Below are 56,683 nucleotides of genomic sequence, written 5' to 3'. Positions count from 1 at the left end.
AATGACCCACTGGCCTCGAAGGTGCGCTCCACGTTGCGCCGCGATTACGGTTTCTCCCGCACCGTGACCCGCCATTACAGCGTGCCGTGCGTGTTTTCTACCGAGCAGCTGCGCTATCCCAAGCCGGACGGCAGCATTTGTCTGCAAAAAAGTTTTGTTGGGGATGGGGTGAAGCTGGACTGCGCCGGCGGGTTTGGCGCGGTGATGATGGTGACGGCGACCTTTGGCATGGTCGCGGCCACCAAGGCGGTGGACAAAATTGTGGCGGGGGTGCGCAGGCCTTCGGAGCGGGTTAAAGCCAGCTAAATCCTACAGCCGAACATAGACCGAAATATGGGAGCGGGCTTGCTCGCGAAGGCAGAGTGTCAGTCAATCCATCAATGACTGAACCACCGCCTTCGCGAGCAAGCCCGCTCCCACATTCAGTTTTGTGTAAGGCTCAGGTCTCGCATGCGTAGCAGAACTGCGTTGAGGCCGTTACTGCGCGACGGCGACAACTGCCGTGACAGGCCAAGCTGGGCAAACCAGTCGGCCAGGTCAACGGCCTGCAACTGCGCCGCAGATAAGCCATTGACCCGCGCCAGCAGCAACGCCACCAACCCACGAATCATGCGCGCATCGCTGCTGGCGGCGAACTGCCAATGGCCATTCTCAATGCGCCCCACCAACCACACTAGGCTTTCGCAGCCCTGCACCAGGTTGGCGTCGACTTTGTCCTCATCCGCCAAGGCTGGCAGGCGCTCGCCCCATTGCATCAGCATCCGCGCGCGCTGCTCCCAACTGCCGACCGCCTGAAAGGCGTGCAGGGCTGCGGCGGCTTCGGCCGGCAAGCTCATCGCAACATATCCAGCGCCTGGTCGAGCGCTTCAAAGAAGCGCTCCAGGTCATCGGAGTCGTTGTACAGCGCCAGGGACACGCGGATCGCCCCCGACAAGTGCATTGCCTTGAGCAACGGCATCGCGCAATGGTGGCCGGCGCGCACGGCAATGCCCTGTTCGGTCAGCAGGTGGGCGAGGTCGGCGTTGTGTATGCCTTCCACCACAAAGCTGGCCAAAGCTACGTGAGGCGATCCCAACACGCGGATGCCATTGCGTGCCTGGAGGCCGCGCAGCAGGTAGTCGTGCAGCGCCGCTTCATGGGCGACCACGGCGTGCGGGTCCAGCGAGCTCAGGTAATCCAGGCTGGCACCCAGGCCGATCACGCTGGCGATCGGTGGCGTACCGGCTTCAAAACCCAGCGGGGCAGGGCGGAAACTGGCGCTGTGGTAGTCCGCCTGTTGCACCATCTCGCCGCCGAACTGCCAGTGGCGCAAGTGATGCAGGGCTTCGTGGCGGCCAAACAGCACGCCGACGCCGTCCGGGCCATACAGTTTGTGGCTGGAAAACACGTAGAAGTCGCACCCCAGCGCCTGCACGTCATGGCGGCCATGCACGATGCCCTGGGCACCATCGACCACGGTCAGCGCGCCGTGTGCCCGCCCCATCGCCAGCAAGGCGTCCAAGGGCTGCCAGGTGCCAAGCACATTGGAAAGCTGGCTCACCGCCAGCACGCGCGTGCGCGGGCCGATCAATTCGGCGGCAGCGTGCAGGTCAATCACGCCGTCGTCACCCAGTGGCAACACCACCAGCGTGAGCGCGCGACGTTTGGCCAGTTGCTGCCAGGGCAGCAGGTTGGCGTGGTGTTCGAGGGCGCTGATAACAATTTCATCGCCCGCATTGAATAAGTGCTCAAGGCCATAGGCCAGGAGGTTCAGCGCAGAGGTTGCGCCGTGGGTAAAGATGATTTGCCCGCTGTCACCTGCGTTAAGCCACTGCGCGACCTTGCTGCGACTGTCTTCAAACGCCTGGGTCGCATGGGCGCCCGGCAAATGTTGGGCTCGGTGCACATTGGCTGCGCCATTGGCGTAGTAATGGCTGATGGCATCCAACAGGGCCTGGGGTTTTTGCGTGGTGGCGGCGTTGTCCAGGTAGGTCTGGTCTTGCCGTTGCAGGGTGGCGATGGCCGGAAAGTCGGCGCGCCAGGGAGAGGGCACAAGCATGGTGTTCAAGACTCGTATAAGCGGGCCGACCCGGAGGCGCGACCCGCTAGTGGCATCGAGTGGCTGCTTAGTTGTGAGCGTGCAGCGCTTCGTTCAGTTCGATGGCCGATTTGTGGGTTTTGCACTCCACGGCACCGGTCTCGGAGTTACGGCGGAACAGCAGGTCCGGTTGGCCGGCCAGCTCGCGCGCCTTGACCACTTTGACCAGCTGGTTCTGCTCGTCCAGCAGCGCGACTTTGGTGCCGGCGGTGACGTACAGGCCCGACTCCACGGTATTGCGGTCGCCCAACGGGATACCGATACCGGCGTTGGCGCCGATCAGGCAGCCTTCGCCAACCTTGATCACGATGTTGCCGCCGCCCGACAGGGTGCCCATTGTGGAGCAACCGCCGCCCAGGTCCGAGCCCTTGCCGACGAACACGCCAGCGGAGACGCGGCCTTCGATCATGCCCGGGCCTTCGGTGCCGGCGTTGAAGTTGACGAAACCTTCGTGCATCACGGTAGTGCCTTCGCCCACATAGGCGCCCAGGCGGATACGCGCGGCGTCAGCGATACGCACGCCGGCCGGGACCACGTAGTCGGTCATTTTCGGGAACTTGTCCACCGAGAACACTTCCAGCAGGTCGCCACGCAGGCGTGCTTCCAGTTGGCGTTCGGCCAGTTCGCTGATGTCGATGGCGCCCTGGCTGGTCCATGCCACGTTCGGCAGTTGCGGGAACACGCCGGCCAGGCTCAGGCCGTGCGGCTTGACCAGGCGGTGCGACAGCAGGTGCAGCTTGAGGTAAGCCTCAGGCGTGGAGGTCAGTGCAGCGTCTTCGGCCAGCAGGGTCGCGACCAGCGGAGTGTGGCTTTCAGCCAGACGGCTCAGCAGGGCGGCTTGAGCAGCGTCGACGCCTTTGAGCGCGTCAGCCAGTTGCAACGCCTGGGAGACGGTGAAGGTGATGGCCTGGTTGCCTTCGGTGTAGCCCAGGATCGGCGCAATGGCTGCGACGATCTCGGCCGATGGATTGAGCAACGGTTGTGCGTAAAACACTTCCAGCCAAGCACCTTGGCGGTTCTGAGTGCCGACGCCGAAGCCCAGGCTGAACAGGGAATTGGACATGCTGTTACCTCTACAAAAATGGAAGGCTGGCCTACTTGAGGGCCGCCGAATAACTATCTGGCTTGAAGCCAATCAGGGTTCTGTCACCGAGATCGAGCACCGGGCGCTTGATCATCGAGGGTTGTGCGAGCATCAATTCAATGGCTTTCGACTGATCGAGATCGGCTTTGCGTTCGTCTTCGAGTTTGCGAAAGGTGGTGCCCGCACGGTTCAAAACCACCTGCCAACCGTGCTCGTTGCACCATTGGGTCAAGTGTTCGCGGTCGATACCGGCCGTTTTGTAGTCGTGAAACTCATAGCTCACAGCGTGCTCATCGAGCCAGGTGCGCGCTTTTTTCATGGTGTCGCAGGCTTTGATGCCGAAAAGGTGCAACGTTTTGCTTGAAGCGGTCAAGGAATTGCCCCCCTTTGGACCAAGTAGAAACGAAAGGTCACGGATTATGCCATGACCAGCAGGTTTGGGTGCCGCTCGTCATGCTTGCTGATGGCGCCGTGCGACTTTTGTGCAGAAGCCACGGCGCGCCATGGCCGCGTAACATGGCTGGTTAACATAGCCGAGTAATATGGCACTTCAACGGCCAGTTGTTGCCTGATGGGTGTCGTTGCAAGTCGATTGTCCGGGAAACCCGCTTTATGCAAACCGCCTACACCGTTCTTATCCTGCTGATGCTGGTCAGCGTTTCGCGCCTGGTCGGGCGCATCATTCCTCTGCCGTTGCCCCTGGTGCAGATCGCCGCCGGCGCCTTGCTGGCCTGGCCCACCCTCGGGCTGCATGTGGCGCTGGACCCTGAGTTGTTTCTGTTTCTGTTCCTGCCACCGCTGTTGTTCTCCGATGGATGGCGCATGCCCAAGCGCGAGTTCTGGCGATTGCGTGGCCCGATTCTGACGTTGGCGGTGGGGCTGGTGCTGTTCACCGTGGTGGGCGCCGGGTATTTCATTCATTGGATATTGCCTACGATCCCATTGCCGGTGGCCTTCGCCCTGGCGGCGGTTTTATCGCCGACGGATGCCGTGGCGGTGTCGGCCATTGCCCAGAATCGTCTGCCCAAGCCGTTGATGCACATGCTTCAGGGCGAAGCGTTGATGAATGATGCCTCGGGTCTGGTGACCTTCAAGTTCGCCCTGGCGGCGGCGCTGACCGGCGTGTTTTCCCTGGCGGATGCCAGCCTGACTTTTGTGCTGGTCGCCGTGGGAGGCTTGGCGGTTGGCGTGGCGCTGAGCTGGCTGGTGGGCCGTTTGCGCGCCTGGATGATCGCGCGCGGTTGGGATGACCCGGCTACGCATGTGGTGTTCATGTTGCTGTTGCCGTTTGCGGCCTATGTATTGGCGGAGCGCCTGGGCGCATCGGGCATTCTCTCGGCGGTGGCGGCGGGCATGATGCAAAGCTGGCTCGACCTGTTGCCGCGCCAGACCAGCACGCGCTTGCTTAACCGCAGTGTCTGGTCGCTGCTGGAGTTTGCCTTCAATGGCCTGATCTTCCTGCTGTTGGGCCTGCAACTGCCGGACATCATCAAGGCGGTGGTCAGCCATGAGACAACGTTGTGGCCCACCCTGCTGTATCGCTGCCTGGACGTGATTGCGATCTTTGTGGTGCTGGTGGTGTTGCGCTTTATCTGGGTGCAGAGCATCTGGCGCCTGTCGGGTTTACTGCGACGCCTGCGGGGCAAAAGCGAACTGACCATGGTGCCGACCGCGCGCTCCTGCTGGCTATTGACGGTCGGCGGCGTACGCGGTGCGGTGACCCTGGCCGGTGTGATGTCGGTGCCCCTGCTACTGGCGCCGGGCGCGGCCTTCCCCGAGCGCGACTTGCTGATTTTCATCGCTGCCGGGGTGATTCTGCTATCGCTGATCGCCGCTTGCATCGCGCTGCCGTTGCTGTTGCGCGGCATCGAGCAAAGTCCCGATGAAAAGCGTCATAACGAAGTGCGCGAGGCGTGGAAAAAGACCGCCGTGGCGGCGATCCATGCCCTTGAAGCGGAAGAACCCGCCGAAACCGAAACCTCGGACGCCGCTCAGGCCGCGCTGGCGGCTGAGCTCAAGGCGCGGCTGATGTCGGAATATCGCCATCAGTTGGAAGTGTTCAATGACTCCGCCGACGCGCAGGCGCTGGCGCTGCAGATGGACCAGCTGGAGCGTAAATTACGCCTCAAGGCCCTGCGAGCGCAGCGGTTGGAGTTGTACAGCTTGAGCCGTCATCACCAGATTGGTGATGACGTTTTGCGCGAAGTGCTGGCGGATCTGGACATGAGCGAGGCGAACCTGGGTCATGTGAAATGACCCAGGAGCGTCAGCGGCGGCGCTGAATGAAGTCGCGAATGCGCTCCGCCGCTTCAACACACTCCGCCAACGGTGCAACCAGCGCCATGCGCACGCGCCCGGCGCCTGGGTTGACGCCGTCCACGTCCCGGGACAGGTACGAACCTGGCACCACGGTCACGTGTTCTTCCACGAACAAGTCACGGCAGAACGCAGCGTCGTCGCCATTCACGTTCGGCCACAGGTAAAACCCGCCGTCCGGGCTTTGTACGTCCAGCACCGGCTTGAGAATGGCCAGCACGGCGTCAAACTTCTCGCGGTACAGGTCACGGTTGGCCAGCACGTGGGCTTCATCCTGCCAGGCCGCGATGCTCGCCCGTTGGGTTTGCACCGGCATCGCGCAGCCATGGTAGGTGCGGTACAGCAGGAAGGCCTTGAGGATGTCGGCATCGCCGGCCACAAAGCCCGAGCGCAGGCCCGGCAGGTTGGAGCGCTTGGACAGGCTGTGAAAGACCACGCAGCGTTTGAAGTCCTGACGGCCGAGCTCGACGCAGGCGCTGAGCAGGCCGGGCGGCGGGGTTTGTTCGTCGAAGTACAACTCGCTGTAGCACTCGTCGGCGGCGATGACGAAGTCGTACTCGTCGGCCAGGGCGATAAGCTTTTTCAGGGTGTCGACCGGAATCAGCGCTCCGGTGGGGTTGCCCGGCGAGCACAGGAACAGGATCTGGCAGCGTTTCCAGATGTCCGGCGACACGGCGTCAAAGTCCGGGTTGAAACCGTTGGCGTCCAGGCACGGCAAGTAATGCGGCTTAGCGCCGGCCAGGAACGCGGCGCCTTCGTAGATCTGGTAGAACGGGTTCGGGCTTACTACCAATGCGTCGTCAGCGCGGTTGACCACGGTCTGGGTGAAGGCAAACAGCGCTTCACGGGTGCCGTTGACCGGCAGGATATTGCGCGCCGGGTCCAGCCAACCCTTGGGCACGTTGAAACGGCGTTCGCACCAGGCGCCGATGGCCTCGCGCAATGCCGGGATGCCCAGCGTCGTGGGGTACACGGCCATTTGGTCGAGGTTGTCAGCCAGCGCCTTGGCAACGAATTCCGGCGATGTGTGCTTGGGCTCACCGATGGACAGCGCAATCGGGCGTTTGTCCGGGTTCGGCGTGACGCTGCCGAGCAGGGCGCGCAGTTTCTCGAACGGGTAGGGCTGCAGCTGGTTCAGGGCGTTGTTCATCGCAAGTCTCATTCAATTCGGTTGTAAGCGTGCGTTCTGCCGGGCAAAGCCATTCAAATGTGGGAGCGGGCTTGCTCGCGAATGCGGTGCATCAGTCAATCCATGTGTACCTGACCCACTGAATTCGCGAGCAAGCCCGTTCCCACACCAGTGCGCCCACACAGTGATAACAGGTGTTCAAATAGTCAGGCGCGTCAGCTCGACACCGGGCTCCTGGGTCACGCTCAGTTGCTGCACGATCGCAGCCTGCAAGCGTCGGCACAGTTCAGGGTCGGACAGCGGCTGGTTGTCGGCGTCGGTAATGAAGAACACGTCCTCCACGCGCTCGCCGAGGGTCGCAATCTTGGCGTTCTGCAACGACAGGTCGAACTCCAGGAAAATCCCGCCGATGCGCGCCAGCAAGCCGGGGCGATCCGGCGCGCTGAGTTCCAGCACGGTCACCGGGCGCTGGGCGTCGTTGGAAATGGTCACCTGAGGCGCAAAGGCAAAGTGCTTGAGCTGACGCGGTACCCGACGCTGGATGATCGTCGGGTAATCGTCCGGGTTACGCAGTGCTTCGGTCAGGCCTTCGCGGATCTTTTTCACGCGCACCGGGTTATCGCCGATGGAGTCGCCGTCGGTGTCGAGCACGATGTAGGTGTCGAGGGTGAACTGGCTGCTCGAGGTGATGACCCGCGCGTCATGGATGTTCAGGTTCAACTGGTCCATGGCCGCCACGGTCACGGCGAAGAAGTCGTGCTGGTCGGGCGCATAGATGAAGATCTGCGTGCCGCCTTCGAATTCGCGCTGGGTGGTTTCTTTGATCAGTACCAGCGGGCCACCATCGGCGGGCTGCTGCAGGATCGCGTCACTGTGCCAGGCCACGTCGCCGGCGGTGTGGCGCAAGAAGTAATCGTCACCCAGTTGCGACCACAGCTGTTCGACGTCGTCCGGGTCATTGCCGCCGCGCACCAGGATATCCAGGGCCGCGCTTTGGGTGCGGCGGATCTGCTCTTCGCGGTCTACCGGGTTTTCCAGGCCGCGGCGCAGCGCGCGTTTGGTCTCGGTGTAGAGCTGGCGCAGCAGGCTGGCACGCCAGGAGTTCCACAATGTCGGGTTGGTGGCATTGATGTCGGAGACGGTCAGCACGTAGAGATAGTCGAGACGGGTTTCATCACCGACGATGCCGGCGAAGTCGTGGATTACCTGCGGGTCGGACAAATCCTTGCGCTGGGCGGTGGTCGACATCACCAGGTGGTTCTGTACCAGCCAGACGATCAGGCGGCTGTCCCACAGCGGCAGTTGATGGCGCTGGCAGAACGCCTCGGCATCGACTGCGCCGATCTCCGAGTGGTCGCCATGCCGGCCCTTGCCGATGTCGTGGTACAGGCCGGCCAGGTAGATCAGTTCCGGCTTGGGCAGCTTAGCCATGAGCTTGCTGGCCAGCGGGAATTTCTCTGACACCTGGGTGTACTGCAACTTACGCAGGTGTTTGATCAGGTTCAGGGTATGGGCGTCTACGGTGTAGATGTGGAACAGGTCGTGCTGCATCTGCCCGACGATAAAGCCGAACTCCGGCAGGTAACGCCCGAGGATGCCGTACCGGTTCATGCGCCGCAGGTTGCGGTGGATGCCGATTTTGCACTTGAACAGCTCGATAAACAGGCTGGTGTTGCGGATGTCATTGCGAAAGTCATCATCGATCAGATGACGGTTTTCCCGCAGTAAGCGGATGGTGTCGGCGCGCACGCCTTTGATTTCCGGCTGCTGGGCCATCAGCACGAAGATTTCCAGCATGGCGAACGGGGTGCGGCGGAACACGTTGTCGTTGCGCGCCTCGATGTAGCCGTCGTGCAGTTGGAAGCGCGAGTTGATCGGCTGCGGCGGTGCTTCGTCTTCGGGCGCCAGGATCACTTCTTCGAAGTGCTGGATGATCAGGTCGCTGAGCTGGGCGATGCTCATGACCACCCGGTAGTACTGCTGCATGAAGCTTTCGATGCTGGTCTTCGCGTCCTCGCCCTCGAACCCCAGGAGGGTGGCGATGGAGCGCTGGTGGTCGAACAGCAGGCGGTCTTCGGAGCGGCCGGCGAGCATGTGCAGGGCGTAGCGCACTTTCCACAGGAACTCCTGGGACGAGGCCAGCAGGGCGTTTTCGCTCTCGACCAGAAAGCCTTCGCCGGCCAGGGCGCGCAGGTTCAGGGTGCCGTATTGGCGACGCGCGACCCACAAAATGGTCTGGATATCGCGCAGTCCGCCCGGTGAGCCTTTGACGTTGGGTTCCAGGTTGTATTCGGTGTCGTTGTACTTGTGGTGCCGGGCCTTCTGCTCGGCGCGCTTGGCCAGGAAGAATTCCTTGCTCGGCCACATATGCGCGGTGCTGGTGACTTCCAGCATGCGCTTGCGCAGGCGCTCGGGGCCGGCAATGGTGCGGCTTTCCATCAAGTTGGTAATGACGGTGAGGTCGGCGCGCGCCTCTTCGGCGCATTCGTCTACAGAACGAACGCTCTGGCCGACTTCCAGGCCGATGTCCCACAACAGTGTCAGAAAGCGCTCGATGGAATCGCGAAAGATCTCATGATCGGCGCTGTCCAGCAGGATCAGCAGGTCGATGTCGGAGTAGGGATGCAGCTCACCGCGACCGTAGCCGCCGACGGCCACCAGGGCGATATCGGCGTCTTCACTCCAGTTGAACTGTTCCCAGGCCTTTTGCAGGATGTTGTCGACGAACCAGGCGCGGTCCTCGATCAGTCGACGAATGTCCCGGCCACTGCGAAAGCGCGCATCCAGCACTTCGCGGGCCTGGCGAATAGCCTTCTTGAAGGCGAAGATGGGGCTTGCCTTCAAGGCCAGTTCAGCCTGGAACTGGCCACGGTCGAAGAGTTCGGGATCCACCTGGGGCATCGATCGGCTTTCCTTTCTATCTATCAGTCAGTCACAACACCGTTGGGGGAAAACCAAAGCAACCTTTACGCCGAAACGCGTGGAATCGTGTCGTCTGCGCGCAAGGTGAAGATCTCGTAGCCGGTTTCGGTGACCAGCAGGGTATGTTCCCACTGTGCCGAGAGCTTGCGGTCCTTGGTGATGGCGGTCCAGCCGTCGCCCAGCACCTTGGTGTCGGCCTTGCCCTGGTTGATCATCGGCTCGATGGTGAAGGTCATGCCCGCCTTGAGTTCCATGCCGGTGCCGGCGCGACCGTAATGCAGGATCTGCGGTTCTTCGTGGAATACTTTGCCGATGCCATGGCCACAGAATTCGCGGACCACCGAGAAGCCGTTCTTTTCAGCGTGCTTCTGGATCACTTCACCGATATCGCCCAGGCGGCAGCCGGGTTTAACGATTTCGATGGCCTTGTACATGCATTCCTGGGTGACCTGCGACAGGCGCTCGGCCCAGACCGGCACGGTGCCGACGTGGAACATGCGGCTGGTGTCGCCGTGGTAGCCGTCTTTGATCACGGTCACGTCGATGTTCAGGGTGTCGCCGTCTTTCAACGGCTTGTCGCCTGGAATGCCATGGCAGACCACGTGGTTGATCGAGGTGCAGATGGACTTGGGGAAGCCCTTGTAGTTCAGCGGCGCAGGGATGGCTTTTTGCACGTTGACAATATAGTCGTGGCAGATACGGTCCAGGGCTTCGGTGGTTACGCCTGGCTTGACGTGCTCGGCAATCATTTCCAGCACGTCGGCAGCCAGTTTGCCGGCAACGCGCATGCCTGCGATGTCTTCGGCGGTTTTCAAGGTAACGGTCATACAGGCTCTCTCTAGCGCGACGCGCTGAAATCAATACGGTTTACGGGCGTGCGACAAAAGGTTGCAGAATTCGCACAAGCCCCAAAAAACGCGATTCTACCAGACGCGGGCGGCAAACCATGAGCGTCTGACGATCGCTTCTCTCTATAAGGTAGGGGCATGTTGGCTCTATTCAAAGGCTTACGCAAAAGCCGATCACGGCAAATGTGATTGCGGGTTTCGTTTTTGTCCTTCGTGTGGTATAAAATGCGCCGCTTTCCGGGGATACCCCGCAAAGCTTAAATCCACACACGTGTCGACACGATGACCTGGGTGCCGGAGGCGAATGCCGCTGGTTGGTCATTGGGATACGTGGAGGCCAAACCCGACTTATTAAGGAACTATCATGTCCCAAGTCAACATGCGCGATATGCTGAAGGCCGGTGTGCACTTCGGTCACCAGACCCGTTACTGGAACCCGAAAATGGGTAAATACATTTTCGGCGCGCGTAACAAGATCCACATTATCAACCTTGAAAAAACCCTGCCAATGTTCAACGAAGCGCTGACTTTCGTAGAGCGTCTGGCCCAGGGCAAAAACAAGATTCTGTTCGTCGGCACCAAGCGTTCCGCTGGCAAGATCGTTGCTGAAGAAGCAGCACGTTGCGGTTCGCCGTACGTCGATCACCGCTGGTTGGGCGGCATGCTGACCAACTTCAAAACCATCCGTGCTTCCATCAAGCGTCTGCGTGACCTTGAAGTGCAAGCCGAAGACGGTACTTTCGCCAAGCTGACCAAGAAAGAGGCGCTGATGCGCACTCGCGACCTGGAAAAGCTCGATCGTTCCCTGGGTGGTATCAAGGACATGGGCGGTCTGCCTGACGCACTGTTCGTTATCGACGTTGATCACGAGCGCATTGCGATCACCGAAGCCAACAAGCTGGGCATCCCTGTTATCGGCGTAGTCGATACCAACAGCAGCCCGGAAGGCGTTGACTACATCATCCCAGGCAACGATGACGCAATCCGCGCTATCCAGCTGTACATGGGTTCGATGGCTGACGCTGTAATCCGTGGTCGCAACCACGTTGCTGGTGGTACCGAGCAGTTCGTTGAAGAAGCTCCGGTAGCTGCCGCTGAGTAACTGACGCCCTGGCGTTGACTCAGTAAGCAAAAAGGGGGCTTGGCCCCCTTTTTGCCACCTCGAAAACCATTTGTCGGCAGCGCAGCTACATCTTCTGTAACGTGCAGCGGCCTACAAGGGTGATTCGGGAAGAATTGATCGCCCGTTTGATCGGGTGGAATGGTTGAAAACCTATCCAAGAGGATTTTGAAATGGCAGAGATTACTGCAGCGTTGGTTAAAGAACTGCGTGAGCGCACCGGCGAAGGCATGATGGATTGCAAAAAGGCCTTGACCAAGGCCGGCGGCGACATCGAAAAAGCCATTGATGACATGCGTGCTTCCGGCGCCATCAAGGCTGCCAAGAAAGCAGGCAACGTAGCTGCTGAAGGCGCTATCGCTCTGAAAGAAGACGGTAAGTCCGCTGTTCTGCTGGAAGTGAACTCGCAGACCGACTTCCTGGCTCTGCAAGACGACTTCAAGGCATTTGTTGCTGCTAGCGTTGAAAAAGCGTTCGCCGACAAACTGACCACTGTTGAGCCGTTGATCGAAGCTCAAGAAGCTGCTCGTCTGGTACTGGTCGGCAAGGTTGGCGAAAACGTCAACATCCGTCGTCTGGCGCGCATCGAAGGTGATGTGGTTGGCGGTTACCTGCACGGTAACAAAATCGGCGTTGTGGTTGCCCTTAAAGGCGGCGACGTTGAGCTGGCCAAAGACATCGCTATGCACGTAGCGGCCAGCAACCCAGAGTTCCTGCTGCCATCGGAAGTGTCTGCTGACGCAATCGAGCGCGAAAAAGCTGTGTTCCTGAGCCTGAACGCTGACAAGATCGCCGGCAAGCCAGAAAACATCGTTGAAAACATGATCAAAGGCCGTATCAGCAAGTTCCTGGCTGAAGCGAGCCTGGTTGAGCAGGCGTTCGTCAAGAACCCTGAAATCAAGGTTGGCGAACTGGCCAAGAAAGCCGGTGCTGAAATCGTTTCCTTCACTTACTACAAAGTAGGCGAAGGCATCGAGAAGCCGGTCGACAACTTCGCTGAAGAAGTTGCTGCCCAGCTGGCTGCCGCCAAGCAATAAGACGGTTTTCAACTGTCGCCCGAAAGAGGCTGCCCGCTCACGCGCGCAGCCTCTTTTCAAATGGGAAGGCCAATTTTTATTTGGTTTCCTCTCGGAACTGGCTTACAAAGCCGTGTTCCGATGGCGCTGAGACAGCGCCCAGCTAGAGTGAACGCAAGCCGTAAACGGCTCGCCAAGAATTTTTAAAAAATACGCCGCAGGAGAGATTCGCAATGGCTCAGCAGGGCAGTGGTTATCAGGCTCGCTATAAACGCATTCTACTCAAGCTTAGCGGCGAGGCCCTGATGGGCTCGGAAGAGTTCGGGATCGATCCCAAGGTGCTCGACCGCATGGCGCTGGAAGTCGGCCAATTGGTCGGTATCGGTGTTCAGGTCGGCCTGGTGATTGGCGGTGGTAACCTGTTCCGTGGTGCGGCGCTGAGTGCGGCCGGCATGGACCGGGTAACTGGCGACCACATGGGCATGCTGGCCACTGTGATGAACGCCCTGGCAATGCGTGACGCCCTGGAGCGTGCCAATATCTCGGCGATCGTGATGTCGGCTATTTCCATGGTTGGCGTGACCGATCACTATGATCGTCGCAAAGCCATGCGTCACCTGAACGCCAAAGAAGTAGTGATCTTTGCTGCCGGTACCGGCAACCCGTTCTTCACCACGGATTCGGCTGCCTGCCTGCGCGCCATCGAAATCGATGCCGACGTCGTGCTCAAGGCCACCAAGGTGGACGGTGTCTACACCGCAGACCCATTCAAGGACCCGCATGCCGAGAAGTTCGATCATCTGACCTACGATGAAGTACTGGATCGCAAGCTGGGCGTGATGGACCTGACGGCTATTTGCCTGTGCCGTGACCACAAGATGCCACTGCGCGTATTTAACATGAACAAGCCCGGCGCCCTGCTGAACATCGTACACGGCGGCGCGGAAGGGACTCTGATCGAGGAAGGCCAACAATGATCAACGAAATTAAGAAAGACGCTCAAGAGCGTATGCACAAATCCCTGGAGTCTCTGGCCCATGCTTTTGGCCAGATTCGTACCGGTAAGGCACACCCAAGCATCCTGGGCAGCGTGATGGTGCCGTACTACGGCACTGACACCTCCATTACCCAGGTCGCCAACATCACTGTAAAAGACTCGCGCACCCTGCAAGTCGTGGCCTTCGAGCGCAACATGCTCGCAGCCGTCGACAAAGCCATCCAGAGCGCCGGCCTGAACCTCAACCCGACCAACCTGGGCGAGTTGTTGCTGATCTCCATGCCTGCCCTGAATGAAGAGACCCGCAAGGGCTTCACCAAGCAGGCGCGCAGCGCTGCTGAAGATGCACGTGTTGCCGTGCGCAACATTCGTCGTGATGCGTTGGGCGACCTCAAGAAACTGGTCAAGGACAAAGAAATCAGCGAGGACGAAGAGCGTCGCGCCGTTGCTGAAATCGACAAACTGACCAAAGACGCCGAGGCCCAGATCACCAAGGCCACGGAAGAGAAAGAAAAGGACCTGATGGCCGTATAAGGGGTCAGGACGCCTTCATGGAAAAGACCAAGCAGACTGTGCCCTCCGTGGTGCCGCGCCATGTCGCGATCATCATGGATGGGAATAATCGCTGGGCGAAAAAACGCTTTATGCCGGGTGTCGCCGGGCATAAGGCGGGTGTCGATGCGGTGCGCGCTGTTATTGAAGTGTGTGCCGAGGCCAAGGTCGAGGTGTTGACTCTGTTTGCCTTCTCCAGCGAGAACTGGCAACGGCCCGCCGAAGAAGTCAGCGCCTTGATGGACCTGTTCTTCAAGGCGTTGCGTCGTGAGGCCAAGCGCCTCAACGACAACAACATCAGCCTGCGCATCATTGGTGATCGCTCGCGGTTCCATCCGGAACTGCAAGCGGCCATGCGCGAAGCCGAGGCTATCACCGCCGGCTCCAACCGTTTTGTGCTGCAGATTGCAGCCAACTACGGTGGCCAGTGGGATATCGCCCAGGCTGCACAGCGGCTTGCCCGCGAAGTGCAGGCCGGGCATCTGCGGCCCGACGACATTACGCCCGAATTGTTGCAAACCTGCCTGGTAACCGGTGATCTGCCGTTGCCGGACTTGTGCATCCGTACCGGTGGTGAGCACCGCATCAGCAATTTCCTGCTGTGGCAGCTGGCCTACACCGAGCTGTACTTCTCCGACCTGTTCTGGCCGGACTTCAAACACGATGCCATGCGCAATGCGCTGGCCGATTTCGCTTCCCGTCAGCGTCGCTTCGGTAAAACGAGCGAGCAGATCGAAGCTGGAGCCCGGGTTTAAATGCTTAAACAACGAATCATCACAGCACTGATCCTGCTGCCGATTGCCTTGTGTGGTTTTTTTCTGCTCGACGGTTCCGGCTTTGCGCTGTTTATCGGCCTGGTCGTTACCCTGGGTGCTTGGGAGTGGGCACGCCTGGCCGGTTTCAACGAGCAGTTGCCTCGCGTGGTTTACGCCGCTGTGGTGGCGCTGTTGCTGTTTCTCATGCATACGCTTTCGAGCATTGTCGTGCCTTGGGTGTTGGGGGCAGCGGTGCTGTGGTGGGCGCTCGCGACCTTCCTGGTGCTGACCTACCCGCGCACCAGCGGCCAATGGTCCAGCGTGGCCAGCAAGTTGGTGATTGGTCTTCTGATTTTGCTGCCGGCCTGGCAAGGGCTGGTTGAAATCAAGAATTCGCCGATGGGCAACTGGCTGATCATGGCGGTGATGGTCCTGGTGTGGGGTGCTGACATTGGTGCCTACTTCTCCGGCCGGGCGTTCGGCAAGCGCAAGTTGGCGCCCGCCGTCAGCCCGGGCAAGAGCTGGGAAGGTGTTTACGGTGGCTTGGCATTGACGTTGGTGATCACGCTGGTTGTCGGCGTGGTGCGCGACTGGTCGGTCAAGGAAATTCTTCTGGCTTTGCTGGGCACTGCCGTTGTGGTGTTCATCTCCGTGGTGGGTGACCTCACCGAAAGCATGTTCAAGCGCCAGGCCGGAATCAAGGACAGCAGCAACCTGCTGCCGGGTCATGGCGGCGTGCTGGATCGAATCGACAGCCTTACCGCTGCCATTCCCATCTTCGCCGTGCTGTTGTGGATGGCGGCTTCGTGAGCCGCCTGCAACAGGTGACCGTGCTGGGCGCGACCGGCTCGGTCGGGCTCAGTACGCTGGATGTGATCGCTCGCCATCCAGATCGTTATCAGGTATTTGCGCTAACCGGCTTCTCTCGCTTGAATGAGTTGCTGGCCTTGTGCGTGCGTCATACGCCTAGATTCGCCGTTGTGCCAGAGGTGTCGGTAGCGCGCGGCTTGCAGGACCAATTGAGGTCTGCAGGCCTTGCGACCCACGTATTGGTGGGCGAGGAGGGCTTGTGCCAGGTCTCGGCTGATGCCGAAGTCGACACTGTGGTGGCCGCCATTGTTGGCGCGGCAGGGTTGCGCCCGACACTGGCCGCGGTCGATGCCGGCAAAAAGATCCTGCTGGCCAATAAAGAGGCGCTGGTGATGTCCGGCACGCTCTTTATGCAGGCTGTGCGCAAGAGTGGCGCCGTGCTGCTGCCTCTGGACAGCGAACACAATGCGATCTTCCAGTGCATGCCCGGTGATTTTGCCCGAGGCCTGAGCCAGGTTGGCGTGCGGCGGATTCTCCTGACGGCTTCCGGTGGCCCTTTCCGACAAACTCCGCTGGCTGATCTTGAGCATGTCTCGCCTGATCAGGCGTGTGCACACCCAAACTGGTCGATGGGGCGAAAAATCTCCGTGGATTCGGCGAGCATGATGAACAAAGGCCTTGAGTTGATCGAGGCGTGCTGGTTGTTCGATGCGCGGCCTGATCAGGTCGAGGTGGTGATTCACCCGCAGAGTGTGATTCATTCTTTGGTCGACTATGTCGATGGTTCGGTTCTGGCCCAGTTGGGCAACCCCGATATGCGTACGCCAATTGCCAATGCACTGGCCTGGCCGGAGCGGATTGATTCCGGCGTTGCGCCGTTGGACCTGTTTGCCATTGCCCGCCTGGACTTCGAAGCGCCCGACGAGCAGCGCTTCCCGTGCCTGCGTCTGGCCCGGCAAGCGGCAGAGGCGGGCAACAGTGCGCCGGCCGTGCTCAATGCGGCCAACGAGGTGGCGGTGGCGGCGTTTCTTGAGGGGCGTATTCGCTTTCCGCAGATCGCGAGTATCATCGAGGACGTTTTGAGTCTTGAGCCCGTTGTGGCAGTGGATGATTTGGGTGCAGTGTTCGAGGCCGATACAAAGGCCCGGGCCCTGGCCCAGCAGTGGTTGAACCGCAACGCGCGTTAGTCTGTGGGCAGGTTTGAGTCTTCAGGCACTGGATTGGAATGCGGAGAAATTAGATGAGTGCGCTCTACATGATTGTCGGCACCCTGGTTGCTCTGGGTGTGCTGGTAACCTTTCACGAATTCGGCCACTTTTGGGTCGCGCGTCGTTGCGGCGTCAAGGTGCTGCGCTTTTCCGTCGGTTTCGGCATGCCGCTGTTGCGTTGGCACGACCGTCGGGGCACTGAATTCGTGATTGCGGCCATTCCGCTGGGCGGCTACGTCAAGATGCTCGACGAGCGTGAAGGCGAGGTACCTGTCGATCAGTTGGACCAATCCTTCAACCGTAAGACCGTTCGTCAGCGTATCGCCATTGTCGCAGCCGGCCCGATCGCCAATTTCCTCTTGGCAATCGTGTTCTTCTGGGTCCTGGCCATGATGGGCAGCCAGCAGGTGCGCCCGGTCATCGGCGCAGTTGAAGCAGACAGCATGGCGGCCAAGGCCGGGCTGATCGCTGGGCAGGAAATTGTTTCCATTGATGGCGAGCCCACCACCGGCTGGGGCGCTGTCAATTTGCAGTTGGTTCGCCGCATGGGCGAGAGCGGCACTATTAATGTGGTGGTGCGCGAGCAGGATTCCACCGCCGAGACGCCGCGTGAATTGTCCCTGGACCATTGGCTCAAAGGCGCAGAAGAGCCTGATCCGATCAAGTCTCTGGGCATTCGTCCGTGGCGTCCGGCCCTGCCGCCGGTGCTCGCCGAGCTGGACCCGAAAGGCCCGGCGCAGGCCGCAGGTCTGAAAACCGGCGATCGCCTGTTGGCGCTGGATGGTCAGGCGCTGGGCGACTGGCAGCAAGTGGTGGATCTGGTGCGTGTACGGCCTGATACCAAAATTGTGCTGAAAGTTGAGCGCGATGGTGCTCAAATCGACGTCCCTGTGACCCTGGCTGTTCGCGGGGAAGCCAAGGCGGCCGGGGGTTACCTCGGTGCGGGGGTAAAAGGTGTCGAGTGGCCGCCATCGATGGTGCGCGAGGTGAGCTTCGGGCCTTTGGCGGCAATTGGCGAGGGTGCAAAACGCACTTGGACCATGAGTGTGCTGACGCTCGAATCGCTCAAGAAAATGTTGTTCGGCGAGCTCTCGGTAAAAAACTTGAGTGGACCGATAACCATTGCTAAAGTGGCGGGCGCTTCTGCCCAGTCGGGTGTCGCGGATTTCCTGAATTTCCTGGCTTATCTGAGTATTAGCCTTGGAGTTCTGAATTTGCTGCCCATTCCAGTATTGGATGGGGGGCATCTGTTGTTTTATCTGGTCGAGTGGGTGCGTGGTCGCCCCTTGTCGGATCGGGTGCAGGGTTGGGGGATACAGATCGGTATCAGTTTGGTGGTCGGAGTGATGTTGTTAGCTCTGGTCAACGATCTGGGACGACTGTAACGCTTCGCTGAATTGCGAATCTGCCGCATTTTGCGGCAGTTTGTTTATTGCCAGTTGGAATAAGAAAGGACTTCATGAAACGTCTGCTGCTAACTGCGGTTCTCACCGTATTGATGATCGCCGAAGTTCACGCCGAGTCCTTCACTATCTCCGATATTCGCGTCAACGGCCTCCAGCGGGTTTCCGCGGGAAGCGTCTTTGGTGCCTTGCCGTTGAACGTCGGGGAACAGGCGGATGATCGTCGCCTGGTGGAGTCCACTCGTGCGCTGTTCAAAACCGGGTTCTTTCAAGATATCCAACTGGGTCGCGAAGGCAACGTCCTGGTCATCACTGTCGTCGAGCGACCTTCTGTCGCCAGTATCGAGATCGAAGGTAACAAAGCGATCTCCACTGAAGACTTGATGAAGGGTCTCAAGCAATCCGGCCTTGCCGAGGGCGAGATCTTCCAGCGCGCCACCCTTGAAGGTGTGCGTAACGAATTGCAACGTCAGTACGTTGCCCAGGGCCGCTATTCCGCGACCGTGGAAACAGAAGTGATCCCGCAGCCTCGTAACCGTGTTGGCCTCAAGGTCAAGATCAACGAAGGCACGGTGGCGGCAATTCAGCACATCAACGTGGTGGGTAACACCAAGTTTGCTGATGACGACCTGATCGACCTGTTCGAACTCAAGACCACCAACTGGTTGTCGTTCTTCAAGAACGATGACAAGTACGCCCGTGAAAAACTGTCGGGTGACCTGGAACGTCTGCGCTCCTACTACCTGGACCGTGGCTATATCAACATGGATATCGCTTCGACCCAGGTGTCCATCACCCCGGACAAGAAGCACGTCTACATTACTGTCAACGTCAACGAAGGCGAGAAGTACACCGTTCGTGACGTGAAACTCAGCGGCGACCTGAAAGTACCTGAAGACCAGGTCAAGGCGCTGTTGCTGGTACAGAAAAACCAAGTGTTCTCGCGCAAGCTGATGACCACCACGTCCGAGCTGATTACCCGTCGTCTGGGTAACGAAGGCTATACCTTCGCCAACGTCAACGGCGTACCGACTCCGCACGATGATGACCACACTGTGGACATCACCTTCGTCGTTGACCCGGGCAAGCGCGCCTACGTGAACCGCATCAACTTCCGTGGCAACACCAAGTCTGCGGACGAAGTGCTGCGTCGTGAGATGCGTCAAATGGAAGGTGGCTGGGCGTCGACTTACCTGATCGACCAGTCCAAGACTCGTCTTGAGCGCCTGGGCTTCTTCAAAGAAGTCAACGTCGAAACCCCGGCCGTACCGGGCGTTGATGACCAGGTTGATGTGAACTACGCCGTTGAAGAACAAGCGTCGGGTTCGATCACCGCCAGCGTTGGTTTCGCACAGAGCGCCGGTCTGATCCTCGGCGGCTCGATCACTCAGAACAACTTCCTCGGTACCGGTAACAAGGTTTCCATCGGCCTGACCCGAAGCGAATACCAGAGCCGCTATAACTTCGGTTATGTCGACCCCTACTGGACTGCTGACGGTGTGAGCCTGGGCTACAACGCCTTCTACCGCACCACCGACTACAAAGACCTCGACGTTGACGTTGCAAGCTATGCGATCGACAGCCTCGGCGCCGGTGTCAACATCGGTTACCCGATCAGCGAGACGTCGCGTCTGACCTTCGGCCTGACCGCGCAACAAGACAAGATCAAGACCGGTGTGTACACCGTGGACGAAATCTTCGACTTCGTGCGTAAAGAGGGTGACCAGTTCCTGAACTTCAAGGCTTCGGCCGGTTGGTCGGAATCGACCCTGAACAAAGGCGTGCTGGCGACCCGTGGTCACTCCCAGAGCCTCACAGCAGAAGTGACTACGCCGGGCAGCGACCTGTCGTTCTTCAAGCTCGACTACCGTGGTCAGTTGTTCCAGCCGTTGAGCGATAACTACACCATGCGTCTGCACACTGAGCTGGGTTATGGCGACGGTTATGGTTCGACCAATGGCTTGCCGTTCTACGAGAACTACTATGCTGGTGGTTTCAACTCGGTGCGTGGCTTCAAGGACAGCACCCTGGGCCCTCGCGGTACGCCGAGCCGTGGCTTCGACAAAACCGGTAACCAGGGTACCCTGCTTGACTCGGACAACGATCCCCTGCCATTCGGTGGTAACGTTCTGATTCAAGGTGGTGCGGAGATTCTGTTCCCGCTGCCATTCGTCAAGGACCAGCGATCCCTGCGTACTTCGGTCTTCTGGGATGTGGGTAACGTGTTCGACTCCAAGTGCGAACAAGTTCAAAACCCTAAACCTGGTTCTGTGTCGAACACCCAGTGCAACGACGTGAGCCTCAGCAACCTGGCGAGCTCCGTGGGTGTGGGTGTGACATGGGTGACCGCGCTTGGCCCATTGAGCTTTGCTCTGGCCATGCCGATCAAGAAACCGGATAACGCTGAAACCCAGATTTTCCAATTCTCCCTCGGCCAGACGTTCTAAGCGTCTGACCCAAGATAACGACAACGGATTCTGTAGGAGTACATCGTGCGCAAGTTGACTCAATTGGTTCTGCTGGCCACCGTGCTGGTGACCACCCCGGCCTTCGCCGAAATGAAAATCGCCGTCCTGAACTATCAGATGGCTCTGCTGGAATCCGACGCGGCCAAGCGTTACGCAGTGGATGCCGAGAAAAAATTCGGTCCGCAACTGACCAAGCTGAAAACTCTGGAAAGCAGTGCCAAAGGCATCCAGGATCGTCTGGTAGCCGGTGGCGACAAGATGCAGCAAGGCGAGCGCGAGCGTCTGGAGCTTGAATTCAAGCAAAAGGCCCGTGACTACCAGTTCCAGTCCAAGGAGCTGAACGAAGCCAAAGCCGTTGCCGACCGTGAAATGCTCAAGCAGCTCAAGCCGAAACTCGACAGCGCTGTGGAAGAAGTCATCAAGAAAGGTGCCTTTGACCTGGTGTTCGAACGCGGCGCCGTGATCGACGTCAAGCCTCAATACGACATCACCCGCCAGGTGATCGAGCGCATGAACCAGCTGAAGTAAGCCATGACCGCGACTATCAAACTCGGCGAGTTGGCCGAGTTCCTGGGGGCCACCTTGCGCGGCTCCCCGGAGAAAGAAATCACTGGGCTAGCCACCTTGCAGGGGGCTGGCCCAGCTCAGTTGAGCTTCCTCGCAAGTCCCCAATACCGTAAATACCTGGTCGATAGTCAAGCCGCAGCCGTGTTGCTGAAGGCCGCTGATGCCGAAGGGTTTGCCGGGGATGCGCTGGTGGTGGCCGATCCTTACCTGGCTTATGCCCGGGCCTCGCACCTGTTCGATCCAAAGCCAAAGGCTGCTGGCGGTATTCATCCGTCTGCGGTCATTGCTGATGATGCCTGGGTTGACCCTGCGGCAAGCATTGGCGCGTTTGCCGTGATCGAGAGCGGCGCGCGCATTGCCGCCGGCGTCACAGTGGGTGCGCATTGCTTTATCGGCGCGCGCTGCGAGATCGGTGCCGATGGCTGGCTGGCTCCGCGTGTCACCCTGTACCACGACGTGCGTATCGGTGAACGTGTGGTCATTCAGTCGGGCGCCGTGATCGGGGGTGAAGGCTTCGGCTTTGCCCAATCCAAAGGCATCTGGCACAAGATTGCCCAGGTGGGCGGTGTGCTGATCGGCGACGACGTGGAAATCGGCGTCAATACCGCAGTGGACCGTGGCGCCTTGGCGGATACCGTCATCGGTAACGGTGTGAAGCTCGACAACCAGATCCAGATTGCCCACAACGTACAGATTGGCGATCACACCGCCATGGCCGCGTGCGTGGGGATTTCCGGCAGCACCAAGATCGGCAAGCATTGCATGCTCGCTGGTGGCGTCGGGTTGGTGGGGCACATCGAGATTTGCGACAACGTCTTCATTACCGGCATGACCATGGTAACGCACTCGATTACCGAGCCCGGTGCCTATTCTTCCGGTACCGCTATGCAGCCCGCGGCTGAATGGCGCAAGAGTGCAGCACGTTTGCGGCAGCTCGACGACATGGCTCGACGCCTCAAACAGCTGGAAAAGCGTGTTGGGGACGTGACCCCTGGCGGTAATGCTTCATCAGAAGGCTGATACCATTTCCATATCAAGTGTGCACAGCCGCTAGACTGCCTCCTTGATTTGCTAGCGGGGCGTGCGTTTTGTCCGCCCGCCCCCAATCTTTATTACAGGCTTCCCCCCGAAATGATGGACATCAACGAGATTCGCGAATACCTGCCTCACCGTTACCCGTTCCTGCTGGTGGACCGTGTAGTGGACCTCAACATCGAGGAAAAGCGCATTCGTGCCTACAAGAATGTCAGCATCAACGAACCGTTCTTCAATGGCCACTTCCCCGCGCATCCAATCATGCCGGGCGTATTGATCATCGAAGCGATGGCCCAGGCTGCCGGTATCCTTGGTTTCAAAATGCTCGACCTCAAGCCTGCCGATGGCACGCTGTATTATTTCGTGGGCTCCGACAAGCTGCGTTTTCGCAACCCGGTCACACCGGGTGACCAGTTGATCCTGGAAGCCAAGTTCATCAGCTGCAAGCGCCAGATCTGGAAGTTCGAATGCCAGGCTTCGGTGGACGGCAAGCCGGTGTGCTCTGCTGAGATCATCTGCGCGGAACGCAAACTATGAGTTTGATTGACCCTCGCGCAATCATCGATCCGTCGGCCGTTCTGGCCGCAGACGTTGAGGTCGGCCCATGGTCGATCGTCGGCGCAGGTGTTGAAATCGGCGAGGGGACTGTCATCGGGCCACACGTGATCCTTAAAGGTCCGACCCGCATTGGCAAACACAATCGTATCTACCAGTTTTCCTCGGTAGGCGAAGACACCCCGGACATGAAGTACAAGGGTGAGGAAACACGCCTGGTAATCGGTGATCACAACATCATCCGTGAAGGCGTGACGATTCACCGCGGTACTGTGCAGGATCGTGCCGAGACCACTCTGGGGGATCACAACCTGATCATGGCCTATGCCCACATCGGCCACGACAGCGTCATCGGCAACCATTGCATTCTGGTCAACAACACTGCGTTGGCGGGCCATGTGCATGTTGATGACTGGGCGATTCTGTCTGGCTTTACCCTGGTGCATCAGTATTGCCATATTGGCGCCCACAGCTTTTCCGGCATGGGCACTGCGATCGGCAAGGACGTTCCGGCCTTCGTCACGGTATTCGGCAACCCGGCTGAAGCGCGCAGCATGAACTTCGAAGGCATGCGCCGTCGCGGGTTCAGTGAAGATGCGATTCACGCCCTGCGCCGCGCCTATAAGGTGGTTTACCGTCAGGGTCTGACAGTTGACCAAGCCTTGACCGAACTGACCGAGCCGGCAGCGTTGTACCCGGAAGTCGCGGTGTTCCGTGACTCTATCCAGGCATCGACTCGCGGCATTACCCGCTGATCATGGCTAATCTGCGTATCGCGTTGGTGGCCGGAGAAGCTTCCGGCGATATTCTCGGCGCAGGCTTGATGCGGGCCCTCAAGGCCCAGCATCCCGCGGTGGAATTTATCGGTGTGGGCGGCCCGCTCATGCAGGCCGAAGGGCTGACGTCCTACTTTCCCATGGAGCGTCTTTCCGTCATGGGTCTGGTGGAAGTGCTGGGCCGTCTGCGCGAGCTGCTGGCTCGCCGCAAGCTGCTGATTCAGACCTTGATTGAAGAAAAGCCTGACGTCTTTATCGGAATCGATGCGCCGGACTTCACCCTCAATATCGAGCTCAAGTTGCGTCAGGCCGGGATTAAGACCGTGCACTACGTCAGCCCTTCGGTATGGGCGTGGCGGCAGAAGCGCGTGCTCAAGATCCGTGAAGGCTGCGATTTGATGCTGACACTGCTGCCGTTCGAAGCCAGGTTCTACGAAGAGAAGGGCGTGCCGGTGCGGTTTGTCGGGCACACCCTGGCCGATACCATTCCGTTGCAAGCTGATCGCGCGGCTGCGCGTGCCGAGCTGGGTCTGCCCGACGGCCCGCTGGTAGCGTTGATGCCGGGCAGTCGCGGCGGTGAAGTCGGTCGCCTGGGGGCGCTGTTTTTTGACGCCGCCGAACGTCTGCAGGTGTTGAAGCCCGGCATTCGTTTTGTGTTGCCATGTGCCAGCCCGCAACGTCGTGCACAAATTGAAACGCTGCTGGAAGGGCGCACGCTGCCGGTGACCTTGCTGGACGGTCAGTCGCACCTGGCCCTGGCGGCATGTGATGCGGTACTGATCGCCTCAGGCACAGCCACCCTGGAAGCGTTGTTGTACAAGCGTCCGATGGTCGTGGCCTATCGCCTCGCGCCGCTGACGTTCTGGATTCTCAAGCGCATGGTCAAAAGTCCTTACATCTCCTTGCCGAACCTGTTGGCCCAGCGTCTGCTGGTCCCGGAGTTGTTGCAGGACGATGCAACGCCCCAGGCTCTGGCGCAAACGCTACTACCCTTGATCGACGGCGGCGAAGAACAGACCCGCGGTTTCGACGACATCCACCGGACCTTGCGCCGTGATGCGTCGAACCAGGCTGCAGACGCCGTGCTGACCTTGATTGGCCACAAACAGGAAGCCCTATGACGACGCAAATGGGCCTGGACTTCAGCCTGGTCGCGCAAGTGCACGAGCTGGTCGCCGGGGTTGACGAAGTAGGGCGCGGCCCGCTGTGTGGCGCCGTCGTCACGGCGGCGGTGATTCTCGATCCGAACCGCCCGATCCTGGGCCTCAACGATTCGAAAAAACTCACCGAAGCGCGTCGCGAAAAGCTTTACGACGAGATCTGTGAAAAAGCTCTGAGCTGGCATATTGCCCGGGCTGAAGTCGAAGAAATCGACGAGCTGAACATCCTTCACGCGACCATGCTGGCCATGCAGCGCGCAGTGGAAGGCCTGCATATCACGCCCAAGATGGCGATGATCGACGGTAACCGTTGCCCGAAACTGGCGATGCCTGCCGAAGCGGTGGTCAAGGGTGACAGCAAGGTTCCGGCCATCGCTGCCGCCTCGATCCTGGCCAAAGTCAGCCGTGACCGTGAGATGGCCGCGTTTGAGTTGATCTACCCCGGCTACGGCATGGGTGGCCATAAAGGCTATCCGACGCCCGTTCATCTGGAAGCCCTCGCTCGCCTCGGCCCCACGCCGATCCATCGCCGCTCGTTCGCCCCGGTCCGCCAGGCTTACGAGCTGCGCGAGAGCCTCATCGAGGTTTAGTCGCGAGGCTGATGTTTTGCTCAAGGCCCGGTACAATCCGGGCCTTGTTGTCTCCACGTATTAGAACAGGATCACTATGCCGGCTTCATTCGTTCACCTGCGCCTGCACACTGAATACTCCCTGGTCGACGGCCTGGTACGGATCAAACCGCTGGTCAAAACCCTGGTGGGCATGAACATGCCTGCGGTAGCGGTGACCGATCAGAACAACATGTGTTCTCTGGTCAAGTTCTACAAAAACGCCATGGGCGCCGGTATCAAGCCGATTTGCGGCGCCGACCTGTGGCTGTCCAACAAAGACCCGGATAACCCCCTGAGCCGCATCAGCCTGTTGGCGATGAACGGCGTCGGTTATCGCAACCTCACCGAATTGATTTCCCGTGGCTTTATCGACGGCCAGCGCAACGGTTCGATCATCATCGAGCGCGAGTGGGTGGCCGAGGCGAGCGAGGGCGTGATCATGCTGTCGGCTGCCAAAGAGGGTGAGATCGGCATCGCGCTGCTCGGCGGCAACCCGCAGGAAGCCGAAGTACTGGCGCGCGAGTGGATGCAGGTCTTCCCCGACCGTTTCTACCTGGAAGTCCAGCGCACCAATCGCCCCAATGATGAAGAGCATCTGCACGCCGCCGTGGCCCTGGCCGACAAGCTGGGCGCGCCGCTGGTCGCGACCAACGATGTGCGCTTTATCAAGAAGGAAGATTTCGAAGCCCACGAAACCCGCGTGTGCATCGGCGAAGGCCGGGCTCTGGACGACCCGCGTCGTTCCAAGAACTACAGCGAAGAGCAGTACCTCAAAAGCGCCGAGGAGATGGCCGAGCTGTTCAGCGACCTACCCGAGGCCCTGGAAAACTCCGTCGAAATCGCCAAGCGCTGCAATATCGAAGTGAAGCTGGGCAAGCACTTCCTGCCCAACTTCCCGATTCCTGATGGCATGACCATCGATGAGTATTTCCGCAAAGTGTCCTTCGATGGCCTCGAAGAGCGCCTCAGCGTGCTGCTGCCCAAGGACACCACCGAGGACTACGAGGCCAAGCGCCAGGTCTACGTTGACCGGCTGAATTTCGAGCTGGATATCATCATCCAGATGGGGTTCCCCGGTTACTTCCTGATCGTGATGGACTTTATCCAGTGGGCCAAGAACAACGGCGTACCGGTAGGTCCTGGCCGTGGATCAGGTGCCGGTTCGCTGGTGGCTTACGTTCAGAAGATTACCGACCTTGACCCGCTGGAATATGACCTGCTGTTCGAGCGGTTCCTGAACCCGGAACGGGTCTCCATGCCCGACTTCGACGTCGACTTCTGCATGGATGGCCGCGACCGCGTGATCGAGTACGTGGCCGAGAAATACGGCCGCAATGCGGTAAGCCAGATCATCACCTTCGGTTCCATGGCGGCCAAGGCTGTAATCCGTGACGTGGCGCGGGTGCAGGGCAAGTCCTACGGCCTGGCGGACCGCCTATCGAAGATGATCCCGTTCGAAGTCGGCATGACCCTGGAAAAGGCCTACGAGCAGGAAGAAATCCTGCGCGACTTCATCAAGGTCGATGAAGAGGCCGCCGAAATCTGGGACATGGCGCGCAAGCTCGAAGGTGTGGTGCGTAACGTCGGTAAACACGCCGGTGGTGTGGTGATCGCGCCGACCAAGTTGACCGACTTTTCGCCGATCTATTGCGATGAAGAAGGCGACGGCCTGGTAACCCAGTTCGACAAGGACGACGTTGAAGCCGCCGGCCTGGTGAAGTTCGACTTCCTGGGTCTGCGCACCCTGACGATCATCGACTGGGCGCTGAAGACGATCAACCGTGACCGCGCCAAGGTCAACGAAGCGCCGCTGGATATCGCCTTTATCCCGCTGGACGACAAACCGACTTATACCTTGCTGCAAAAAGCCGAAACCACGGCGGTGTTCCAGCTTGAGTCGCGCGGCATGAAAGAGCTGATCAAAAAGCTCAAGCCCGACTGCCTGGAAGACTTGATCGCACTGGTGGCACTGTTCCGTCCCGGCCCGCTGCAGTCGGGCATGGTGGATGACTTCATCAACCGTAAGCACGGCCGCGCCGAGCTGGCGTACCCGCATTCGGATTATCAGTACGAAGGCCTCAAGCCGGTACTGGCGCCAACCTACGGCATCATCCTGTATCAAGAACAGGTGATGCAGATTGCCCAGGTGATGGCCGGCTACACCCTCGGCGGCGCGGACATGCTGCGTCGCGCCATGGGTAAGAAAAAGCCCGAAGAAATGGCCAAGCAGCGCGGCGGTTTCATTGAGGGGTGTGCCACCAACAATATCGACGCCGACCTCGCCGGTAACATCTTCGACCTGGTAGAAAAGTTCGCCGGTTATGGCTTCAACAAGTCTCACTCCGCCGCCTACGGCCTGGTGTCGTACCAGACTGCCTGGCTGAAAGCCCATTACCCGGCGCCGTTCATGGCCGCGGTACTTTCGGCGGATATGCACAACACCGACAAGGTCGTGACCTTGATCGAGGAAGTGCGCACCATGAAGCTGCGCCTCGACGCGCCGGACGTGAACGCCTCCGAGTTCAAGTTCACGGTGAACGACGAAGGCCGCATCATCTATGGCCTGGGCGCGATCAAAGGCGTGGGCGAAGGCCCGGTCGAAGCCATCACTGAAGCGCGCCAGGACGGGCCGTTCAAGGACTTGTTCGACTTCTGCGCGCGGGTTGACCTCAAGCGCATCAACAAACGCACCCTCGACGGCTTGATCCGCAGCGGCGCGCTCGATCGCCTTGGTCCGTATTTCCATGATGAGCCTAAGGCTTATCAGGCCAATATCGACCGCAACCGTGCGGTGCTGCTGACCGCCATGGAAGAAGCGATCAAGGCGGCCGAACAGACCGCCCGCACCCACGACAGCGGCCACGCCGACCTGTTTGGCGGCTTGTTCGTCGAAGAGGACGCGGACGTTTACGCCAACCACCGCAAGGCCAAGGAGTTGACCCTCAAGGAACGACTCAAGGGCGAAAAAGACACCCTGGGCCTGTACCTCACCGGTCACCCGATTGACGAATACGAAGGCGAAATCCGCCGTTTCGCTCGTCAGCGCATCATCGACCTGAAACCGGCGCGCGACACTCAGACGGTCGCCGGCATGATCATCGCTCTGCGAGTGATGAAAAATAAGAAGGGCGACAAGATGGGCTTTATCACCCTCGACGACCGCTCGGGCCGGATCGAAGCGTCGCTGTTTGCCGACGCTTTCCACTCCGCGCAGTCGTTGCTGCAGACCGATGCCATGGTGGTCGTTGAAGGTGAGGTCAGCAACGACGACTTCTCCGGCGGCCTGCGCCTGCGGATCAAGCGGGTGATGAGTATGGAAGATGCGCGCACCAACCTCGCCGAAAGCCTGCGCTTGAAGGTCAAGACCGAAGCCCTTAAAGGCGATCAGCTACGCTGGTTGGGTGACCTGCTCAAGCGCCACCGTGGCGCATGTCCGGTGACCATGGAATACACCGGCAATGACGCCAAGGCGATGTTGCAGTTTGGTGAGACGTGGCGAATTGATCCCGCCGATGGCTTGATTCAAGCTTTGCGTGACCAGTTCGGGCGAGACAACGTCTTCCTCCAATACCGTTGACGGTCAGATATGTCTGATCTCGACTGAACATTTAATCTCGACCTAAACGCGCCTCTCCCTTAAGGTAGGGCGCGAATAGACAACCGGCTGGCCAGGCACTCCTTGGCCGTCGACCCAAGACGGACGCTTATGAACCCGAATTTTCTTGATTTCGAACAGCCGATCGCTGACCTGCAAGCCAAGATTGAAGAATTGCGCCTGGTCGGCAATGACAATTCGCTGAATATCGGCGATGAGATCGCTCGCCTGCAAGACAAGAGCAGCACGCTCACCGAGGACATCTTCGGCAAGCTGACCAGCTGGCAGATCGCGCGCCTGGCACGCCACCCGCGCCGTCCGTACACCCTGGATTACATTCAGCACATCTTCACCGAGTTCGACGAGCTGCACGGCGACCGCCACTTCTCCGACGACGCGGCCATCGTGGGCGGTATCGCTCGCCTGGACGACCAGCCGGTCATGGTGATCGGTCACCAGAAAGGCCGTGAAGTGCGTGAAAAAGTCCGCCGCAACTTCGGCATGCCGCGCCCCGAAGGCTACCGCAAGGCTTGCCGCCTGATGGAAATGGCCGAGCGCTTCAAGATGCCGATCCTGACCTTCATCGACACGCCGGGCGCTTACCCGGGCATCGACGCCGAAGAGCGTAACCAGAGCGAAGCAATCGCCTGGAACCTGCGTGTCATGGCGCGCCTGAAAACCCCGATTATCGCCACCGTGATTGGTGAGGGTGGTTCCGGCGGGGCGCTGGCCATTGGCGTGTGCGACCAGCTGAACATGCTGCAATATTCGACCTACGCGGTAATTTCGCCGGAAGGTTGCGCTTCGATTCTGTGGAAAACCGCCGAAAAGGCACCGGACGCTGCTGAAGCCATGGGTATCACCGCTGATCGCCTGAAAGGCCTGGGCATCGTGGACAAAGTGATCGCCGAGCCATTGGGCGGCGCCCACCGTGACCCGGCTGCCGCTGCTGCCACCTTGCGCGCTGAGCTGGGTTCGCAATTGGCGATGCTCAAGAAGTTCGATAATGAGGCGTTGCTGGCCCGTCGTTACGAGCGCCTGATGAGCTACGGCCTCTGATCAAACGCTGATCTTGCAGACAATGCAGTACCACTGTGGGAGCGGGTTTGTGTGGGAGCTGGCTTGCCTGCGATAGCATCAACTCGGTGTATCAGATAACCCGAGTTGCCTGCATCGTGGGCGAGCCCGGCTCCCACACAAGCCCGCTCCCACATTTGCTTTGTGTATGCTGGGTTATCGCATTCCAGATTGATGGCGGTACTGTGTTATGAAGCCGGCTCTACCCGCCAATTTCCTGCAAAATCTGGCGCCCTGGCGCAATGCCCCGGCCTGGCACATCGCATTCTCGGGTGGTCTGGACTCCACCGTCCTGCTGCACCTGTTGGCCACTCTGGCAACCACCGAAACCCTCCCGCCGCTCAGTGCTGTCCACGTCTACCATGGCTTGCAAGCTGCGGCTGACGCCTGGCCGAGTCATTGCCAGGCGGTGTGTGACGCCTTGGGCGTGCCCTTGCGGGTAATGCGCGTGCAAGTGCAACCGGGCGCCAGCCTTGAGCGTGCGGCGCGTGACGCGCGTTATCAGGCGTTTACCGAGGCCACTGGCGCGGGGGAGGTGTTGCTCACCGGGCAGCATCGCGACGATCAGGCTGAAACCCTGTTGTTTCGGCTGATGCGCGGTGCAGGGGTGCGCGGGCTGGCGGCTATGCCTGTGCATCGCCCACTGGCAAGGGGGCACGTGGTGCGGCCGTTGCTGGAGGCCTCGCGTGCTGAATTGGAAGCCTACGCACACGAGCACCAGTTGACGTGGATCGAAGACCCTTCGAACGCCGACCCACGTTTCTCGCGCAATTACTTGCGCCATCGTGTGCTTCCCGTGTTGACGCAGCGATGGCCTCAAGCCGTTTCCAGCCTGGCACGCACCGCCGAACACCTGAGTGAAGCCCAGGGCCTGCTCGACGAGTTGGCGAGGATGGACTTGCAAGCTGCCGATCAGCCTTCGCCATTTCCCTGGTTGCCTCTGCCCTCGTTGGTTCTGGCTCCACTGCGCGAACTTTCTGACGCCCGCCAACGTAATGCCTTGCGCCACTGGCTGGCGCCTCTGACCCGTTTACCCGACAGCGACCACTGGGCCAGCTGGCAGGCCCTGCGCGACGCCAAGGCTGACGCACAACCGCTGTGGCGCCTTGCCGACGGCCAGTTGCATCGTTGCGGCGAGCGCATCTGGTGGCTGCCCGCAGCGTGGTTGGAGTTTTCCGACGCCGTGGTCAGTTGGCCGCATCCGCAAAACCCACTCGCGTTACCCGGCAATGGCCAGCTGAACTTTATCGGTGAGGCTCCCCAAGGTCCGCTTGAGGTGCGTTACCGTCAGGGCGGCGAAATCATCGAAGTGCCCGCTCGAGGCCGGCGCGACTTGAAGCGCTTGCTTAATGAATGCGGGCTGCCGGGCTTTGTCCGTGGCAGATTGCCGCTGGTCTATCAGGGTGAGCAATTGCTGGCTGTCCCAAGCCTTGCAGGCCTGTGGGCCAGGCTGCCGGGTGATGGACAATTGGATTGGATGCCACAGACTTGCGATCAAGGTTTGAGCTGATAGAGCCTTTCCGGTAGACTACGCTCCCTTCTTGATACAACTTCTGTGGATTCGACTGAATCGCAGCAGTTGCCGATTACCAAGCAGTCTTTGCTGGGCGATTCCAAAAAATGTGTAGCGATCAACGTACCGGTGTTTCATTGCTGGTCTGTCACAACGCGGCGGTTTTTTTGAAAGGTGCACTGTGATTAATGCAGGTGATCGGGGGCTTCGGCCTTCCTTCGCTTTCCCCGGCGGCTCGGACCGCTTTAACGCAGACTTCTAGGGTTTTTCATGACGCGCTACATATTCGTCACGGGCGGTGTTGTTTCTTCATTGGGGAAAGGCATTGCCTCCGCTTCATTGGCGGCCATCCTGGAGGCGCGGGGACTTAAGGTCACCATGCTCAAGCTGGACCCGTACATCAACGTTGACCCGGGCACCATGAGCCCGTTCCAGCACGGTGAAGTGTTCGTCACACACGACGGCGCCGAGACCGACCTGGATTTGGGCCACTACGAGCGGTTCATCCGCACGACCATGACCCAGAACAACAACTTCACCACTGGCCGTGTCTACGAGCACGTGCTGCGCAAGGAGCGCCGTGGTGACTACCTGGGTGCAACCATCCAGGTGATCCCGCACATCACCGACGAAATCAAGCGCCGCATCATCAAGGGTGCAGGCGATGCCGACGTGGCGATGGTCGAGATCGGTGGCACCGTGGGTGACATCGAATCCCAGCCGTTCCTCGAAGCCATCCGCCAGCTGCGTTTCGAAGTCGGCGCCAAGCGCGCGATGCTGATGCACCTGACGCTGGTGCCGTACATCGCCACCGCCGGCGAAACCAAAACCAAGCCTACCCAGCACTCGGTCAAGGAACTGCGTTCCATCGGCCTGCAGCCAGACGTGCTGGTATGCCGCTCCGATCACCCGATCGACATTTCCTCGCGCCGCAAGATTGCGCAGTTCACCAACGTTGAAGAGCGTGCGGTGATTGCCCTGGAAGACGCCGACACCATCTACAAGATCCCGGGCATCCTGCACTCCCAAGGCCTGGATGATTTTGTGGTCGAGCGTTTCGGCCTGCAGTGCAACGGCGCGGACCTGTCCGAGTGGGAAGCTGTGGTGGATGCCAAGCTCAATCCTGAGCATGAAGTCACCATCGCCATGGTCGGCAAGTACATGGAGCTGCTGGACGCGTACAAGTCGCTGATCGAAGCGATGAGCCACGCCGGTATCAGCAACCGTACCAAGGTCAACCTGCGCTACATCGATTCCGAAGACATCGAGAACCAGGGCACTGCCTTGCTCGAAGGTGTTGATGCGATTCTCGTACCGGGCGGTTTCGGCCTGCGTGGCGTGGAAGGCAAAATCACTGCGGTTCAGTACGCTCGTGAAAACAAAGTGCCGTACCTGGGTATCTGCCTGGGCATGCAAGTGGCCGTTATCGAGTTCGCCCGTAACGTGCTGGGCTGGAAAGACGCCAACTCCACCGAGTTCGATCACACCAGCGGCCACCCGGTCGTGGGCCTGATCACCGAATGGGAAGATGCCACCGGCGCCGTTGAAACCCGTACCGAAAGCTCCGACCTGGGCGGCACCATGCGCCTTGGCGCGCAAGACTGCCTGCTGGAGCCGGGCTCGCTGGTTCACGATTGCTATGGCAAGGACGTGATCGTCGAGCGTCACCGTCACCGCTACGAAGTGAACAACAACCTGCTGCCGCAGATCAAAGAAGCCGGCCTGAAAATCTCCGGTCGCTCTGGCGATGGCAAGTTGGTTGAAGTGGTCGAGGCGCCGGATCATCCGTGGTTCGTGGCCTGCCAGTTCCACCCTGAGTTCACCTCGACCCCGCGCGACGGTCACCCGTTGTTCAGCGGTTTCGTTAAAGCAGCACTGACGCAACATCAGAAGAAGGCGTAAACCTGATGGCCCAGAAGATCATTCGCGTAGGCGATATCGAGATTGCCAACGACAAGCCCATGGTGCTGTTCGGCGGCATGAACGTGCTGGAAAGCCGCGACATGGCGATGCAGGTCTGTGAAGAGTACGTGAAGGTGACCGAGAAACTCGGTATCCCTTACGTGTTCAAGGCCAGCTTCGACAAGGCCAACCGTTCGTCCGTGACCTCCTATCGCGGCCCGGGCCTTGAAGAAGGCATGCGGATCTTCCAGGACATCAAGCAAGCCTTCGGCGTGCCGATCATCACCGACGTCCACGAGCCGGAACAAGCGGCCGTGGTCGCCGAGGTGTGCGACATCATCCAGTTGCCGGCCTTCCTGTCGCGCCAGACCGACCTCGTGGTCGCCATGGCCAAGACCGGCGCTGTGATCAATATCAAGAAAGCCCAGTTCCTCGCGCCCCAGGAAATGAAACACATCCTGAACAAGTGCGTGGAAGCGGGTAACGACCAGTTGATTCTCTGCGAGCGTGGTTCGAGCTTCGGCTACAACAACCTCGTGGTGGACATGCTCGGTTTCGGCATCATGAAACAGTTCGAATACCCGGTGTTCTTCGACGTGACCCACGCGCTGCAAATGCCTGGTGGTCGCGCCGATTCCGCCGGTGGGCGCCGTGCCCAGGTGCTAGACCTGGCCAAGGCGGGCATCAGCCAGTCGCTGGCGGGCCTGTTCCTGGAAGCCCATCCGGACCCGGACAACGCCAAATGCGACGGCCCATGCGCCCTGCGCCTGGATAAGCTGGAGCCATTCCTGGCCCAGCTCAAGCAGTTGGACGAACTGGTCAAGAGTTTTCCGACGGTAGAGACCGCGTAAGCGCCATTTCTCCGGTAGACTTTCCCTCGCTTTACGCTCAGGCCTGCGGGCCTGAGCCTTGTCGCCTGCAAGCCTGCCCCGTTGTTCCACCCTTGCGGTCGGTCAAAAGATTTCCTTCAGCTGCGTCGTTTTCGTCAACTTTGGAGTGTTTACAACAATGGCAAAAATCGTCGACATCAAAGGTCGTGAAGTTCTCGACTCCCGTGGCAACCCTACCGTCGAAGCCGACGTGCTCCTCGATAACGGCATCATCGGCAGCGCCTGCGCGCCGTCCGGTGCTTCCACAGGTTCCCGCGAAGCACTGGAACTGCGTGATGGCGACAAGAGCCGTTACCTGGGCAAGGGTGTACTCAAGGCTGTAGCCAACATCAACGGCCCGATCCGTGACCTGTTGCTGGGCAAGGACCCGCTGGACCAGAAAGCCCTGGACCACGCGATGATCAAGCTCGACGGCACCGAAAACAAAGGCAGCCTGGGCGCCAACGCCATCCTCGCCGTGTCCCTGGCCGCTGCCAAGGCTGCCGCACAGGACCAGGACTTGCCGCTGTACGCACACATCGCCAACCTGAACGGCACCCCGGGTGTTTACTCGATGCCGGTGCCGATGATGAACATCATCAACGGTGGCGAGCACGCTGATAACAACGTCGACATCCAGGAATTCATGGTGCAGCCGGTTGGCGCCAAGACCTTCTCCGAAGGCCTGCGCATGGGTACCGAGATTTTCCACCACCTCAAAGCTGTCCTGAAGGCCCGTGGCCTGAGCACTGCCGTGGGTGACGAAGGTGGTTTCGCGCCGAACCTGGCGTCCAACGAAGATGCACTCAAAGTGATCTCCGAAGCCGTGGCCAATGCGGGCTACAAGCTGGGCACCGACGTGACCCTGGCCCTGGACTGCGCGGCCAGCGAGTTCTACGAGGACGGTAAATACAACCTGTCCGGCGAAGGCCACGTGTTCACCTCCGAAGGTTTTGCCGACTACCTCAAAGGCCTGACCGAACGCTACCCGATCATCTCCATCGAAGACGGCCTGGACGAGTCCGACTGGGCTGGCTGGAAAGTCCTCACCGACAAGATCGGCGAAAAAATCCAACTGGTCGGCGACGACCTGTTCGTGACCAACACCAAGATCCTGAAAGAAGGCATCGACAAGAAGATTGCCAACTCGATCCTGATCAAGTTCAACCAGATCGGTACCCTGACCGAAACCCTGGAAGCCATCCAGATGGCCAAGGCTGCGGGCTACACCGCCGTGATCTCCCACCGCTCCGGCGAAACCGAAGACTCGACCATTGCCGACCTGGCCGTGGGCACTTCGGCTGGGCAGATCAAGACCGGTTCCCTGTGCCGTTCCGACCGCGTTTCCAAGTACAACCAATTGCTGCGTATCGAAGAGCAATTGGCAGGTAAAGCCAAGTACAACGGTCGCAGCGAGTTTCGCGGCTGATTGTTAAATGGTAAAAGGTCTGCGGATTACGTCGGAAAAATCACGACAGCGTGAATTTCGACGCTAATCTCATGGCTAACAAGCACAAGCCTGGTTCATCCAGGCTTCGTGCTATCAGTTGCTTCAAAAGTTTTGCATGGCTGTCTTTTTTTACTGGATACCCGGATTTCGATGCGCAGTCCCAATTGGTTGTTCCTCGTCTTGCTCTTGTTGCTGGCTGGCCTGCAGTACCGCCTATGGGTGGGTAATGGCAGCTTTGCGCAGGTGAAAGAGTTGACCCAGCAAATTGCCGACCAGCACGCCGAGAACGAACGTCTGCTGGAGCGCAATCGTGTCCTCGATGCTGAAGTGCTTGAGCTGAAAAAAGGTACGGAGACCGTTGAAGAACGGGCTCGTCATGAGCTGGGCATGGTGAAAGAGGGCGAAACCCTCTATCAGCTGGCCCAATGAGTAGCGTTTTACCGGCCTTCTGGGCCGTGATTCCTGCCGCGGGCGTTGGTGCCCGTATGGCTGCGGACCGCCCCAAGCAATACTTGCAATTGGGCGGGCGCACAATTCTCGAACACAGCCTCGGCTGTTTTCTCGACCATCCGGGCCTCAAGGGGCTGGTAGTCAGTTTGGCTGTCGATGATCCTTATTGGCCGAACCTGCCTTGCGCCAATGACCCACGCATCGTGCGTGCGGACGGCGGTGACGAGCGCTCGGGTTCGGTACTCAATGCGTTGCTGCAACTCAATGCGCTGGGTGCCAGCGATGATGATTGGGTGCTGGTGCATGACGCCGCGCGGCCTAACCTCAGCCGTGATGACCTCGATAATCTGTTGTTGGAACTGTCGGATGATCCTGTCGGCGGGCTGCTGGCCGTGCCCGCTCGCGACACGCTCAAGCGCGTCGACAAGCACGCACGTGTGGTTGAAACCGTCGACCGCAGCCTGATCTGGCAAGCCTACACGCCGCAGATGTTTCGCCTCGGTGCATTGCATCGAGCGTTGGCTGATAGCTTGGTGGCTGACGCCGTCATCACCGACGAAGCCTCGGCGATGGAATGGTCCGGCCAGGCGCCGCGCCTGATTGAAGGGCGTTCGGACAATATCAAGGTGACCCGGCCCGAAGACCTGGAGTGGTTGCGGCTGCGGTGGGCGAACCGCAGGTAGTCAGTTAAACCGCGTCGACTTCATCGCAGGCAAGCCAGCCCTCACGGTTGAAATGCGATTCCCAGTGGGAGCCGGGCTAGCCCGCGATGAGACCCAGGCAGGCGCACCAAATTACTCGCTGTACTCCGGCCGCTCGGCCAACCCCTCCTTCAAGAAATCCACCAGCTTTCTGACCTTCGGCGATAAATGCCGCTGTTGTGGATACAACGCCCACACCGCCGTGTTCGGTGGCTGATGCGCCTCCAGTAACGACACCAGCGCGCCAGTGTGCAGATGCTCCAGCACGTAATAGTCCGGCAACTGGCATAGCCCAACCCCTTGCAACGCCGCATCCAGCACCGCCTGCCCACTGTTGCAGCGCCAGTTTCCCTGCACCCGTTGGGAAAATTCGCGCCCATCCTGGGCCAGTTGCCAGATATCCGAGCTGCCGATCAGGCAGTTATGCCGACTTAATTCCGACAGACTGTGTGGCCGACCATACCGCGCCAAGTAGGAAGGTGATGCGCACAGGTACATGCGCCGCGGGGCCAGGCGACTGGCGACCATCCGCGAGTCTTGCAGGCGGCCCAGGCGGATCGCCAGGTCGAGGCCTTCATGCACCAGATCCAGCTGGCGATTGCTCAACTCGATATCCACGCGCAATTGCGGGTAGAGCCCCATGAATCGTGTGACCAGCGGCACGATAAAACGCTCGCCGTAAGCCACCGCGCACGTCATGCGCAACATGCCCTTGGGTTCGCTGGCGAGGTCGCCGACGGCGCGCAATGCTTCTTCGCGACCGTCCTGCAAGCGTTGGCAGTGTTGCAGGAAGGTCTGGCCGGCTTCGGTCAGCGTGACCTTGCGCGTGCTGCGATAGAGCAACCGGGTTTGCAGCCGTTCTTCCAGGCGCGCCACCTGCCGGCTGATGTGCGATGACGACACGCCAAGTCGCTCGGCCGCCGCTGTGAATTGGCTGCACTCAGCCACCGCAACAAACTCGTCGATGCCTTCCCAGCGGTTTTCCAGCATGTTGATTATCCCTGTACAGCAATAAAGTTTTGCTTTCGCTCGGATTATTAATCACTGGGCCATGTTTTACACTCAGCGCTTCAGTTTTTAATTTCCTGGAGAAACCCGGATGATCAAGTCCCGCGCCGCTGTAGCCTTCGAAGCGAAAAAGCCCCTAGAGATCGTCGAAGTCGATGTCGCCATGCCCAAGGCCGGCGAGGTGCTGCTGCGGGTGGTCGCGTCCGGCGTGTGCCATACCGACGCATACACGTTGTCGGGCGCCGACCCGGAAGGGATCTTTCCGTCGATCCTCGGCCATGAAGGTGGCGCGGTGGTTGAAGCAATCGGCGAGGGCGTGACTTCGGTGGCCGTCGGCGACCACGTGATCCCGCTGTACACGCCGGAATGCGGCAAGTGCAAATTCTGCCTGTCGGGCAAGACCAACCTGTGCCAGGCCATTCGGTCCACGCAGGGCAAAGGCCTGATGCCGGATGGCACCACACGTTTCTCCTACAAGGGCCAGCCGATTTTCCACTACATGGGTACCTCGACGTTCTCCGAGTACACCGTGCTGCCGGAAATTTCCGTGGCAAAAATCCCTAAAGAAGCGCCGTTGGAAAAGGTCTGCCTGCTCGGCTGCGGCGTTACCACCGGCATCGGCGCGGTGATCAATACTGCCAAGGTCAAGCCGGGCGATACCGTGGCTATCTTCGGCCTCGGCGGCATTGGCCTGTCGGCCATCATCGGCGCGGTGAAAGCCAAGGCCGGTCGCATCATTGCCATCGACATCAACCCGGCCAAGTTTGAAATCGCCAAGCAATTGGGCGCCACCGACTGCATCAACCCGAAAGACTACGACCGCCCCATCCAGGACGTGATCGTCGACTTGACCGACGGCGGCGTAGACTTTTCCTTCGAGTGCATCGGCAACGTGCAACTGATGCGCGCGGCCCTGGAGTGCTGCCACAAGGGTTGGGGCGAGTCGGTGATCATTGGTGTAGCCGGTGCTGGCCAGGAAATCGCCACCCGCCCATTCCAGCTGGTGACCGGCCGCGTCTGGCGCGGTTCGGCGTTTGGCGGCGTGCGTGGGCGTTCCGAATTGCCAAGCTACGTGGAAATGGCCCAGTCCGGCGAAATCCCGCTGGACACCTTTATCACCCACACCATGGGCCTGGAAGACATCAACAAAGCGTTTGACCTGATGCATGAAGGCAAGAGCATTCGTACCGTCATTCACTTTTAAAGCAGCTGCAAGTTGCACGCTCTAGGCTGCAAAAAGGTGTATGTCTGCCTGCAGCCTAAAGTTTGCCGCTCGCCGCTGGGAGCATTCCCATGACCCTGGAAAACATCTCCTGCCAAAAGAGTTTTGGCGGCTGGCATAAACGCTACAAACACAGCTCCCACGTGCTCGGGTGCGACATGACCTTTGCCGTCTACCTGCCGCCACAGGCGGAGCAGGGCGGCAAACTGCCGGTGGTGTACTGGCTGTCCGGCTTGACCTGCACCGACGAAAACTTCATGCAAAAGGCTGGTGCTCAGCGTGTGGCCGCCGAGCTGGGGTTGATCATCGTTGCTCCGGACACCAGCCCGCGTGGGCCCGGTGTGCCGGGCGACCCTGACAACGCCTGGGATTTTGGCCTGGGGGCCGGCTTCTACCTGAATGCCACGCAGGAACCTTGGGCCAAGCACTATCGGATGCATGACTACGTGGTGCAGGAATTGCCTGCGTTGGTTGAAGCGCATTTCCCTGCATCGGCAAAGCGCGGCATCAGCGGCCACTCCATGGGCGGCCACGGTGCGTTGGTGTGTGCCTTGCGCAACCCTGGGCGCTACCAATCAGTGTCGGCATTTTCGCCGATCAATAACCCGATGGATTGCCCATGGGGCCAGAAGGCCTTCTCGCGTTATTTGGGTGATGAACGCTCTAAATGGCGTGAATGGGACGCCTGCGCGCTGATCAGCGAGGCCACGCAAAAGCTGCCATTGCTGGTGGATCAGGGCGACCGCGACGATTTCCTCGCCGTGCAGCTCAAGCCCGAAGCCCTGCAGCAAGCGGCCAAGGCGGCCAACCATCCGCTCGAACTGCGCCTGCAACCCGGCTACGACCACAGCTACTTCTTTATCGCCAGCTTCATCGAAGATCATTTGCGACATCATGGGCGTGCTTTGCTCGGTTAATGTGAGGCAAAAGTAGGTAGAATCACGCCCTGAATTAAATCGGGGCGTTTTTTTATGCGTATTGGCCACGGCTACGATGTGCACCGTTTCGCTGAAGGCGATTTCATCACCTTGGGCGGCGTGCGCATTGCACACCACCATGGGTTGCTCGCTCATTCCGACGGCGACGTTGTATTGCACGCCTTGAGCGATGCCCTGCTCGGCGCAGCGGCGTTGGGCGATATCGGCAAGCACTTTCCAGACACCGACCCAACCTTCAAGGGTGCGGACAGCCGCGTCTTGCTGCGCCATGTGGTCGGCCTGATCCACGCCAAGGGCTGGAAGGTCGGGAATGTCGACAACACCATCGTCGCCCAGGCGCCGAAAATGGCCCCGCATATCGAATCGATGCGCGCACTGATTGCCGCGGATCTGCAAATTGAATTGGATCAAGTCAACGTGAAAGCCACCACCACCGAAAAACTCGGGTTTACCGGACGTGAAGAGGGCATCGCGGTGCACTCCGTTGCCTTGTTGCTGCGCGCATGAATGACTTGCAACTGTTGGGCCCGCGGGCGTACGGCGAGGCTTTGGGCAGCGCCGTATTAAAAGCGACGGCTGAAGATTTCCAGGTAGACGAAGTGCTGGATATTCCGCTGACCGGCGACGGCGAGCACCTGTGGCTGTGGGTCGAAAAACGCGGTTTGAATACCGAAGAAGCCGCGCGGCGCATTGCCAAGGCCGCCGGCGTGCCGCTGCGCACCGTCAGCTATGCCGGGCTCAAGGATCGCCAGGCGTTGACGCGCCAGTGGTTCAGCGTGCAACTGCCGGGCAAGGCCGACCCGGACATGAGCGGTGCGCAGAACGACACCCTCAAAATCCTCAAGATCGTCCGTCATAAACGCAAGCTGCAGCGGGGTGCGCATTCGGCCAACGGCTTTACCCTGCGCCTGACCCAATTGGCTGGCGACACCGCCGCCATCGACGCGCGTTTGCAGCAGATTGCCCAGCACGGCATCCCCAATTACTTCGGCGCCCAGCGCTTCGGCCACAACGGCGGCAACGTGGCGGACGCGCGTGAATGGGCGGCCCGCAAGGCTCTGCCGGAGCAGCGCAATGTGCGCTCGCGGCTGCTGTCTACCGCGCGTAGTTTTCTCTTCAATAAAGTCCTGGCAGCACGTGTGGCAGACGGGTCCTGGCAGCGCGCCCAGGTCGGCGATTTGCTGGCGTTTACTGACAGCCGCAGTTTTTTCCCGGCGGGGGAGGCTGAATGCAGCGACCCGCGCCTGGCGATTCTGGACCTGCACCCGACAGGGCCGCAGTGGGGCGAAGGCAATTCGCCGGCGTCGGGGGCGACCTTCGCGCTGGAACAGGCAATCGCCGACGGTGAAGCCGACCTGCGCGATTGGCTGGTCAATGCCGGCATGAGCCAGGAGCGTCGCATTCTGCGACTGCCCATTGGCGGGTTGACGTGGCATTATCCCTCGCTGGACATTCTGCAACTGGAATTCGTCCTGCCGGCCGGATGCTTCGCCACTGTCTTGGTGCGCGAGCTTGTTGATCTGGTGCCGGTGGGGCAGACGGACAGCCCATGCGTATTCTGATATCAAACGATGACGGTGCCACCGCACCCGGCCTTGCCGCGCTTTATGCTGCGCTGGAAGACTACGCCGAGTGTGTGGTGGTTGCCCCGGACCAGGACAAGAGCGGCGCCAGCAGTTCGCTGACGCTCGACCGTCCGTTGCACCCGCAGGTTCTGGCCAATGGCTTTATCAGCGTGAACGGTACCCCCACCGATTGCGTGCACCTGGCGATCAACAGCTTGTTGGAGCACGAGCCGGACCTGGTGGTGTCGGGCATCAACCTGGGCGCCAACCTGGGCGATGACGTGCTGTATTCGGGTACGGTGGCGGCGGCGCTTGAAGGGCGTTTCCTGGGCCGCACCTCGTTCGCCTTTTCCTTTGCCTCGCGGCAGTTGGACAACCTGGCGACGGCGGCGTATTTCGCCCGCAAGCTGGTGGAGGCCCACGGATCACTGGACCTGCCGCCGCGCACAGTACTCAACGTCAACATCCCTAATTTGCCCCTCGACCATATTCGCGGCATCCAACTGACGCGCCTGGGCCATCGCGCCCGTGCGGCGGCGCCTCTGAAAGTGGTCGATCCACGCGGCAAGGAAGGTTATTGGATTGCGGCGGCCGGCGACGCTGAGGACGGTGGCCCGGGCACAGACTTTCATGCGGTGATGCAAGGTTATGTATCGATTACCCCGTTGCAGCTTGATCGCACCTTCAGTGATGCCTTCAGTAGTCTCGATGGCTGGCTTGAGGGGCTGCGTTGATGGCGCGTGAACAAGACGACCTGCTGCGCCGTGGCATCGGGATGACCTCGCAGCGTACGCGCGAGCGTTTGATCCAGCGCCTGTACGAAGAAGGGCTGTCGAACGCCCAGGTGCTGGAAGTCATTCGGCGCACACCACGCCACCTGTTTGTCGACGAAGCCCTGGCGCATCGGGCCTATGAAGACACCGCGTTGCCCATCGGCCACAACCAGACAATTTCGCAGCCTTATATGGTCGCGCGCATGAGTGAGCTGTTGCTGGCGGCGGGGCCGTTGGACAAAGTGCTGGAGATCGGCACCGGTTCGGGTTACCAGACCGCCGTGCTGTCGCAATTGGTGGAGCGGGTGTTCTCGGTGGAGCGCATCAAGGTCCTGCAGGACCGTGCCAAGGAGCGCCTGGTGGAGCTCAATCTGCGTAACGTGGTGTTTCGCTGGGGCGATGGCTGGGAAGGCTGGCCGGCGCTGGCGCCGTATAACGGCATCATCGTTACCGCCGTTGCTACCGATGTACCGCAGGCCTTGCTGGATCAACTGGCACCTGGCGGGCGATTGGTTATCCCGGTGGGTTCCGGCGAAGTGCAACAATTGATGCTCATTATCCGGGAAGACGAAGGCTTTTCCCGGCATGTACTGGGCGCCGTGCGCTTTGTACCGTTGCTCAATGGCCCGCTGGCCTGATCATTTATTCGCAAACAGTGAATTCTGTGGGTGGGGATGTGTCTTACAGCGGGGCTCATAGAGTCAACATGATGGGAAACCGGGTTTAAACATGATGAATTTTTCGTTTCAGTCGTGTGCCGGTAAAAATCCAATGCCCAGTTATACTTGCGTCATATTTCAAGCCTGATACAGGCGTTCATGTTCAGCCACCACAAAGGGAGCGGCGGGTGAGTCTCACAGGTCCTGCGCAGCGTATGAGTAAAACAAGCTTTCAGCGACTGGTGCTTGGCCTTGTCTTGAGTTCCTTATTGGCGGCCTGCTCGAGCACGCCATCCAGCGGTGCGCGGGTGGTTGACCGCAATAATGCAGTGCCGCAAAAACCGACGGTCACCACCGGTCAGTATGTAGTGCGAAAGGGGGACACGATGTTCTCGATCGCCTTCCGTTACGGTTGGGATTACAAGGCGCTCGCAGCTCGTAACAATATTCCTGTGCCATACACGATACATCCAGGTCAGACCATTCGTTTCGATGGACGCACCGGTTCAACGCCTACGACAGTTGTGACAAATTCCGGATCTTCGCCCTCGTCTTCGAGCAAAACCACGATCATCACCCGGCCTGCAGGCACCGCCGCGCCTACGGTTGCGAGCAAACCAGCGCCTGCGCCTCTGCCGCCAGCAGGGCCTGCTCCGACCGGTTGGGGATGGCCTTCAAACGGGGTGTTGATTGGAAAATTCTCTTCAAACGGTAGTTTGAATAAAGGCATTGATATCGCCGGGGATTTGGGACAGCCTGTTTTAGCTGCGTCTGATGGGACAGTGGTGTACGCCGGGAGTGGTTTGCGGGGCTACGGCGAACTGGTCATCATCAAACACAGCGATACCTACGTCAGTGCTTACGGTCACAACCGCAGGCTGTTGGTTCGGGAGGGGCAGCAAGTCAAAGTCGGACAGACAATTGCCGAAATGGGGTCAACTGGTACAGACCGGGTGAAACTGCACTTTGAGATTCGCCGCCAAGGGAAACCTGTAGATCCGCTGCAATTCCTACCCCGTCGTTGATGTGTTGCACAGCCTGTTCCCTCACGTAGAAGGAACAGGCTCCAGCGTTGCCAAGGATAGAGGCGTCGCTTGAGCTTGAGGTCGAACTCACCAAAGGACTATAACAATGGCTCTCAGTAAAGAAGCGCCGGAGTTTGACATCGACGATGAGGTTCTCCTTGAAATGGAGATACTCACCGAAAAGGAATCGATGTCGAATGATGAAGGGTCTGCTACACCTTCAGTTCGCACCAAATCCAAGAACTCCACCGCGTTAAAGCAACACAAGTACATTGACTACACGCGGGCGCTCGACGCAACGCAGCTGTACCTCAATGAAATCGGCTTTTCCCCTCTGCTCACTCCCGAAGAAGAAGTCCATTTTGCGCGCTTGTCGCAAAAAGGCGATCCGGCTGGGCGCAAACGCATGATTGAAAGTAACTTGCGCCTGGTGGTGAAAATTGCCCGACGCTACGTCAATCGTGGGCTGTCGCTGCTGGACCTGATCGAGGAGGGCAACCTGGGCTTGATCCGGGCGGTGGAGAAGTTCGACCCTGAGCGGGGCTTCCGCTTTTCGACCTATGCCACCTGGTGGATTCGTCAGACCATCGAACGGGCGATCATGAATCAAACCCGTACGATCCGGTTGCCGATCCATGTGGTCAAGGAGCTCAACGTCTACCTGCGGGCGGCGCGTGAGCTGACACAAAAACTCGATCATGAACCTTCGCCTGAAGAAATCGCCAACCTGCTGGAAAAGCCGGTAGGCGAGGTTAAGCGCATGCTCGGCCTGAACGAGCGCGTGTCTTCGGTCGATGTCTCGCTGGGTCCGGATTCGGATAAAACCCTGCTGGACACCCTGACGGATGATCGTCCGACGGATCCTTGCGAACTGTTGCAGGACGATGATCTTTCCCAAAGCATTGACCAGTGGCTGTCTGAGCTCACGGACAAGCAGCGTGAAGTGGTGATTCGCCGCTTCGGCCTGCGCGGCCATGAGAGCAGTACCCTGGAGGACGTAGGCCTGGAGATCGGTTTGACCCGTGAGCGGGTGCGGCAGATCCAGGTAGAGGGCCTCAAGCGCTTGCGTGAGATCCTTGAGAAGAATGGCTTGTCGAGTGAGTCGTTGTTCCAGTAACAACGCTGTATGAACTGTGGGAGCAGGCTTGTGTGGGAGCTGGCTTGCCAGCGATAGCATCGTCTCGGTGTAACTGATACACCGAGGCGTCAGCATCGCAGGCAAGCCGGCTCCCACATAAGTAGGCTCCCACATTTTTTTGTGTCCGGGATTCCGGTGGCGTTGCGCCAAATCCCAGGCATAAAAAAACCCCGCTTTTGAGGGCGGGGTTTTTTCGACTAAGTCAGTACAAGTTAGATAACTTGAACTTCTTCAGCTTGCATGCCTTTCTGACCGCGGGTAGCGATGAAAGAAACCTGTTGGCCTTCTTTCAGGCTTTTGAAGCCGTCGGATTGGATAGCTTTGAAGTGAACGAACAGGTCGTCACCGGATTGTGGAGTGATGAAGCCGAAGCCTTTTTCATCGTTGAACCACTTAACGGTACCAGTTTGGCGATTAGACATGGTGTATCTCCTTGGACAAAGTTAACTGCGACTCAGGAAAAGCCCTGGCCGAGACTGAGTGCAAAGAGCAGGAAAAATTCTTGGAGATGGTTGGATCGAAATTCAACATATCGTGTAGAGATTCTCAGTGACACAAGCAGCACAGTGGCGCCACCTTAACCCTTTTTCCGGAACGTGCCAATGGTATTTCCGAAGGTTTCTCTATTTTCGTGACTGGCGGTGGTATTTACAGTCACAAGGGACCGCACTATGAGCCCCGGCCCCATTGGCTGCGGCTTGCAGCAGCCGGTGCATTCATCAAGAAAAGCCCCGCGCCCTTTGAACCCCGAAGCCGGCCCCGGTAAGATGCCCAACAGAATTTTTCCACCTCGCTATTCAGGACACCCGCCATGAGCATCAAATCGGACAAGTGGATTCGCCGCATGGCGCAAGAGCACGGCATGATCGAACCGTTCGTTGAACGCCAGATCCGTGGCGCAGGCGACGCTCCGGTGATTTCGTACGGTGTTTCCAGCTATGGCTACGACGTGCGTTGCGCCGACGAATTCAAGGTGTTCACCAATATCAACTCGGCGATCGTCGACCCGAAGAATTTCGACGAAAAGAGCTTCGTCGACGTCAAGAGCGACGTGTGCATCATCCCGCCCAACTCCTTCGCCCTGGCGCGCACCGTGGAGTTTTTCCGCATCCCGCGTGACGTGCTGACCATTTGCTTGGGTAAAAGCACCTACGCGCGCTGCGGCATTATCGTCAACGTGACGCCGCTTGAGCCCGAGTGGGAAGGTCACGTGACCCTGGAGTTCTCCAACACCACCACGTTGCCGGCGAAGATCTACGCCAATGAAGGCGTGGCACAGATGCTGTTCCTGCAGTCCGATGAGGCCTGTGAAGTGTCCTACAAGGACCGCGCCGGCAAGTATCAGGGCCAGCGTGGCGTCACACTCCCACGCGCTTGATCGAAAGGTCTTACACGTTAAGGGAATTAGTCTGCGGGAAGTGACTCTATTGGGTGTACTGCCTCGGTGCGTGCAAAACGCGCCGAGCCACGCTTGAGGAGTACTTTATGAAGATCGACCCGCGAATCAGCGCCGAACTCGCCCGGCTTGAACCCAACCAGATTGGTGTTCTGGCCTGGTCCCTGATGGCCGACCCTGCGTATGCGGGCGGCATCCCTGGTCAACCTGATCAAGATTGGCCGCAACCGCCCACCGAGCCTGGTGAACCGACGCTGCCGGATGAGCCGCCACCCGCGCCTGTCGCCTGATCGTTCAGGGCAATAGACATGGCCGGTTGTTCAGCACACCGGCCATACGTCCTCATCGCCGATCACAAAGATCTGCTGATCGTCGCGCTGCTCCACTGAATAACCCCCGGTAAAGGCGCCGAACGCCGGCAACAGGCTGATCCGCGACCCGAACTGAAAGCACGGCAGGCGCAAGCTCTGGCGGCCCCTGCCGCGCAGTCGATAGACCGGGTGCACGTGCCCCGCCAGCACATGGTGGCTGGCATGCGCGTCTGGTTCGTGTTGCAGGGCGAACGGCCCCATCAGCAAAGGTTCCGGCACCACCTCGATGCGCAAGTCGGCTGGTGGGTCGCCTGCGCGTTTGTCGTGATTGCCACGAATCAGCGTCAGCCCAAGGTCGCAATTGTGCTCACGCCACGCTCTCAAGGCGCTCAGGGTGCCGCTGGCGTGAGAGCCGGGGCCGTGCAGGAAGTCACCGAGAAAGATCACCTGCTCGCACGGCAAGGCCGATAACAGCCGGTCCAGGCGTTGCAGGTTTTCAGTCGTGGTGCCTTGGGGCACGGGTTGCCCAAGGCTGCGGTAGGCGGAGGCCTTGCCAAAATGCACGTCGGCAATCAGCAAACACCCACGCGAGGGCCAGTACACGGCCTTTTCCGCCAGCAACCACAGCTCTTCTCCCTCAAGCATCACCGAACAATGCATCAGCGTTTCCCATTATCCGCGACTTTTTCCAGGTCTTTGACCATCCGTGCAATGCGCTCCGAGAGTTTCTCCGAACTCATGCTCTCGCGCATCCGCTCAACCAGCAGTGGGAAGGCCAGCGGTGTAGGCCGTTCGATCAGGTGCAGGTCCAGTTTCAGCGCGGCCAGATGGCGCAATGTCTGTTCCAGCCGACGAATATCCAACTCGTCACGCAGGACTTCTTCCCCGGCCTGGGTCAGCAGCAGGTTCTGCGGGTCATATTGCTTGAACACTTCAAAAAACAACCCGCTGGAGGCCTGAACCTGCCGCGTGCTTTTTGGCGCACCGGGGTAACCCGCGAACACCAGCCCGGCGATGCGCGCGATCTCGCGAAAACGTCTAAGGGCCAATTCCCCGGCATTCAGGCTGGCTATGACGTCGGTCAGCAAATTTTGCGGACTCAATAACGCTTCGTTCAGCAGTAATGGCCAATCCACCGGAGTGGCACTCAACAGCTCCAGCCCGTAATCATTCACCGCAATCGAAAAGGTCACCGGCTGCTGTTGGCTGACCCGCCACGCCAGCAGGCTGGCCAGGCCCAGATGCACTTGGCGTCCGGCGAAGGGGTAAAGAAACACGTGCCATCCTTCCCGCGACTTCAGGGCTTCGGCCAGCAAATGCGTGCGAGTCGGCAGGCCCGACCAGCGCAACTGGGTTTGCAGCAAGGGTTGCACCGCCTGCATTTCCGGGCCGTCGAAATGCCCGTGCGCCGCCGCATCAAACCGCTCGACCACCGCCTGCGCCAGTTCGTTGGAAAGCGGCATGCGCCCGCCATTCCAACGCGGCACGGCGGCTCTTTTCGCGGTGCTGCGACGCACGTAAGCAGTCATGTTTTCCACGCGCACCAGCTCCAGCAAACGCCCCGCAAACAGGAAACCATCACCGGGTTTGAGCCGTGCGATAAAGCCTTCCTCGACACTGCCCAGGTTCTTGCCGCCGCCGCCCTTGCTCCAGAATTTCAGCTGGATACTCGCGTCACTGACGATGGTGCCTACGCTCATGCGATGGCGCCGCGCCAGGCGTGCATCCGGCACGCGCCACACGCCGTGCTCGTCGGGCTCCACGCGGCGGTAATCCGGGTAAGCCGTCAGCGACAATCCGCCATGGCGCACAAACCCCAGCGCCCAGGCCCAGTCGGCTTGCGTGAGGTCACGGTAAGCCCAGGCACCGCGCACTTCCGCCAGCAGCGCGTCCGGCGTGAAGCCTCCGCCCAGCGCCATGCTCACCAAATGCTGTACGAGCACGTCCAGCGGTTTGTAAGGCGATTCACGGGCTTCGATGCGCCGTTGGGCGATCGCGTCTTGGGCGGCCGCCGCTTCCACCAGCTCCAGGCTGTGGGTCGGCACCAGCGTCACCCTGGACGGCCGCCCTGGCGCGTGGCCGGAGCGTCCGGCGCGCTGCATCAGGCGCGCCACGCCTTTGGCCGAGCCGATTTGCAGCACGCGCTCCACCGGCAGGAAATCCACCCCCAGGTCCAGGCTGGAGGTGCACACCACCGCCTTGAGCTGGCCGTCTTTCAAGGCTCGCTCCACCCAGTCGCGCGTTTCGCGCGAGAGTGAGCCATGGTGCAGCGCGATCACTCCCGCCCAATCCGGGCGCGCCTCGAGCAACGCCTGGTACCAGATCTCCGACTGCGCCCGTGTGTTGGTAAACACCAGGCAACTGCTGCTGGAATCAACTTCGGCGACGACTTGCGGCAACATCTTCAAACCAATATGCCCGGCCCAGGGAAAGCGCTCAGTGGTGGGCGGCAACAAGGTATCGACCTGCAGCGTTTTGGCCGTTTGCCCCTGCACATTGATCCCGCCACCTTGTGGGACCAAAACCTCCAGTGCGTGAGCCTGATTACCCAACGTCGCCGAAATTCCCCACACCATCAGTTCCGGATGCCACCGCCGCAAGCGCGCCAGCGCCAGTTGCAGCTGCACACCACGCTTGTTGCCGATCAGTTCATGCCATTCATCCACGATGACCATGCGCAGGTGCGCCAGGCTCGATTCACTGTCGGCACGCGCCAGCATCAACGTAAGACTTTCCGGCGTGGTAACCAGCGCGGTGGGCTGGCGGCGGGTTTGGCGGGCGCGTTCGCTGCTGCTGGTATCGCCGGTGCGCAGGCCGATGCTCCACGGAATCTGCAAGACCTCCAGTGGCGCTTCAAGGGCGCGTGCAGTGTCGGCGGCCAATGCGCGCATGGGTGTAATCCACAGCACGGTCAGCGGCTCAGCCGGCGGTTTGCGTTTGCCGGTGGCGGGCGGGCGAGTGATGGCGAAGCGATTGAGGGCGGCAAACCACAGTGCATAGGTTTTACCCGCGCCGGTGCTGGCATGCAGCAAGCCTGACTGACCCTGCTTGACCGCCGCCCATACCTCTTTCTGAAAGGCGAACGGTTTCCAGCCCTTGGCGGCAAACCAGTGTTTTGCGAAGTCGAGGGGTTTTGCCATGGGTGGGCTGACGCTCTGGAGGCTCTCATTCAGAGACCCTCCAGGCGCCGCAAAGGTTTACTTCAAATTGCCGCTCAAGAACTGCTGCAGGCGCTCGCTCTTCGGATTGCCCAGCACATCCGCAGGCGCACCTTGCTCTTCCACCAGGCCCTTGTGCAGGAACAGCACCTGGCTCGACACCTTGCGCGCAAAGCTCATCTCGTGGGTGACCATGATCATGGTGCGGCCTTCCTCGGCCAGCCCCTGGATCACCTTCAATACTTCACCGACCAGCTCCGGGTCGAGGGCCGAGGTCGGCTCGTCGAACAGCATCACCTCCGGCTCCATGGCCAGGGCGCGGGCGATGGCCACGCGTTGCTGTTGGCCACCCGACAGGAACGCCGGGTATTGATCGGCCACGCGCGCCGGCAAGCCCACCTTGTCCAGGTAGCGACGGGCGCGGTCTTCGGCGTCCTTCTTGCTGCAACCCAGCACCCGGCGCGGGGCCATGGTGATGTTTTCCAGCACGCTCATGTGGCTCCACAGGTTGAAATGCTGGAACACCATCGCCAGCCGCGTGCGCAGGCGTTGCAGCTCGGCGTCGTCGGCCACGCGCATGCCGTGGCGGTCGCTGACCATGCGGATTTGCTGGCCGTCGAGGGTCATCGCGCCGTCGTTGGGGGTTTCCAGAAAGTTGATGCAGCGCAAAAAGGTGCTTTTGCCCGAACCGCTGGCGCCGATCAAACTGATCACATCACCGGTCTTGGCCTTGAGCGAGACACCTTTGAGCACTTCATTGTCGCCATAGCTTTTATGCAGGCCTTCAACGGTCAATTTGTACATGGGGCGTGCATCCTCAAGGCGAAAGTAGGTAGCCGCTGCGGTAGGCTTCATGGCCTGCGACATGGCTGATCACCATGCCGGCAGTGGCCATGCGCCGCAGCGAACGGGCGTAAAGCAGGCCGGCGTTTTTACAGTGCACGGGCGTTACGCGGTCAGTAAGGGGGTCGATGATTTCGGCGATCAATTGCCCGGCTTCCAGGTATTCACCTGGCAGGGCGCAAAATACCAGCAAACCGCCAACGGGCGTGGTCACAGGCTCGACGCCCGCCAGTGGGGTGGCCGGGTAGGGCAAGGCAGGCAATGGCGCGGCGGTGCCTTCAATCGCGCCGAAGTGGATCAGATAATCGATGATCGCCTGGCAGTCGAGGCGGGCCAGGCCATGGTTGACGTCGCCCTGGCCGCGCAGCTCGACGGTCACCGAAAAGCTGCCCATGGGAATCGGGAAGCGCTCGCCGAAGCGTTGCTGCAACTGCCACCACACCAGGGTGAAACACTCATCGAAGGACTGCCCGCCGGAATCGGTGGCAAGCAAATTGGCTTCCGAGCCGATGTAGCGTGCCAGCGGCTCCACCTGCGGCCAGGCCTCGGGCGTGGTGTACAGGTGCGCCACGGCTTCGAAGTCGCAATGCAGGTCGAGCACCATGTCGGCCTCGCAGGCCAGGCGTTGCAGCACCAGGCGTTGGGATTGCAACTGGGTGTCGGCCGCTTGCCGGGCGAGGGCAGTGGACAGCGCGGCACGGATCAATCGGGCGTTGTGCTGCGCGTCATCTCCCAGCAAATACTCGACCTGGTTACCGACCTCTTCACTGAGGTCGACAAACCGGCGGTTGAAATTCTGTCCGCTTTCCAGCTCGTAGCGGCCCAGCGGAATATCCATCAACACTTGCTCCAGGCCCACCGGGTTGGCAATCGGCACCAACACGATTTCGCTGCGCAGCCTGCCGGCCGCCGCCAACTCGGCCAGGCGGGCCTTGAGGTGCCAGGCCACCAGCATGCCCGGCAGTTCGTCGGCATGCAGCGATGACTGGATGTAGACCTTGCCTTCAGCCTGTTCCGGGCCGAAGTGGAAACTGTGAATCTGCCGCGCCGTGCCTGGCACCGGCGCGATCAGATCATGTACCTGATGACGCATGACAACTCCTTAATGGCTCGGCCCGAGAAAGGCCAGCCAGCGGCGCTCCGCCAGACGAAACAGCCCGACCAGCGCAAAGGTCACGGTCAGGTAGATCAACGCAGCGATGCCGAATGATTGAAAGGTCATGTACGTGGCCGAGTTGGCGTCCCGGGCCACCTTGAGAATGTCCGGCACCGTCGCGGTGAACGCCACGGTGGTCGAGTGCAGCATCAGGATCACTTCATTGCTGTAGTACGGCAGCGAGCGGCGTAGGGCCGACGGCATGATGACGTAGGCATACAGCTTCCAGCCTGTCAGGCCATAGGCCTTGGCTGCTTCGACTTCGCCGTGGGCCATGCTGCGGATTGCCCCGGCGAAAATCTCGGTGGTGTAGGCGCAGGTGTTCAGGGCGAAGGCGAGGATGGTGCAGTTCATCGCATCCCGAAAGAACGCATCCAGCACCGGTTGCGCCCGTACGGCCGCAATGCTGTAGATCCCGGTGTAGCAGATCAGCAGCTGGATATAGAGCGGCGTGCCACGAAACAGGTACGTGTAAAACTGCACCGGCCAGCGGATGTAGCGTTTGCGCGACACGCGGGCGATGGACAGCGGGATCGACACCACAAAGCCAATCACCAGCGCCGCGCTGAGCAGCCACAGGGTCATTGCCAGCCCGGTGATGTGCTGGCCGTCGCTATAAAGGAAGGGCCGCCAGTATTGCTGTAGAAGTTCGATCATCGCACGGCCTCCCGGGACCCAGCGGAGTAGCGGCGCTCAAGCCAGCGCAGGACGACATTGGACGCGCTGGTGATCAGCAGGTAGATCAACGCGGCGATGACCAGGAAGTAAAACAGTTGGTAGGTGCTCTTGCCGGCGTCTTGAGCCGCCTTGACCAGGTCCGCCAGGCCGATGATCGACACCAGCGCCGTGGCCTTGAGCATCACCATCCAGTTGTTGCCGATGCCTGGCAGGGCAAAGCGCATCATCTGCGGGAAGGTCACGAAGCGAAACCGCTGCCCGCGCGTGAGCCCGTACGCGGTCGCCGCTTCCAGCTGGCCCCGCGGCACGGCGAGGATCGCACCGCGAAAGGTCTCGGTGAAGTAGGCACCGTAGATGAAGCCCAGGGTGATAACCCCGGCGCTGAATGGGTCGATCTCGATGTAGTCCCATTCCATGAAGTCGGTAAAACCGGTCAGCCAGATTTGCAGGCTGTAGAAAATCAGCAACATCAGCACCAGGTCGGGCACGCCGCGAATCAAGGTGGTGTAGAGCTGGGCGGGGACGCGGATCAGGCTGACGCTGGACAGTTTCGCGCTGGCGCCGAGCAAGCCGAGCAGGACGCTGACGGCCAGGGAGGCGACCGACAGTTTCACCGTCATCCACGTACCTTGCAGCAACAGCGGGCCGAACCCCTTCAAACTGAAGGCACTCAGCCCCAGGGTTTGTAAAAGATCTTCAAACATGAATTCAGGACCTATGGCGATAAAAAAGCGCCCACCTGAAACAGGTGGGCGCCAGGGTGTTATTTACCGCTGTACAGGTTCAGATCGCCGAAGTGTTTCTTCTGGATGGTGGCGTAGGTGCCATCATCGTGTAACGCTTTGATACCTTTATCGAGCAAGGCCTTGAGGTCTTTGTTACCTTTTTTGATACCGACCGCCGTTTTGGATGGCAGCAATGGGTCGTCGATGGCCTTGCTGACTTCGTAGTCAGCGCCTGCCGGCGACTTCAAAAAGCCCAGTTCGGCTTGCAGCATGTCTTGCACCGAGGCGTCGAGACGACCGGACGTCAGGTCGGCATACACCTGGTCCTGGTTGGCGTAGGCCTTGGTGGTCACACCGGCTTTGTCCAGCACCGCCTTGGCGTAGGCTTCCTGGATGGTGCCTTGCTCGTAGCCCACGGTTTTGCCCTTGAGGGACTCAGGCGTGGAGAAGTTCGCGCCCTTTTTGAACACCAGGGACGTCGGGCCGGAGAACAGCTCGTTAGAGAAGTCGATCGCCTTTTCACGGGCTTCGGTCACGGTCATCGAGGAAATCACGCCGTCGAACTTGTTGGCGTTCAGGCCTGGAATCATGCCGTCGAAGTCACTTTCAACCCACTTGCACTTGACCTTCAGCTCGGCGCAGATCGCATTGCCCAGGTCGATATCGAAGCCTACCAGGCTGCCGTCAGCGGCCTTGGATTCGAACGGCGCGTAGGAAGGATCGACACCAAAACGCAATTCCTTGTATTCCTTGGCTGTGGCAACACCAGCAGCCATGCACAGAGCCAGTGCAGAAAGGGTCAGCAATGCTTTTTTCATTATGTAATCCCTGGAAACCAAGATAAGCGCTTGTGGCGCGTTTAGGACTGTTACTGAACGGTGTCAGACGGATCACAAGTAGCAATTTCTGCACCATAGTTCCGAATGACTGTTTTAAAAGGTGGGATAAGGGAGTTGAGAGTGTAGGAGATGCCCGAAAATGGGCATTGATTTTTCAGTGCACCATTTTGGATCTTGACGCGAATTAAAACGTTGGTGCGGGCTTGCTCGCGAATGCGGCGGGTCAGTCAATTCCTCTGTCACTGGCCTACCGTATTCGCGAGCAAGCCCGCTCCCACAGGAGGACCTAGTTCAGGTCAGCAGGTCCTGCAGCGTGGCCAGGTTGTCCGCCTCGTCCACCGCCTTATCCTGGCGCCACCGCAACATTCTGGGAAACCGCACCGCAATCCCGCTCTTGTGGCGCTTGGACAGGGCAATGCCCTCAAAGCCCAGCTCAAACACCATGCTCGGCGTCACGCTGCTGACCGGCCCGAATTTCTCCACCGTGGTTTTGCGCACAATCGCGTCGACCTTGCGCATTTCCTCGTCGGTCAGGCCGGAATAGGCTTTGGCAAACGGTACCAGCGTGCGTTCGGTGCCGGGCGGGCCATCCCACACTGCAAAGGTGTAGTCGCTATACAGGCTGGCGCGACGACCATGGCCGCGTTGGGCGTAGATCAACACCGCGTCGACGCTGAACGGGTCGACTTTCCATTTCCACCACACGCCCATGTCCTTGGTGCGGCCCACGCCGTACAGGCCGTCCTTGGCCTTGAGCATCATGCCTTCCACGCCCAACTGGCGCGACGCCTCGCGTTGGTGCGCGAGGTCTGCCCAAGAGGTCCCCGTCAGCGAAGGCGATGGCAGCAGCACAGGCTGGTTGCACTGAGCAATCACCTGCTCGAGTTGGGTGCGGCGTTCGGCCTGGGTGTGATTGCGCCAATCGTCGCCCTCAAACTCCAGCAGGTCGTAGGCGAGGACGGCGACCGGAGCATCCTCAAGCACCTTTTTGCTCAGGGTCTTGCGGCCGATCCGCTGTTGCAGCAGGGCGAAAGGTTGCACCGCGTCCTTCCACACCACGATTTCGCCGTCGATCACCGTGCCATCCGGCAAGCCGCTGACCAGGCTGTGCAGTTCGGGAAAACGCTCGGTGACCAGCTCCTCGCCCCGCGACCAGACCCACAGCCGGCCTTCGCGCTTGACCAACTGCGCGCGAATGCCGTCCCACTTCCATTCCACCTGCCAGTCGGCGGGGGAGCCGAGCAGGGCGTCGAATTGCTCCACCGGCTGCGACAACCCATGGGCCAGAAAAAACGGATAGGGCTGCCCGCCGCGTTGCGCGTGTTCGTCGGACGATTCGGCAGCGATCAGCTTGAGGTAGCCTTCAGGCGTAGGGCGATTGGACAGGTCGGTGTAGCCCACCAGGCGTTGCGCCACGCGCTTGCTGTCGAGGTCGGCCATCGCGGCGAGGGCGCGGGTGACCAGCAGTTTGGACACGCCGACGCGAAAACTGCCGGTGATCAACTTGATGCAGACCATCAGGCTCGGCTGATCCAGTTGGGCCCACAGCGCGGGCAGGCGTTCGGCGAGTTCCAGAGGCGGCAAACCACGCAGGGGCAGCAGCTTTTCTTCGAGCCACACCGCCAGGCCATCTTGCGAGGTGTAGGTGGATTCGGGTAACAGCAGGGAAATGGTCTCGGCCAAATCGCCGACCGATTGGTAGCTCTCTTCGAACAGCCATGGCTCGATGCCCGAGGCTTGGGTGGCCATGTCGCGCAGTAAACGGGTGGGCACCAGTTGCCGAGGTCGCCCGCCGGACAGGAAGTACACCGCCCACGCTGCATCGTCGGGCGGGGCTTGGCGAAAGTACGCCTGCAACGCGGCGAGCTTGGCATTGCTGGACGTGGTGGCGTCGAGGTTGGCGTACAACTCTGCGAAGGCTTTCATGCGCTGGCCTCCTCTTCGTCATCGCCGTATTCGGTGGTAAAGCCCTGGGCATCCAGGCCTTTTTCCCGCAGGTGACGCACCAGAACGCCGACAGAACCGTGGGTGACCATCACCCGCTCGGCGCCGGTTTGCTCGATGGCCCACAGCAGCCCCGGCCAATCGGCGTGGTCCGAGAGCACAAAGCCGCGGTCTACCCCGCGGCGCCGCCGCGTACCGCGCAGGCGCATCCAGCCGCTGGCGAACGCGTCGCTGTAGTCGCCGAAACGCTTGATCCAACTGCTTGCGCCTGCGGACGGCGGGGCGATGATCAGCGCTTGGCGCAGCAACGGGTCGGTCTTTTTGAAGTCGCCGGCATAA

General features: G+C 59.9%; 53 protein-coding genes (2 of these 53 cut by a window edge). 35 read left to right on the top strand and 18 right to left on the bottom strand.

Translation table 11 applies throughout. The features are described 5' to 3' along the window. Positions 1-306, top strand: partial view of a tRNA cyclic N6-threonylcarbamoyladenosine(37) synthase TcdA gene (tcdA, locus tag AC19YS_RS24830; protein ID WP_372239289.1) — the 3' end only. It extends 504 nt beyond the left edge of the window; the window shows 306 of its 810 coding nt (coding positions 505-810); its start codon lies beyond the left edge, outside the window; it ends in the stop codon at positions 304-306. A gap of 116 nt (positions 307-422) precedes the next feature. Here the strand turns inward: tcdA and AC19YS_RS24825 are convergent, their stop codons facing one another. The 4 genes from AC19YS_RS24825 to AC19YS_RS24810 all read right to left on the bottom strand — a co-directional run bounded on the left by AC19YS_RS24825 (position 423) and on the right by AC19YS_RS24810 (position 3,480). Next, positions 423-836 (bottom strand): SufE family protein, encoded by a 414-nt coding sequence (locus tag AC19YS_RS24825; protein WP_500602828.1) that lies wholly within the window; start codon positions 834-836, stop codon positions 423-425. After that, complete coding sequence (locus AC19YS_RS24820) at positions 833-2,038, bottom strand: aminotransferase class V-fold PLP-dependent enzyme (RefSeq protein WP_500602827.1); 1,206 nt, start codon at positions 2,036-2,038, stop codon at positions 833-835. Before AC19YS_RS24820 ends, AC19YS_RS24825 begins: the two co-directional genes overlap by 4 nt. A 67-nt stretch (positions 2,039-2,105) precedes the next feature. Further along, positions 2,106-3,140 (bottom strand): 2,3,4,5-tetrahydropyridine-2,6-dicarboxylate N-succinyltransferase, encoded by a 1,035-nt coding sequence (dapD, locus tag AC19YS_RS24815; RefSeq protein ID WP_106577174.1) that lies wholly within the window; start codon positions 3,138-3,140, stop codon positions 2,106-2,108. A 31-nt stretch (positions 3,141-3,171) separates the two neighbouring features. Next, positions 3,172-3,480, bottom strand: coding sequence for an arsenate reductase (locus AC19YS_RS24810; RefSeq protein WP_231982825.1), 309 nt, complete (start codon positions 3,478-3,480; stop codon positions 3,172-3,174). A 293-nt stretch (positions 3,481-3,773) separates the two neighbouring features. On the opposite strand from AC19YS_RS24810, the gene AC19YS_RS24805 reads away from it, so the two are divergent. Beyond that, complete coding sequence (locus tag AC19YS_RS24805) at positions 3,774-5,417, top strand: Na+/H+ antiporter (protein WP_106577173.1); 1,644 nt, start codon at positions 3,774-3,776, stop codon at positions 5,415-5,417. Positions 5,418-5,427: 10 nt separating this feature from the next. Here AC19YS_RS24805 and dapC read toward each other — a convergent pair whose 3' ends face one another. The 3 genes from dapC to map form a co-directional block, all read right to left on the bottom strand. Then, positions 5,428-6,627, bottom strand: coding sequence for a succinyldiaminopimelate transaminase (gene dapC / locus AC19YS_RS24800; protein ID WP_500602826.1), 1,200 nt, complete (start codon positions 6,625-6,627; stop codon positions 5,428-5,430). 177 nt (positions 6,628-6,804) lie between these two features. Beyond that, positions 6,805-9,507: a [protein-PII] uridylyltransferase gene (locus tag AC19YS_RS24795; RefSeq protein ID WP_106577171.1), complete on the bottom strand. Its 2,703-nt coding sequence runs from the start codon at positions 9,505-9,507 to the stop codon at positions 6,805-6,807. Positions 9,508-9,572: 65 nt separating this feature from the next. After that, positions 9,573-10,355, bottom strand: a complete 783-nt coding sequence (gene map, locus AC19YS_RS24790; RefSeq protein ID WP_106577170.1) for a type I methionyl aminopeptidase — start codon at positions 10,353-10,355, stop codon at positions 9,573-9,575. Between the two features lie 385 nt (positions 10,356-10,740). Here map and rpsB point away from each other — a divergent pair, with 385 nt between their 5' ends. The 23 genes from rpsB (at position 10,741) to ispD (ending at position 36,948) form a co-directional block, all read left to right on the top strand. Further along, complete coding sequence (gene rpsB, locus AC19YS_RS24785; protein ID WP_003219330.1) at positions 10,741-11,478, top strand: 30S ribosomal protein S2; 738 nt, start codon at positions 10,741-10,743, stop codon at positions 11,476-11,478. Positions 11,479-11,669: 191 nt separating this feature from the next. Further along, a complete protein-coding gene (tsf, locus tag AC19YS_RS24780; protein WP_083359812.1) occupies positions 11,670-12,533 on the top strand; it encodes a translation elongation factor Ts in 864 nt (287 codons plus the stop codon). 212 nt (positions 12,534-12,745) lie between these two features. Further along, positions 12,746-13,489, top strand: coding sequence for a UMP kinase (gene pyrH, locus AC19YS_RS24775; RefSeq protein ID WP_003172271.1), 744 nt, complete (start codon positions 12,746-12,748; stop codon positions 13,487-13,489). Continuing rightward, on the top strand, positions 13,486-14,043 hold the full coding sequence (frr, locus tag AC19YS_RS24770; protein WP_500602825.1) for a ribosome recycling factor: 558 nt from the start codon (positions 13,486-13,488) through the stop codon (positions 14,041-14,043). Before pyrH ends, frr begins: the two co-directional genes overlap by 4 nt. Before the next feature lie 17 nt (positions 14,044-14,060). Continuing rightward, positions 14,061-14,816: a polyprenyl diphosphate synthase gene (uppS, locus tag AC19YS_RS24765; RefSeq protein ID WP_017137143.1), complete on the top strand. Its 756-nt coding sequence runs from the start codon at positions 14,061-14,063 to the stop codon at positions 14,814-14,816. Continuing rightward, the gene (locus AC19YS_RS24760) at positions 14,817-15,626 is read left to right on the top strand and encodes a phosphatidate cytidylyltransferase (RefSeq protein WP_169368374.1); all 810 of its coding nucleotides are present in this window, start codon (positions 14,817-14,819) and stop codon (positions 15,624-15,626) included. Beyond that, positions 15,623-16,813: a 1-deoxy-D-xylulose-5-phosphate reductoisomerase gene (gene ispC, locus AC19YS_RS24755; RefSeq protein ID WP_200623530.1), complete on the top strand. Its 1,191-nt coding sequence runs from the start codon at positions 15,623-15,625 to the stop codon at positions 16,811-16,813. Before AC19YS_RS24760 ends, ispC begins: the two co-directional genes overlap by 4 nt. Positions 16,814-16,866: 53 nt before the next feature. Continuing rightward, complete coding sequence (gene rseP / locus AC19YS_RS24750; RefSeq protein ID WP_119738754.1) at positions 16,867-18,219, top strand: sigma E protease regulator RseP; 1,353 nt, start codon at positions 16,867-16,869, stop codon at positions 18,217-18,219. A 74-nt stretch (positions 18,220-18,293) separates the two neighbouring features. After that, positions 18,294-20,684, top strand: coding sequence for an outer membrane protein assembly factor BamA (gene bamA / locus AC19YS_RS24745; RefSeq protein ID WP_200623531.1), 2,391 nt, complete (start codon positions 18,294-18,296; stop codon positions 20,682-20,684). A gap of 45 nt (positions 20,685-20,729) precedes the next feature. Next, positions 20,730-21,233, top strand: coding sequence for an OmpH/Skp family outer membrane protein (locus AC19YS_RS24740; RefSeq protein ID WP_003189173.1), 504 nt, complete (start codon positions 20,730-20,732; stop codon positions 21,231-21,233). Between the two features lie 3 nt (positions 21,234-21,236). Then, positions 21,237-22,292, top strand: a complete 1,056-nt coding sequence (gene lpxD / locus AC19YS_RS24735) for a UDP-3-O-(3-hydroxymyristoyl)glucosamine N-acyltransferase (RefSeq protein WP_200623533.1) — start codon at positions 21,237-21,239, stop codon at positions 22,290-22,292. 111 nt (positions 22,293-22,403) lie between these two features. Continuing rightward, positions 22,404-22,844, top strand: coding sequence for a 3-hydroxyacyl-ACP dehydratase FabZ (gene fabZ / locus AC19YS_RS24730; RefSeq protein WP_016976866.1), 441 nt, complete (start codon positions 22,404-22,406; stop codon positions 22,842-22,844). Then, on the top strand, positions 22,841-23,617 hold the full coding sequence (lpxA, locus tag AC19YS_RS24725; protein ID WP_106577163.1) for an acyl-ACP--UDP-N-acetylglucosamine O-acyltransferase: 777 nt from the start codon (positions 22,841-22,843) through the stop codon (positions 23,615-23,617). Before fabZ ends, lpxA begins: the two co-directional genes overlap by 4 nt. Before the next feature lie 2 nt (positions 23,618-23,619). Beyond that, a complete protein-coding gene (gene lpxB, locus AC19YS_RS24720; RefSeq protein WP_500602824.1) occupies positions 23,620-24,759 on the top strand; it encodes a lipid-A-disaccharide synthase in 1,140 nt (379 codons plus the stop codon). Beyond that, positions 24,756-25,388, top strand: a complete 633-nt coding sequence (rnhB, locus tag AC19YS_RS24715; protein WP_169368380.1) for a ribonuclease HII — start codon at positions 24,756-24,758, stop codon at positions 25,386-25,388. Before lpxB ends, rnhB begins: the two co-directional genes overlap by 4 nt. Before the next feature lie 76 nt (positions 25,389-25,464). After that, positions 25,465-28,986, top strand: coding sequence for a DNA polymerase III subunit alpha (gene dnaE / locus AC19YS_RS24710; protein WP_106577160.1), 3,522 nt, complete (start codon positions 25,465-25,467; stop codon positions 28,984-28,986). Positions 28,987-29,115: 129 nt separating this feature from the next. Beyond that, entirely contained in the window at positions 29,116-30,063 is a 948-nt protein-coding gene (locus AC19YS_RS24705; protein WP_106577159.1) for an acetyl-CoA carboxylase carboxyltransferase subunit alpha, read from the top strand. A gap of 208 nt (positions 30,064-30,271) precedes the next feature. Beyond that, positions 30,272-31,591, top strand: a complete 1,320-nt coding sequence (gene tilS, locus AC19YS_RS24700; protein WP_200623535.1) for a tRNA lysidine(34) synthetase TilS — start codon at positions 30,272-30,274, stop codon at positions 31,589-31,591. 273 nt (positions 31,592-31,864) lie between these two features. After that, entirely contained in the window at positions 31,865-33,496 is a 1,632-nt protein-coding gene (gene pyrG, locus AC19YS_RS24695; protein ID WP_106577157.1) for a CTP synthase, read from the top strand. A gap of 5 nt (positions 33,497-33,501) precedes the next feature. After that, entirely contained in the window at positions 33,502-34,347 is an 846-nt protein-coding gene (gene kdsA, locus AC19YS_RS24690) for a 3-deoxy-8-phosphooctulonate synthase (protein WP_010212442.1), read from the top strand. 157 nt (positions 34,348-34,504) lie between these two features. Beyond that, positions 34,505-35,794, top strand: a complete 1,290-nt coding sequence (gene eno / locus AC19YS_RS24685) for a phosphopyruvate hydratase (RefSeq protein WP_106577156.1) — start codon at positions 34,505-34,507, stop codon at positions 35,792-35,794. 171 nt (positions 35,795-35,965) lie between these two features. Continuing rightward, complete coding sequence (gene ftsB / locus AC19YS_RS24680) at positions 35,966-36,244, top strand: cell division protein FtsB (protein ID WP_017137157.1); 279 nt, start codon at positions 35,966-35,968, stop codon at positions 36,242-36,244. After that, positions 36,241-36,948 carry a 2-C-methyl-D-erythritol 4-phosphate cytidylyltransferase gene (gene ispD, locus AC19YS_RS24675; RefSeq protein ID WP_106577155.1) on the top strand — a complete coding sequence of 236 codons (708 nt, stop codon included), beginning with the start codon at positions 36,241-36,243 and terminating at the stop codon, positions 36,946-36,948. Before ftsB ends, ispD begins: the two co-directional genes overlap by 4 nt. Before the next feature lie 111 nt (positions 36,949-37,059). On the opposite strand, the gene AC19YS_RS24670 is transcribed toward ispD, so the two are convergent. Then, positions 37,060-37,956 carry a LysR substrate-binding domain-containing protein gene (locus tag AC19YS_RS24670; RefSeq protein ID WP_106577154.1) on the bottom strand — a complete coding sequence of 299 codons (897 nt, stop codon included), beginning with the start codon at positions 37,954-37,956 and terminating at the stop codon, positions 37,060-37,062. 109 nt (positions 37,957-38,065) lie between these two features. On the opposite strand from AC19YS_RS24670, the gene AC19YS_RS24665 reads away from it, so the two are divergent. The 8 genes from AC19YS_RS24665 (at position 38,066) to rpoS (ending at position 45,273) form a co-directional block, all read left to right on the top strand. Then, positions 38,066-39,178, top strand: a complete 1,113-nt coding sequence (locus AC19YS_RS24665; RefSeq protein ID WP_119738769.1) for an S-(hydroxymethyl)glutathione dehydrogenase/class III alcohol dehydrogenase — start codon at positions 38,066-38,068, stop codon at positions 39,176-39,178. An 89-nt stretch (positions 39,179-39,267) separates the two neighbouring features. After that, positions 39,268-40,113, top strand: a complete 846-nt coding sequence (gene fghA / locus AC19YS_RS24660) for an S-formylglutathione hydrolase (protein WP_106577152.1) — start codon at positions 39,268-39,270, stop codon at positions 40,111-40,113. 54 nt (positions 40,114-40,167) lie between these two features. After that, entirely contained in the window at positions 40,168-40,641 is a 474-nt protein-coding gene (gene ispF, locus AC19YS_RS24655; RefSeq protein WP_012722614.1) for a 2-C-methyl-D-erythritol 2,4-cyclodiphosphate synthase, read from the top strand. After that, positions 40,638-41,696, top strand: a complete 1,059-nt coding sequence (gene truD, locus AC19YS_RS24650; protein WP_106577150.1) for a tRNA pseudouridine(13) synthase TruD — start codon at positions 40,638-40,640, stop codon at positions 41,694-41,696. Before ispF ends, truD begins: the two co-directional genes overlap by 4 nt. Further along, entirely contained in the window at positions 41,684-42,433 is a 750-nt protein-coding gene (gene surE, locus AC19YS_RS24645) for a 5'/3'-nucleotidase SurE (protein ID WP_472526949.1), read from the top strand. Before truD ends, surE begins: the two co-directional genes overlap by 13 nt. A 41-nt stretch (positions 42,434-42,474) precedes the next feature. Beyond that, a complete protein-coding gene (locus AC19YS_RS24640) occupies positions 42,475-43,110 on the top strand; it encodes a protein-L-isoaspartate(D-aspartate) O-methyltransferase (RefSeq protein ID WP_169850588.1) in 636 nt (211 codons plus the stop codon). A 209-nt stretch (positions 43,111-43,319) separates the two neighbouring features. Beyond that, complete coding sequence (locus tag AC19YS_RS24635) at positions 43,320-44,156, top strand: peptidoglycan DD-metalloendopeptidase family protein (protein ID WP_106577148.1); 837 nt, start codon at positions 43,320-43,322, stop codon at positions 44,154-44,156. A gap of 106 nt (positions 44,157-44,262) precedes the next feature. Next, the gene (gene rpoS / locus AC19YS_RS24630) at positions 44,263-45,273 is read left to right on the top strand and encodes an RNA polymerase sigma factor RpoS (protein ID WP_016974430.1); all 1,011 of its coding nucleotides are present in this window, start codon (positions 44,263-44,265) and stop codon (positions 45,271-45,273) included. Positions 45,274-45,506: 233 nt separating this feature from the next. Here rpoS and AC19YS_RS24625 read toward each other — a convergent pair whose 3' ends face one another. Continuing rightward, a complete protein-coding gene (locus AC19YS_RS24625; RefSeq protein ID WP_002554837.1) occupies positions 45,507-45,716 on the bottom strand; it encodes a cold-shock protein in 210 nt (69 codons plus the stop codon). A 389-nt stretch (positions 45,717-46,105) separates the two neighbouring features. Here AC19YS_RS24625 and dcd point away from each other — a divergent pair, with 389 nt between their 5' ends. Beyond that, entirely contained in the window at positions 46,106-46,672 is a 567-nt protein-coding gene (gene dcd / locus AC19YS_RS24620) for a dCTP deaminase (protein WP_106577147.1), read from the top strand. A 107-nt stretch (positions 46,673-46,779) separates the two neighbouring features. Beyond that, the gene (locus AC19YS_RS24615) at positions 46,780-46,980 is read left to right on the top strand and encodes a hypothetical protein (RefSeq protein ID WP_106577146.1); all 201 of its coding nucleotides are present in this window, start codon (positions 46,780-46,782) and stop codon (positions 46,978-46,980) included. Between the two features lie 30 nt (positions 46,981-47,010). Here the strand turns inward: AC19YS_RS24615 and pdeM are convergent, their stop codons facing one another. The 9 genes from pdeM to AC19YS_RS24570 form a co-directional block, all read right to left on the bottom strand. Further along, complete coding sequence (gene pdeM / locus AC19YS_RS24610; RefSeq protein WP_500602823.1) at positions 47,011-47,661, bottom strand: ligase-associated DNA damage response endonuclease PdeM; 651 nt, start codon at positions 47,659-47,661, stop codon at positions 47,011-47,013. Then, on the bottom strand, positions 47,661-50,141 hold the full coding sequence (locus AC19YS_RS24605) for a ligase-associated DNA damage response DEXH box helicase (protein ID WP_500602822.1): 2,481 nt from the start codon (positions 50,139-50,141) through the stop codon (positions 47,661-47,663). The genes pdeM and AC19YS_RS24605 overlap by 1 nt, the downstream gene beginning before the upstream one ends. Before the next feature lie 57 nt (positions 50,142-50,198). Beyond that, positions 50,199-50,963: an ABC transporter ATP-binding protein gene (locus tag AC19YS_RS24600; RefSeq protein WP_106577143.1), complete on the bottom strand. Its 765-nt coding sequence runs from the start codon at positions 50,961-50,963 to the stop codon at positions 50,199-50,201. A 13-nt stretch (positions 50,964-50,976) separates the two neighbouring features. Further along, positions 50,977-52,095, bottom strand: coding sequence for a succinylglutamate desuccinylase/aspartoacylase family protein (locus AC19YS_RS24595; protein WP_106577142.1), 1,119 nt, complete (start codon positions 52,093-52,095; stop codon positions 50,977-50,979). A gap of 9 nt (positions 52,096-52,104) precedes the next feature. Continuing rightward, positions 52,105-52,815: an ABC transporter permease gene (locus AC19YS_RS24590; protein ID WP_106577141.1), complete on the bottom strand. Its 711-nt coding sequence runs from the start codon at positions 52,813-52,815 to the stop codon at positions 52,105-52,107. Further along, positions 52,812-53,540 (bottom strand): ABC transporter permease, encoded by a 729-nt coding sequence (locus AC19YS_RS24585; protein ID WP_106577140.1) that lies wholly within the window; start codon positions 53,538-53,540, stop codon positions 52,812-52,814. The genes AC19YS_RS24590 and AC19YS_RS24585 overlap by 4 nt, the downstream gene beginning before the upstream one ends. A 59-nt stretch (positions 53,541-53,599) precedes the next feature. Beyond that, positions 53,600-54,379: a transporter substrate-binding domain-containing protein gene (locus AC19YS_RS24580; RefSeq protein ID WP_106577139.1), complete on the bottom strand. Its 780-nt coding sequence runs from the start codon at positions 54,377-54,379 to the stop codon at positions 53,600-53,602. A 312-nt stretch (positions 54,380-54,691) separates the two neighbouring features. Further along, the gene (locus tag AC19YS_RS24575; protein WP_200623538.1) at positions 54,692-56,326 is read right to left on the bottom strand and encodes an ATP-dependent DNA ligase; all 1,635 of its coding nucleotides are present in this window, start codon (positions 56,324-56,326) and stop codon (positions 54,692-54,694) included. Beyond that, on the bottom strand, positions 56,323-56,683 hold the 3' end of the coding sequence (locus AC19YS_RS24570) for a ligase-associated DNA damage response exonuclease (RefSeq protein ID WP_500602820.1). 644 nt of this gene lie beyond the right edge of the window; 361 of the gene's 1,005 nt are visible here — the last part of the coding sequence; its start codon lies off the right edge, out of view — the gene reads right to left on this strand; it ends in the stop codon at positions 56,323-56,325. The genes AC19YS_RS24575 and AC19YS_RS24570 overlap by 4 nt, the downstream gene beginning before the upstream one ends.

The organism is Pseudomonas sp. MF08831, from assembly GCF_059862645.1.
The sequence above is the reverse complement of the archived record's forward strand: the minus strand, read 5'-3'. Positions and strand labels throughout refer to the sequence as shown.

What these genes read in the sequence shown, in the direction of transcription:
- AC19YS_RS24825 (WP_500602828.1), bottom strand. Translation starts at nt 836, where the DNA reads ATGAGCTTGCCGGCCGAAGCCGCCGCAGCCCTGCACGCCTTTCAGGCG.
- AC19YS_RS24820 (WP_500602827.1), bottom strand. Translation starts at nt 2,038, where the DNA reads ATGCTTGTGCCCTCTCCCTGGCGCGCCGACTTTCCGGCCATCGCCACC.
- dapD (WP_106577174.1), bottom strand. Translation starts at nt 3,140, where the DNA reads ATGTCCAATTCCCTGTTCAGCCTGGGCTTCGGCGTCGGCACTCAGAAC.
- AC19YS_RS24810 (WP_231982825.1), bottom strand. Translation starts at nt 3,480, where the DNA reads ATGAAAAAAGCGCGCACCTGGCTCGATGAGCACGCTGTGAGCTATGAG.
- AC19YS_RS24805 (WP_106577173.1), top strand. Translation starts at nt 3,774, where the DNA reads ATGCAAACCGCCTACACCGTTCTTATCCTGCTGATGCTGGTCAGCGTT.
- dapC (WP_500602826.1), bottom strand. Translation starts at nt 6,627, where the DNA reads ATGAACAACGCCCTGAACCAGCTGCAGCCCTACCCGTTCGAGAAACTG.
- AC19YS_RS24795 (WP_106577171.1), bottom strand. Translation starts at nt 9,507, where the DNA reads ATGCCCCAGGTGGATCCCGAACTCTTCGACCGTGGCCAGTTCCAGGCT.
- map (WP_106577170.1), bottom strand. Translation starts at nt 10,355, where the DNA reads ATGACCGTTACCTTGAAAACCGCCGAAGACATCGCAGGCATGCGCGTT.
- rpsB (WP_003219330.1), top strand. Translation starts at nt 10,741, where the DNA reads ATGTCCCAAGTCAACATGCGCGATATGCTGAAGGCCGGTGTGCACTTC.
- tsf (WP_083359812.1), top strand. Translation starts at nt 11,670, where the DNA reads ATGGCAGAGATTACTGCAGCGTTGGTTAAAGAACTGCGTGAGCGCACC.
- pyrH (WP_003172271.1), top strand. Translation starts at nt 12,746, where the DNA reads ATGGCTCAGCAGGGCAGTGGTTATCAGGCTCGCTATAAACGCATTCTA.
- frr (WP_500602825.1), top strand. Translation starts at nt 13,486, where the DNA reads ATGATCAACGAAATTAAGAAAGACGCTCAAGAGCGTATGCACAAATCC.
- uppS (WP_017137143.1), top strand. Translation starts at nt 14,061, where the DNA reads ATGGAAAAGACCAAGCAGACTGTGCCCTCCGTGGTGCCGCGCCATGTC.
- AC19YS_RS24760 (WP_169368374.1), top strand. Translation starts at nt 14,817, where the DNA reads ATGCTTAAACAACGAATCATCACAGCACTGATCCTGCTGCCGATTGCC.
- rseP (WP_119738754.1), top strand. Translation starts at nt 16,867, where the DNA reads ATGAGTGCGCTCTACATGATTGTCGGCACCCTGGTTGCTCTGGGTGTG.
- bamA (WP_200623531.1), top strand. Translation starts at nt 18,294, where the DNA reads ATGAAACGTCTGCTGCTAACTGCGGTTCTCACCGTATTGATGATCGCC.
- lpxD (WP_200623533.1), top strand. Translation starts at nt 21,237, where the DNA reads ATGACCGCGACTATCAAACTCGGCGAGTTGGCCGAGTTCCTGGGGGCC.
- fabZ (WP_016976866.1), top strand. Translation starts at nt 22,404, where the DNA reads ATGATGGACATCAACGAGATTCGCGAATACCTGCCTCACCGTTACCCG.
- lpxA (WP_106577163.1), top strand. Translation starts at nt 22,841, where the DNA reads ATGAGTTTGATTGACCCTCGCGCAATCATCGATCCGTCGGCCGTTCTG.
- lpxB (WP_500602824.1), top strand. Translation starts at nt 23,620, where the DNA reads ATGGCTAATCTGCGTATCGCGTTGGTGGCCGGAGAAGCTTCCGGCGAT.
- rnhB (WP_169368380.1), top strand. Translation starts at nt 24,756, where the DNA reads ATGACGACGCAAATGGGCCTGGACTTCAGCCTGGTCGCGCAAGTGCAC.
- dnaE (WP_106577160.1), top strand. Translation starts at nt 25,465, where the DNA reads ATGCCGGCTTCATTCGTTCACCTGCGCCTGCACACTGAATACTCCCTG.
- AC19YS_RS24705 (WP_106577159.1), top strand. Translation starts at nt 29,116, where the DNA reads ATGAACCCGAATTTTCTTGATTTCGAACAGCCGATCGCTGACCTGCAA.
- tilS (WP_200623535.1), top strand. Translation starts at nt 30,272, where the DNA reads ATGAAGCCGGCTCTACCCGCCAATTTCCTGCAAAATCTGGCGCCCTGG.
- pyrG (WP_106577157.1), top strand. Translation starts at nt 31,865, where the DNA reads ATGACGCGCTACATATTCGTCACGGGCGGTGTTGTTTCTTCATTGGGG.
- kdsA (WP_010212442.1), top strand. Translation starts at nt 33,502, where the DNA reads ATGGCCCAGAAGATCATTCGCGTAGGCGATATCGAGATTGCCAACGAC.
- eno (WP_106577156.1), top strand. Translation starts at nt 34,505, where the DNA reads ATGGCAAAAATCGTCGACATCAAAGGTCGTGAAGTTCTCGACTCCCGT.
- ftsB (WP_017137157.1), top strand. Translation starts at nt 35,966, where the DNA reads ATGCGCAGTCCCAATTGGTTGTTCCTCGTCTTGCTCTTGTTGCTGGCT.
- ispD (WP_106577155.1), top strand. Translation starts at nt 36,241, where the DNA reads ATGAGTAGCGTTTTACCGGCCTTCTGGGCCGTGATTCCTGCCGCGGGC.
- AC19YS_RS24670 (WP_106577154.1), bottom strand. Translation starts at nt 37,956, where the DNA reads ATGCTGGAAAACCGCTGGGAAGGCATCGACGAGTTTGTTGCGGTGGCT.
- AC19YS_RS24665 (WP_119738769.1), top strand. Translation starts at nt 38,066, where the DNA reads ATGATCAAGTCCCGCGCCGCTGTAGCCTTCGAAGCGAAAAAGCCCCTA.
- fghA (WP_106577152.1), top strand. Translation starts at nt 39,268, where the DNA reads ATGACCCTGGAAAACATCTCCTGCCAAAAGAGTTTTGGCGGCTGGCAT.
- ispF (WP_012722614.1), top strand. Translation starts at nt 40,168, where the DNA reads ATGCGTATTGGCCACGGCTACGATGTGCACCGTTTCGCTGAAGGCGAT.
- truD (WP_106577150.1), top strand. Translation starts at nt 40,638, where the DNA reads ATGAATGACTTGCAACTGTTGGGCCCGCGGGCGTACGGCGAGGCTTTG.
- surE (WP_472526949.1), top strand. Translation starts at nt 41,684, where the DNA reads ATGCGTATTCTGATATCAAACGATGACGGTGCCACCGCACCCGGCCTT.
- AC19YS_RS24640 (WP_169850588.1), top strand. Translation starts at nt 42,475, where the DNA reads ATGACCTCGCAGCGTACGCGCGAGCGTTTGATCCAGCGCCTGTACGAA.
- rpoS (WP_016974430.1), top strand. Translation starts at nt 44,263, where the DNA reads ATGGCTCTCAGTAAAGAAGCGCCGGAGTTTGACATCGACGATGAGGTT.
- AC19YS_RS24625 (WP_002554837.1), bottom strand. Translation starts at nt 45,716, where the DNA reads ATGTCTAATCGCCAAACTGGTACCGTTAAGTGGTTCAACGATGAAAAA.
- dcd (WP_106577147.1), top strand. Translation starts at nt 46,106, where the DNA reads ATGAGCATCAAATCGGACAAGTGGATTCGCCGCATGGCGCAAGAGCAC.
- AC19YS_RS24615 (WP_106577146.1), top strand. Translation starts at nt 46,780, where the DNA reads ATGAAGATCGACCCGCGAATCAGCGCCGAACTCGCCCGGCTTGAACCC.
- pdeM (WP_500602823.1), bottom strand. Translation starts at nt 47,661, where the DNA reads ATGCATTGTTCGGTGATGCTTGAGGGAGAAGAGCTGTGGTTGCTGGCG.
- AC19YS_RS24605 (WP_500602822.1), bottom strand. Translation starts at nt 50,141, where the DNA reads ATGGCAAAACCCCTCGACTTCGCAAAACACTGGTTTGCCGCCAAGGGC.
- AC19YS_RS24600 (WP_106577143.1), bottom strand. Translation starts at nt 50,963, where the DNA reads ATGTACAAATTGACCGTTGAAGGCCTGCATAAAAGCTATGGCGACAAT.
- AC19YS_RS24595 (WP_106577142.1), bottom strand. Translation starts at nt 52,095, where the DNA reads ATGCGTCATCAGGTACATGATCTGATCGCGCCGGTGCCAGGCACGGCG.
- AC19YS_RS24590 (WP_106577141.1), bottom strand. Translation starts at nt 52,815, where the DNA reads ATGATCGAACTTCTACAGCAATACTGGCGGCCCTTCCTTTATAGCGAC.
- AC19YS_RS24585 (WP_106577140.1), bottom strand. Translation starts at nt 53,540, where the DNA reads ATGTTTGAAGATCTTTTACAAACCCTGGGGCTGAGTGCCTTCAGTTTG.
- AC19YS_RS24580 (WP_106577139.1), bottom strand. Translation starts at nt 54,379, where the DNA reads ATGAAAAAAGCATTGCTGACCCTTTCTGCACTGGCTCTGTGCATGGCT.
- AC19YS_RS24575 (WP_200623538.1), bottom strand. Translation starts at nt 56,326, where the DNA reads ATGAAAGCCTTCGCAGAGTTGTACGCCAACCTCGACGCCACCACGTCC.